Origin of the sequence: Chelativorans sp., assembly GCF_031180965.1 — a bacterium.
Taxonomy (GTDB): Bacteria; Pseudomonadota; Alphaproteobacteria; order Rhizobiales; family Rhizobiaceae; genus Chelativorans.
In genome coordinates this window covers 1-57,671 of the sequence record NZ_JAPSLH010000028.1, presented here as the reverse complement: position 1 = coordinate 57,671, position 57,671 = coordinate 1, and the positions used below count along the sequence as shown (strand labels likewise).

The window sequence follows — 57,671 nt, the reverse complement described above, 5'->3', positions numbered from 1 at the left end:
CGATCGCCGAACAGTCGATGATCACCCATGAGCAGCTCCGGAACAACCTGGTGCAATTCCTGGAGAATGTTCTGCCGGCGGCCGAAGAGGCCGGCGTGTCGATGTGCATTCACCCGGATGATCCGCCCCGGGATGTGACAGGTCTGTGCCGGATCGTGAAGAACGCGGAAGACATAGCATTCGTCCTGGATGCCGTGCCGTCCGACTACAGCGGACTTACGCTCTGCACCGGCTCGCTGGGGGCCAATTCCGAAAATGACGTGCCGGAGATCGCCCGCCATTTCTCCCATAAGATAAAGTTTGCGCATCTGCGGAATGTGAAGAAGGACGCCGATGGCTCCTTCATGGAATCGGACCACCTCGGCGGCGATGTCGATCTCGTAGCGGTCATCGCGAGATTGCTTGAGGAAGAGCAGTCGCGGCTTGCCGGCGGCGGTGCTCCCATACCCTTTCGAGCGGATCACGGCCACGAGCTGATCGACGATTCCCTTCGCGCCACCCATCCGGGATATCCGGTGGTCGGCCGCCTACGGGGGCTGGCCGAACTGCGGGGCGTGATCACCGCCCTGACGCACCAGCGTGGCTATGCGGGATTGACGTGAGCCCCGCCCGCTTGCTTTGCGTCGGGGCGCTCACCCTGGACACAATATTCAAGCTGGAGAGACTGCCTGCTGGCTCCGGCAAGTTCATCCCCGAGGCTGCGGTGCAGATCGCGGCAGGCATGGCGGCAAGCGCAGCCGCCTCTGCCAGCAGGCAAGGGGGAAAGGTGTCTCTTTGGGCGAGCGTGGGCGATGACCCGGCGGCGGCGGAGCTGCTGTCGCAGATGGAAGGGGAAGGCGTGGATTGTTCGGCTGTGCGGCGCGTTGCCGGCGGCCGCTCGGCTTTCGCTTCCATTCTCGTCGATGCCGTCGGCGAGCGGATGATCGTGCCCTACTACGATCCGATGACCCAGGAGGAACCGGCGTTTCTTCCCTTCGACGATTTTTCGGATTTTGATGCTGTCCTGGTCGACGTGCGCTGGCCGGGCGCGGCTGCATTGGCGCTCGAGCAGGCCAGCCGCGATAACATTGCCGGAATCCTTGATGCGGACGTGGCGCCGCGGAGCGTGCTCGACCGTCTCTTCCCGTTGGCGAGCCACGTGGTTGCATCGCAGCCCGCCGCCACCGCCATCTGCGGACGGGAGTTGGAAGCTGCGGAGGCGGTCGGACAGCTTGCCCGCCGCACCAATGCATTTGTCGCCGTGACGGACGGGGCGAATGGCACATTCTGGTACGACAGCGCGAAGGCTTCCGTGCGGCACGTGCCCGCGCCCAAGGTGACGGCGGTCGACACACTGGCCGCTGGCGACGTCTTTCATGGCTGCTTTGCACTGGCCGTTGCGGAAGGCTGCGAGATCGAGCGTGGGCTGCGCTTCGCCAGCGTTGCCGCCGCCATAAAATGTCAGCGTTTCGGGGGGCGGCTGGGTGCTCCGAGCCGGCGGGAAACGCTGGCCTTCATGGAGTCGTGCGATGAGCTATAGCGAGTTCGAGGCGAGGATCAGGAAGATCGCTGTCCTCCCTATCGTACTGCCTAAATCCGTGTCCTTCTGCATTGACGTCATCGGTGCGCTGGCAGAAGGCGGCGCCACGGGAATCGAGATCGTGTTGAGGAGCAAGGATGCCCTTCCGGCGATCGAAGCCGGCCGGAAGACTTTTCCAGCAATGGTATTCGGAGCCGGGACGGTTCTTACGCCCGCGCAGTATGATGCAGCGGTCGCGGCGGGAGCCGACTTCGCCATTTCACCCGGCTTTGCGCCCGAACTTGTCGCCTATGCGGCGAGCAGGCCTGTTCCGCTGATACCGGGCGTGCAAACCGCGACGGAGGTGATCGCAGCCAGGTCCGCGGGCGCTGCCCTGCTTAAGTTCTACCCATCCGAGCCCGCCGGGGGAACCGCGGTTCTCTCCGACTACGGCAATGTGTTCCCGGATGTCAGCTTCATGCCGAGCGGCAAAATCGATCTTCATCTCCTGCCGGGTTATTCCGCGCTTCGCAACGTCGCCTCGGTTGGTGGCACCTGGATGTATACAAAAGCGGGGGAGCTTTTGCCGCGCGAACGGATCTCCTCCGTGATGAAGCAGTCGCTGCAGGCCATGGAGCGTGGAGAATAGCCGGCGTTGACTACCATGGTAGCATTCCCTATTAGGTCTGTCGGGAGGTTAAGATGGCTGATAAAAAGAAGAAGCGGGCGCTGGTGACCGGCGCCGCCATGGGCATCGGCCGGGCGGTCGCCGAAAAGCTCGCAGCCAAAGGGACGGCGCTCATTCTCGTCGACCGGGCGCGGGAGCCGCTCGCAGACGTCGCATGCGCACTTGAGGGCGCGGGTGCGGAGGTGCGGACTGTTGTCGGCTCCACCGCTGATCCGAGGACCTGCACGCAAGCGGTGGCACTTGCTGAGCAAGATTTCGGCGGCCTCGACATGCTCTCCCACAATGCCGGGATCCAGCGCTACGGCACCGTCGAGACGACCGACGAGGCGCTCTGGGACGAGGTCATGAGCGTGAATCTCAAGGCGGCCTATCTCCTGTCGCGGGCTGCGATGCCGGCATTGCGGCAGAGCCGCGGCGCGATCGTCCATATGAGTTCGGTGCAGGGGCTTGCAAGCCAGGAAGGAGTGCTGGCCTACACCACGGCCAAGCATGGCCTTGTCGGCCTCGTTAAATCCATGGCGGTGGATTACGCGCCGCTCGGCGTGCGCGTGAACGCGGTGGCGCCGGGCGCTGTCAACACGCCCATGCTTCAGGATGCCGTCCGCCTGAACGACGACCCGGATGCCCTGTGGCGGACGCTCGACAACATGCACCCGATGGGCCGTACTGCACGGCCGGAGGAGGTGGCTGCTGTGGTCGCCTTCCTCTTGTCGGACGAAGCATCCTTTGTGACGGGAGAGGTGGTGCGCGTTGATGGTGGGCTGCTTTCGCGCATCGGCGGCTCCCCGCGCAAGGAGTAGCCGACCGTGTCGCATGTGAGTTTGAAGCAACTGGTCAAGGTCTATGGACGGCAGATCGCCGTGAAGGCCATCGACCTGGAGATCCAGAAGGGCAGCTTCGTTGCCCTGGTCGGTCCGTCCGGCTGCGGCAAGTCGACGACGCTGCGCATGATCGCGGGGCTGGAATCGGTATCCCACGGAGAAATCCGCATTGCCGACCGCGTCGTCAACGACCTACCGGCGCGGGACCGGGGCATCGCCATGGTGTTCCAGTCTTACGCGCTCTATCCGCATATGACCGTCTACGACAATATGGCTTTCGCCTTGAAGGTCGCGAAGGTGCCGCGCGAAGAGATCGATAGGCGGGTAAGGCGCGCGGCCGAGATTTTGCGGCTCGACGATTATCTTGATCGTCGCACGTCGCAGCTCTCCGGTGGACAACGCCAGCGCGTGGCCATGGGCAGGGCAATCATCCGCGAGCCGGAGGTCTTCCTCTTCGACGAGCCTCTGTCGAACCTCGACGCGCAATTGCGCAGCGCCATGCGTGTGGAGATCAAACGGCTGCATCACCGGCTCGGCACCACCGCCATCTACGTCACGCACGACCAGACCGAGGCGATGACCATGGCGGACAAGGTCGTGGTGATGCGCGACGGCGTAATCGAGCAGGCGGGCGCTCCCCTCGATGTCTTCGAGCATCCGGCAAACGAATTCGTAGCAAGGTTCATCGGCTCGCCCGCCATGAACATGCTTTCCGGTGAGATCGCGAGCGGCGCTGACGGGCGCCCGGAGGTAAGGCTGCCGGGCGAAGCCATTGCTCTTGATCCGGCTCGTTTCGAGGGGCTGGAATCCGGCCGGCCGGTCCTGCTCGGCGCGCGTCCCGAGGATATTGTGCCGGAGGGCCACGGCCTGCTGCCCGAAGATGCCCACCTCTTCTCCGCGCCGGTGGTGCTGACGGAATCCCTCGGCAACGAGACGCTCCTCTTCGCACCCTTCGCCGGCAGCGAAATCACGAGCCGCATGCAGAGGCCCCGGCCTGTGGCTGATGGCGAGGTGCTCAATTTCCTGATCAACCGGGAGAGGCTGCACCTCTTCGACGCGCAAACCGGCCGGTCACTGCGCCAATAGCAACGGAATATATGACAAGGAGGAGAATACCCGTGAACATGATTCAGAAATTGGCGGCGGCGGCACTTGCCGGCGCCGCGCTGGCCGCGGCGGGAGGGGCGCATGCCCAGACCGTCACCGTCTACCATGACAAGCCGTTCTACCAAGCCGGATGGGATGGTCTGACTGCCGCCGCCAAGGAAGCCGGTATCGACCTGCAGTTCAGCGCCTACACCACCGACCAGTTCCAGGCCTTCATCCAGTCGGGCCTGATGTCTGGGGATGCGCCCGACGCCTTCACTTGGTGGAACGGCACGAAGCTCGAGGAGATCGTCGAGAGCGGGCAGATCGCCCCGCTTGACGATCTGTGGGCGGAGAAGATCGCGGCGGGCGAATATGATGCCTCCGCGGCCGAGCCGTTCAAGGTCGACGGCCACATCTACGGGATGCCGACCGGCATCAATCGCTGGGTCGTCATGTACAACAAGGAGCTGTTCGAGAAGGCCGGCATCGAATCCGTTCCCACCACCTGGGAGGAACTGATGGCCGCATGCGAGAAGCTGAAAGCGGCAGATATCATTCCCTTCAATGCCTCAATTCAGGAAGGCTGGCGCGGCTTCGTCTGGTTCGAGGAGTTGCTCATCCGCACCGATCCCGACGCCTATGTGGCTCTCAACGAGGGCAAGCTGAAATATACGGACGAGCCGGTGCGCCGCGTCTTCGAGATATGGAACGACCTTTATGCCAAAGGCTATTTCACCGATCCGGCGAGCCAGGAGGAGCAGCTCGATTTCGCCCGCGGCAAGGCGGCGATGTATCTGGCCGGCGACTGGAACATCGGCCTGATCGAGGCGGGCGGGCTGAAGCCGGGCGAGGATTTCGGCGCCTTTATCATGCCGAATGTCGATCCCGACGTGCCCAATGTCGTGATCGTGGAGGCCTCGCCCCTGCTGATCAGCACGGCCGGCGCACAAAAACCCGAGGTGATGGAATTCGCCAAGTGGTATCTCAGCTCTGACGCCATGAACGCCTGGGCCACCACGCCGGGCCTTTATGCCGGCAATCTCAAGGCAAAGGTGCCGAACGAGATCATCGGCCAGATTGCAGACTCGGCGGCAAAGGGCAACTACCGTTCCATGACCCGCTATTGGGAAGCTTCGCCTTCCGAGATCGTGCTGCCCGCCGTCGAGGAGATGAACCGCTTCATGACCGATCCGTCGATGGAAACGGCTGAAACGGCGATGAACAACATCGAGGCTATCGCCTCGCAATACTGGGCTTCGCGCCAGTAGATCGACTGCTCCGGCGAGAGGCGTCAGCTTCTCGCCGGCATTCTTGCCGAGGACTTCGAATGACCGCCAGCATCGCCGAAACCTCCCTGCCGCCGGGCATCCCATCGGTCGATGCCATGGCGGCGACCGAGCGCCGGCGCGGACGCAGGCGCTTCTGGACGGCGCTCGCCTTTATGGCGCCGGCACTGTTGTTCGTCGGCATTTTTCTGCTTTTGCCGGTCGTCTTCAACATCTATGCCTCGCTCACGCAATGGGCGAAGTTCTCGGGACTCGGCGAATATGCCGGCCTTGCGAATTATGAGCGGCTGCTCTCCAATCCCAACTTCTTCACGGCCACGGCACGAACCGTCGTCTGGGTCGTGGCGTCCTTCTTCCTCCCCGCGCTGCTTGGTCTTGCGCTGGCGCTGCTGGTGAAGGGCCTCAAAGGCGAGGAGACCTTCAAGAGCATCTATTTCCTGCCGCGGATGTTCTCGGCCACCGCCGTCGGCGTCATCTGGTATTACGTCTATGCCAATGAGGGCATCGTCAACACCATGCTGCGCGGCATAGGCCTGGAGGGGCTGGCGCAGAGATGGCTTTACGAGGCCGGTCTCGCCACGCCGGCCATGATCATCACGCATCTGTGGCAGCAGGTCGGCCTCACAATGGTCCTTCTGCTTCTCGGCCTCAACGCTCTGCCCACCGATCCCATCGAGGCGGCGAAGGTGGATGGCGCCTCCCGCTGGCAGGTCTTCCGGCATATCGTCCTACCGCTTCTGGCGCCGACCATCCTGGTGGTGGTGACGGTGTCGGTGCTGGCGGGCTTTACCTCCTTCGACCTGGTCTGGGTGATGGGCCGCGACTTCCCCAACCGCTCGACATTGACGCTGGCGGTCAATCAATACTGGGAATCTTTCCGGGCGGGATACTGGGCCTATGGCGCAGCCATCGCCGTGGTGCTCGGCGCCATCGCGCTCAGCATAAGCTGGTCGCTCGGGCTGCTCCAGCAGCGCCTCGACAGGCGATAGGAGACGGAAATGGCGGCAGTCGACCTGTCGAAGCTTGATTTCGATGCGATCGCCCGGAGGGAGCAGCACACCGACACGCGCAAGGCCGTGATGCTGGCCATGGCCGTCATGCTTGCGCTCGCCTGGATGACGCCCTTCTACTATCTGGTCGTGTCCATCTTCAAAAGCAACGCTGAGTATGGGACTGGCCATCCGCTGGCGCTGCCGCAGTCCTGGGAGCCGGTGCTGCACAATATCTACGAGGCTTGGACGAAAACGCGGATGGCCGACGGCATGTTCAACTCCGCCCTGTACGGGTTCATCGGCGGCGGCGCTGCGGTGTTCATTGCCGCGCTGGCGGCCTATGGCCTGACGCGGATCGAATTCCGGGGGAAGGGCTTCTGGTTCATGCTCATCTTCTCGGGCACGATCTTCCCCCTGCAGATGTATCTGATACCGCTTTTCATGGGCTACACGAAACTGGGGCTCAACAACACCCGGCTCGGCATGATCCTTTTCTATACCGCGGTCTGCATTCCCTTTCCGGTGCTGGTGCTGCGCAACTACATGGCGGGGCTGCCGCGCGAGATGGACGAAGCGGCCCGGCTCGATGGATGCTCCGACTTCCGCATCTTCCGCTCCATCATCCTTCCCAATTGCTGGGGTCCGATGACGGCCCTTTTCCTGATCCAGTTCACCTGGATATGGAACGATCTTCTTTTCTCCATGGTGCTGACGAGCCGGGAGGAGGTGCGCTCGCTTATGAACGGGCTGATGGTGCTGCAGGGAAGCTATGCGGCGACCACGCCCAATGTGGTGATGACGGCGACACTGATGGCCAGCCTGCCGACAGTGATACTGTTCCTACTTTTGCGCAGGCACTTCATGAATGGACTGAAGCTGCAGAGCCTTTGAGGGAACGAGAATGGCCGGAGCAAACGGAACGCGCGCAGGACCGGAAAGACGCTTCGCCGATTCGGCTGCCGGAGCTTCGGTTGCCGCCCGAACCTTCGAGATCCTCCTCGACCAGATTCTCACTTTCCGGCTGAAGCCGAACGAGATGGTCTCCGAAAAAACGATGTCGGAAGCGCTGGGCGTGAGCCGCACACCCGTGCGCGAGGCGCTCGCCCGCCTCGCCACTCTCCGGCTGATCGACATCTATCCCCAGCGCGGCAGCATCGTTGCACCATTGAGATTCGCCGATCTGGAGAAATCCCAGTTCCTGCGGGAGGCGCTGGAGGTCGGCCTCGTGGTCCGCGCTGTGGAGAGCCCCAACCGGACTCAGCTTGTGCAGAAGCTGAGGGATGAACTGGCTATCCAGGAGACGCTGTCGTCGATCTCCGACGAACGTCGCTTCTACAAGTCCGACGAGCTCTTCCACCAGCAGATCGCCGCCTATGCGGGTTTTCCCGGAATCTGGGCGGATATCAATGCGGCGAAGCTGCACATGGATCGCTTCCGCTATCTTTCCTTTCCGCGGCTCGATGCCATGTCCGTCGTCATCGACCAGCACCGCCGGATCGTCGACGCCATTGAGGGTGCGGACGCGCAAGCGGCCGAGGAGGCGATGCGCATCCACCTGCGGCGCGTCTTCGCTGCGTTGAAGATCGTGCAGGAGCGCTATCCCGAGTATTTCGAGCGATCCGACCTGCCCTCGATGTCGGCGGCGGGGGATTCCGAGAAGCAGAATGCGGGCCGCGAGGATACCGCGGCGTGATGACGTGGCGCTTTGCAAGCGATTTCGTCCAGGGCGAGGTGCAAAGTCTCGGCGGCATGCTCGGCCCGGTCTCCTTCGATCTTGGCGGCAGGCTTGTGCAGCCCTTCGCGATTGCTCCCTGGGCTGACGAGGAGGACGAAGAGCATCGGCGGCTTCCCGGCATATTGCAGCGCCTAAGGGGCGAATGGCCGTGCGTGCCGTTCGGGATTGATGCCCCGCGTCCCGATCTGCCGGAGGATTGGCGGCCGCCGCGCGGCATGGAAGGTGCGGTCGTGGACTCATTTCCACACGGCTTCGCTTCCAATCACCACTGGCGCCTGCTGAAGGCGGGCAGGCGCTCAGTGACGATCGGGATCGACTATCCGGAAGGGCATGCAATCGGCCGCCTTGTGCGCACCGTCACCGCCGCTGTGGACAGTGCGGCGCTGGACCTCGCCCTCGAAATTCACGCTCGGCACGATTGCCGCGTACCCGTGGGGCTTCACCCGGTCTACAAGCTCCCCGAAAGGCCCAGGCGGTTGCATCTCGATCTGGCGGAACAGTCGAGGTCATGGACGTTCCCGTTGGAGGTGGAGGCTGGCCGCACGGCGCTCAGGCCAGACCAGAGGGACGCGCCTCCCAATGCGCTGCTGTCGCGCGAAGGTGATCTGATCGACATTCGTACGCTTCCCCTGCCCGGAGAAAGCGAAGACCTCGTGCTCCTGACGGGGCTCGGCGGCAGCATCTCCTTCACCTATCCGGATCTCGGCTACTCCATCGTCCAAACCTGGAACGCGGCGCATTTTCCCGCTTGCTGCCTGTGGATTTCCGCAGGGGGCAGGCGGTTCTACCCATGGTCTGGCCGCTTCCGTGGGCTCGGCGTAGAACCGGTTGCGGCGCCCTTCGATCTGGGGCCGGCCACGGCGGCGGCGGGGTCCGATCCTCTTTGCCGAAGCGGCGTGCCGACGAGCATTGCCCTGACCGCAGCGGAACCGTTCAGGACCGAATACCGGATCGCCTGCAGGGCGGCCTGAGATCACTGACGCGCAAGCGAAGATGAGGAACGGCGTTGACTTATCGCGACGAAAACTTCCTGCGATCGCACATTCGGAGCATCGTCGACTTCTATTATCCCGTGTGCATCGACCACGAACGCGGCGGCTTCATCAACCAGCTCCTGGACGACGGGACTGTTTTTGACCCGAACACCAAGCATCTCGTCGGCACCTGTCGCTTCATATATAACTTCGCCGTCGCCTTCCTGCATTTCAACGAAGAGCAATATCGTCAAGCCGCCGCGCATGGCCTTGCCTTCCTCGGGAGGCATCATCGGCAGGCCGATGGCGGCTACGCGTGGGTGCTGAGCGGATCGGAAGTGATCGACCCAACCCGCTACTGCTACGGCCATGCCTTCGTGCTCCTGGCTGCCGCTGCGGCAGCCAAAACAGGCCTGCCGCAGGCGCAGGCCCTGGTGTCCGAAACATACGATCTGCTGGAAACCCGCTTCTGGGAGGCGGACGCCGAACTCTATGTGGACGAGATCGGCGCTGGCGACTGGTCGGCTGTCGCCGCCTATCGAGGGCAGAACAGCAACATGCATATGTGCGAGGCGATGCTTGCCACTTTCGAAGCGACAGGCGAGGCGCGCTATCTCGATCGCGCAGCCACCTTGGCGCGGCGCATCTGCAGTGAACTCACGGCCCAATCAGGAGGCCTGCTCTGGGAGCACTACCACAGTGATTGGAGCCTGGACTGGGAATACAATAAGGAGGATCCGAGGCATCTGTTCAAGCCCTACGGGTATCTCCCCGGCCACTTCGTCGAATGGGCCAAGCTGCTCATGATCCTCCATCGCTATCGGCCCGAAGACTGGCAAGTCGCTTCGGCGGAGCGGCTGTTCAACACGGCAATGGAGAAGGCTTGGGATGGAGAGGCCCAGGGTATGCACTACAGCTTTGCTCCCGACGGCGGCATCCTGGATACGGACCGCTACTATTGGGTCATATCCGAAATGATCGCTGCCGCCGCCCTGCTCGCGGTGCAGACGGGGCGGCGGCAATATTGGGATTGGTACGAGCGCGGCTGGGAATATGCCGACCGGCATTTCATCGACCACAAACATGGCGGCTGGTTTCGCATTCTCGACCGTTTCGGGCGGAAGTATAGCAATGAGAAGAGTCCTCCGGCCAAGACCGATTATCATCCGGTGTCGGCCTGCCATGAGGTCATAGTGGCGTTGAGGAAGACGCCTGCTTCGAAGTACCGTGACAAAAGAACCACCGTACTAGATCCGCGATCCTGACTCTCACCAGGCGTGAGAGAACGCGGGAACAGTCGAAGCGATGTTGAGTTCTTCGTGGCCTGTAGGAGCCATAGGGACTATGGTCTCCGACCATAGCCCCAAGCGATCAATAGGGTAGTAGTTCCGGCTCAGCTACCCTCTGCCGATGTGGAGAAGTGGTCTATCTCGCCTGCCTCATAAGCAGGAGATCGCGGGTTCGAATCCCGCCACCGCAACCAGATCAGGACCGAGTAGCGATGGCGAGTACAACCGCGATAATCAGCAGAAGCGGCCCCATCCATTTGAACTGGCGGACGAGGTGCGTCTGCCATGCCGGTCGTCCCGGGTTGGTCGGAACCGAGAGAAAGCCAAATCCCACGCCGGTCATCCATAGGCCGACGCAGAGCATAATGAACTCGTCAATATAATCTGCGATCACGATATTTCCTCACTCCCTGCTATCAAGGCAGGAGACCACACATGGCGCTGACCAGCAAGATGGAAGCGCGCGGCCGGCCGTCCCTGACCGCCTGGAACAGCGCCACTCGCCGCAACTTGCGCGTATGAGATTACCCCGGGCGTCGGTTTCGAGGGTGAGACGGAGAGGCACTCGCCTGAAGAACTGAAGCGGCGTGTGAGGTAGCTGGGGACGTGCTTGCGCCTCGACAAGGCTCTCGCCCTGGTGGGCGCGGGCTAGGGGGGTGGGCGAAAGTCCAAGGCCGTTCCCTCCCGGACGGTGCGCTGGAAATGGCCGGCTGCAAAGCCACAGGAGCGCCTCAGTCTTCTCCCTCGCCAGAGAACACGCCCGCGGAGCTTGAGCCCGCGCCAGTGACGCCTCCAGCGGGCAAAGCGGGTCTGCGGACGACAATGCTGCCTCGAAATCAAAAATGGTCTGAGCGGAATCTGAACCCGACCACGAGATTGCAAACCTGCAACGGCAGATTGACCTGCAGCGCGAGGACTTCCAGCAGTTCTCAAGCTCCCTCGGCAATGGCCGTGACGTGATCCAGGACCTTAAGTCGGAGATCGAGCGGCTGCGCGATCAGTTGGCGGATATCCGGTCTCGGCAGTTTCAGCGCCTCGGTACGTCCCCATGAGCGAAACGCCAGATGCGTTTTCAACTTGCGCAATGCCCCACCGTCAAGTTGAATGAGTGATACTTTGTCTGGGGACGCTGTCAATGAGTCCAAGCCAAGCGCCGTAAGGCAGTACGTTGGCCGCGCGACGGCAAGAGGAAAAATTGCCGCGGCACCGGGGTCTGGGGGGCAAGGAGTGGTGCGGGGAAGCAGATCTTTCAGTCGTGGCAGGCACGCAGCGCTTCTCGCCGCGTCGGCTCTGATCGCCCCCGGCGCCCATGCGCAGTCCACGAACTGGACGGGATCGCTGGACGCCAACTGGTTCAATCCCGCGAACTGGAATCCTGGTGTCCCCTCGTCAGGGGCCGCGTATATTGATAGCGAGGGTCGGCAACCGATTATCGACGCACCAGGGGCTCAGATCGGAGAGCTCTACATCGGTGGCGTAAACTACGGTCAGTTGATAATCGCCAATGGCGGCACCCTCACTAGCTCCGCAGCAGCGATCGGCTTGGGTTCTGGGATGTCTGGATCGGTTGAGGTCATCGGCCGCGGCTCCGCCTGGACGACCGGCTTCGTGATCGTGGGCTCCTCCGGAACCGGAAGCCTGACGATTGCGGACGGCGGGAATGTCACGGCCAGCGATCCCGTCAATGCAGGTCAATTCCCCGGCAGCGCTGGTGTGGTGAATATCGGCTCATCGGCAGAATTCGCCGCCGCGGCGCCAGGCACCCTCGTTGCGCCGAGTGTCTTTCTAGGCTTCTCCGGGCATAGTCGCCTCGTCTTCAACCATACCGGCAGCGACTATGTGTTTGCACCCGCAGTGGTGGGCAACGGCGATGTCAATCATTTGGCCGGAACCACCACTTTAACGGGCAGCAGCAGCTTTGCTGGTCAGTTCACAGTGGGCGGCGGCATCATGAGGGCAGGAGCCGTGAACGCCTTCGGCCAAGGAGCCAAGTTCTATGTTAATGGCGGCGTCCTCGACCTCAACAACTTTGATCTTGCGGCGGCGGAATTGAATGGTTCGGGTCCAGTCTCGGCCGGCGGCGCCAGCTTGATCCTGGACGGAGGAACTTACAGCGGCATTATCTCTGGCGCGGAGAACCTTGAGAAGAGGGGGACGGGCACCCTCACGCTCACCAACGCACACAGCCTCACTGGTGATCTGATCGTTGCGACCGGTACGCTCGTCGTGGACGGTAGCGCGGCCGAACTCGATCTGACCGATAAGCGCGGCGCCGTTATGGTTGGCTCAGTCAGGGGCAGCAACGGCCATCTCGTCATCCGCAACGGCGGAAGCGTAAGGAAGTCGGCTAGGCAGGGATTTACCGAGTTGATTGCGGCCGAGCAATATAGCGTTGGCGCCTTCGGTGGGCGTGGCGTGATCACGATTGAGGGTGAGGGTTCAACCTTTTCCGATGCCACCGTTGTCTTTCAGGTTGGTGCAATGGGAGGAACGGGTACGCTCGGCATCCGTGATGGCGGCGCGGTCACTACCAGGTTTTCAAGAGTAGGATGGGACAAGGGGTTTGGCTCAGTCACTGTTGAGGGCCTGAATTCGATTTGGACAGCATCTCGCATCGACATCGGTTCCATGGAGAGCTCGGGCTCGTTGACAGTCGCCAACGGCGCGCAGGTAAATGCTACTGTCTTTGATCAGTTTGGCGATGCCACTTTGATGCCGTTTGTGCGCCTGACTGCCTGGCCGCAGCGAGACGAAGTGGAATCCGCTGTGCTGAGCGTAAGGGGCATGGGATCTAGCTTAACGACGTACGACCTCTACGCCGATGGCCCCGGTGCGTCGGTGACCGTCACTGACGGGGGGGCGATTGATCTGAATGGCGGTACGTTCGCCATCACCGCCAGTACGCTTAACATTGGTTCTGCTGCAGACGCACCTGCCGCCGGCGCCGGAAGCGTGCTCAATGCGTCGGTCGTACTCAACGGAATTATCAACTTTAACCATACTGATGAGAGCTACGAATTTATTCCGGCCATAGCGGGCACAGGTACGATCAATCAACTTGCCGGCACGACCCTGCTGATCGGCGACAGCAGGGCCTTTACCGGCGACACCAACGTCACAGGCGGGATGCTTAAACTCGAAGGAGCGCTTGGCAGCGGAACCATTCAGGTTCGCGATGGGGGGATCCTCGGCGGCTCGGGATCAACTGCGGGCACAGTGATAGCTTCCCACGGTGGAACCCTGTCCGGCGCGAGTGGCCAGACCCTAGAAATGGCCTCTTTGTCTCTACACGGGGAAGCAACGGTCAATGTGACGCTTGGCTCGCCGACCGCGCAGCCGTTGTTCAAGGTGGCCGGTTCGTTGAGGCTCGATGGCACGCTCAACGTTGCGCATACGGGCTCGTTCGGTGCTGGCGTGTACCGCCTGATCAACTATGACGGCGAGCTGGCGGACGAGGGGCTCGAGATTGGGAGCGTGCCGGCGGGGGTGGAGGCGGGGCAGCTCTCGATCCAAACAAGTGAAGCTAACTGGGTAAACCTCATCAGCAGCGTGGGGCAGGAGCTCGCGTTCTGGGACGGCGACGATCCCGAAGATGCGTATAACGCCTCAATCGACGGCGGCTCCGGAACCTGGACCGCCTCCTCGCCCACATGGACGGACGCGAACGGCGTATTCAACGGGCCGATGAACCCAAAGCCGGGCTTTGCCGTCTTCCAGGGCATTGCCGGAACGGTCATCGTGAATGACGATCTCGGTCTGGTTGGCGCCACCGGCATGCAGTTCTCGGTGGACGGCTACGCCATCGAAGGCGATGCGATCAATCTGGCTGGCCCGCTGAACATCATCCGGGTCGGCGACGGAACGCCGCAAGGCGCTAATTATTCAGCATTCATCGACGCCGCATTGACCGGACAAGGCGCGCTCGTCAAATCTGATCTCGGCACTCTCATCCTCGCGGGGCAAAATGGCTATGCGGGAGGGACGGTCGTGATTGCCGGTAGACTCGTCGGCAACGTCGACTCCATTCGCGGCGACCTGGCCAACGCCGCTACAACTGTGTTCAACGAAACAGCCGATGGGGTGTTCGCTGGCCAGATCACCGGCTTTAACGGGTCGAATGGAAGTGTAATCAAGGAGGGTCTAGGTGCGCTTACGCTGGGCGGTTCCTCCCAGCTCGACTGGACGATCTCCTCCGGCAGTCTAATCTCCTCGGCAGCCCGGTTTACCGGCGACGCGAGAGTCGATGTCGGCGCTTCGTTGACATTTCGAGACGAAGTGGATGCTGCGTACCTCGGCACGCTGTCGGGCACCGGCCGCTTCACAAAAACCGGGAGTGGCACCACCTCGCTCACTGGAGATAGTTCAACCTTCATCGGAATGTCCGAAGTGCTCGGCGGGAAGCTCACCGTCAACGGAAAGCTTGGCGGTGACCTCACCGTCGCCGCGGCTGCGACCCTCGACGGCTCAGGCGAGATCGGCGGGGCGGTAACGATCGCCGATGGCGGCACGCTGACCGGGCGACAAGGTGTGACATTGTCCATGGGATCGCTCACCCTCGGCAGCAGCTCGTCAACGGCTGTCGCGCTTGGTAGGCCGGGCAACCAAACAGGCCCTTTCCACGTGTCCGGAGACCTCGTACTTAACGGTGCACTGAACGTTGCGGACGCGGGCGGCTTTGGCGCTGGCGTCTACCGGCTGTTCGATTATGGGGGTCGGCTTACAAATCTCGGATTCTCGATCGGCGCAAGGCCGGCTGGCATTGACGCTGCGGACTTAACTCTGCAGGACGCGGTGGCTGGTCAAGTAAACCTAATTTCCACCGATGGAGCCGTGCTGACCTTTTGGGACGGAAGCGACAGCTCTAAGCACGATAACACGTCAATCGACGGGGGCTCCGGCTCATGGACGCTTGCGGGCCGAAATTGGACCGACTCGACGGGCAAGTTCAACGGGCCCTATCAACCGATGCCGTCCTTTGCCGTGTTCCAGGGCACTGCCGGAACCGTAACGGTAGAGAGCCAGGCCGTGTCGGTAACCGGCATGCAGTTCACGGCCGACGGCTATCGAGTTGAAGGCGCGTCAATCGACCTCGAGGGCGAGGGCAGTAGGACGGTAATCCGTGTCGGCGACGGTTCCAATGCGGGTGCTGGCATGACTGCGACAATCACGTCGAGCCTGAGAGGTGCAAGTCAACTCGTCAAATCCGATCTTGGCACCTTGGTTTTGGCGGGCACCAACGGCTATATGGGTGGCACTGCCGTTTCTGCCGGTACGCTGATTGGTGATGACTTGTCCATCCGCGGGGACATCGCCAATGCTGGCACGACTGTATTTGAGCAGCTCAGGGATGGCGAATTCGCGGGGGACATCGCCGGCCTGTCCGGCACGGACGGCCGAATGGTGAAGCGTGGTGTCGGCGCGCTCACGCTTCGCGGCCTTTCCACCTTGGACTGGAGTGTGAAACAAGGCAAGCTCATCTCCGCGACGGATCGTTTTGCTGGTGATCTAGAACTCTCGTCCGGGGCGATGTTCGCCTTAGACCAGGATTATGCCGGCAGCTATGGGGGCACCATTTCCGGTTCGGGCACTCTCGCGGTGATCGGCGGCGGCGTGGTCGAGCTCACCGGCGATAATTCTGGATTCAAAGGGACAGCTGAGCTTATTGGTGCGACTCTGGTGGCAAACGGAATGCTCGGTGGCTCGCTCGCCATACTCGGTGGCGGCAAACTTGAGGGCATCGGCACTGTCGGGACGACAACGCATCACGGGGGAACCATCGCGCCGGGCAGGTCCATCGGAACGCTCACCATCGACGGTCATTATTTCGGCAATGGCGGTCTGATTGCGATCGAGACGGAACTGGGAGGCGACGCGTCGCCCACCGACCTTCTTGTCATCAACGGTAACTCCTCCGGGACAGCTTACGTGGACGTGACGAATCTTGGCGGCACCGGAGCGCCGACAGTCGAAGGAATTCGCATCATTCAGGTGGAGGGTGCTTCCGACGGTGCTTTCTCACTTGTGGGTGACTACGTGTTCCAGGGCGCGCAGGCAGTCGTGGCGGGGGCTTATGCTTACCGGCTGTACCAGGGTGGCGTGAGCGATCCTGGCGATGGGGATTGGTACTTGCGTTCCGTTTATGACCCGGAGCTCGAGCCGGAACCAGAACCTGAGCCCGAGCCGGAGCCAGAGCCCCAACCGGAGCCCGAACCGGAGCCAGAGCCGGAGCCGGAACCAGGTGGTCTACTCTATCAGGCGGGCGTGCCGCTCTATGAAGCCTATGCCGGCGCTCTGCTCGGCTTCATCGACATCGGTACGCTGCAGCAGCGCGTGGGCAACCGGCAGTGGACCGTCGTCGCCGAGGGCGCTGACGCGATCTCGGAAGAGACGGTGGCTCAGAGGCAACTCGGCATCTGGGCGGAACTGCGTGGCTTCGGCGGGAGCTTCGAGCCGGAGACCAGCACGACGGGCGCCGACTACGATCTGTCGAGCTGGAAGTTCAAGGCCGGCATCGACATTCCGATCGCCGATGTCGGCGCGGGCGATCTCATCGGCGGTTTGAGCCTGCATTACGGCACCTTCTCGGCCGACGTCGCCTCCATCCATGGCGACGGGTCCATCGAAGGCTCCGGCTATGGCGCAGGCGGCACGCTCACCTGGTATGCCGACAACGGCTTCTATGTGGACGGCCAGGCGCAGGTGACCTGGTTCGACAGCGATCTTGAATCCAGCACGGCCGGGCTGACGCTGGAGGACGGCAATGAGGGCGTGGGCTACGTGCTCAGCCTCGAAACAGGCAAGCGGATCGCGCTGACGCCGGCCTGGGCAACCACCCCGCAGGCGCAGCTCACCTATTCGGCCGTGGAGTTCGACGACTTCACCGATGCCTTCGGGGCGGATGTGTCGCTGGACAGCGCCGAGAACCTCGTCGGGCGCCTCGGCATCACGCTCGACCGCCAGGCCGAGTGGCAGGGTTCGTCCGGCAGCATCAACCGCTCGCATTTCTACGGCATCGCCAATCTCTACTACGACTTCGACGGCGGCTCGAATGTGGATGTCGCGGGAGCGGATATCGAGAGCGAGGACGATGCGCTCTGGGGCGGTCTTGGCGTCGGCGGCTCGCTCAACTTCGCCGAGGACAAATACTCCCTCTATGGCGAGGCGCTGGCGAAGACGAGCTTGGAGAACTTCGGCGATAGCCACTCGATCACCGGCACGGTCGGCTTCCGCATGCAATGGTAGGGCGCGTCATTACCCCATTGTGACCGCCCCATGCCCCGCTGGCTCCGGCCAGCGGGGCTTTTTATTTGTTGATCCACAGTGGCGGGTGAGTATTGCTCGCCGCTGCTGAATCGACCACCCTTAATTTCGAGTTGCTCAGCGGTCCCCGGCAGCGGGTGTCTGGCCGGACGGTACGTCCATCCCCTCGAAGAAACCTGTGGCCCGAGGAGGTCCGCGATCGTCTAGGAACGGCATGGCCAAGGCGGCGATCCGCTCCGCCTCGGCCATGATGCCGATGTGCGATGTGGCCGGCAGTATAGCCAAGCGCGCACGCGGCGCCCCTGCAAGGAAACCCCGAGCCGCTGCCTGCCGGTCTCCGCCGCCGCGCAGTTCGAACAGTTCAATGGCGTGCTGCAGTTCCACTCCGTCCGCGTCCCCAGCGATAATCATAGTCTTGTCGTCGATCCCGCGGATCGCATCGTTTGAGCTCTCGTAGTTCGCCTCTTCCAGGGCGGTGACCTCGCTGATGAAGGTAGCAAATTCGTTCGGGGTGGGCGAAAGTCGCCGATATCCATCTTCAATGGGCGTGCCGGCGAACATCTCAGGCGTCACTTGCTCCATCGCCTCGAGGACTTCGGGGTACCAGCCGTCACGCCGCGACGGACCGGAGACGATGATCTGCTTGCCCACCCGCTCTGGATGCCGAATCGCCATAAAGATTGCGGTGGTGCCGCCCATTGAATAACCCAGCACGTCGGCGCTCGGCACGTCCAATGCCGCTAAAACAGCCGCTGCATCGTCAGCCATCAGTTCGTAGGTGATGGAGCCGGGGAGGTCGCCCGTGCGGCCATGACCGCGAGCGTCGATGGTGATTACGGGGCGGCTGGCAACAAACGGCTCGACGAACGGGAGCATGGTGTCTCCCCACATGAACGAGCCATGTAGCACTAGAAGCGGCGTTTTTCCCGAGTTCAGATCACCATAGACCTGATAGAAAATTCGTCCGCCCTCGACATCGGCATACCCCGTGCGGGTGGGTGGCAAAGGGGCGGTCGTTTGCCCGGCAGTCTCGCTCGCGCTGGCCGCGGAGCCTTGAGTGGAATCTGCCGAGCGTGCATCGCCACCTGCCAGCACTAGCGGTACCACCGCCGAGACCAAGATTCTATGAAGCGCCATCATCCGTCTCCTCATAGTGCTCCTCTTCACTACCATTCAGCTTCAGTCGGAGCCTAGCCCCTGCGACGCGCGGTTGGGCGGCTCCTTTGCGGAGAATCTGACCCACATCATTCGCAACGGCTGTCGGTCCGCCGGTGCATCATGGAGGTTATCCCACACGAGCCAATTGTCTGTGGGATCAAGACGAGATCGTATCGTTTCGATTGCGTGGTCGCCGATGTTTCCGCCGCGGACCGAGACGGCGGAACACTCGCTGATCTGGAGTTTAGCTCGTCTAGCGATTTCAAGATATGCCCCTCCAGTTTGCTGAAGGGCGACAACTAATCCGAGCCAGCCTGGTTCCAACGTGATTTCAGCCACACCTTTCGCCCCGCGAGCCTCGGCCGGCGGGCTTTGGCGTTCAGGGTCGCCGGCGTGTCCAGGGCCGCGGTGAAGATGATGGTATTGGCTTCGCCATTGGAGTTAGCCGTGGAAATCGCGGCTGCCAGCTGAGCTTCGTTCGTCACCAGGAAAGATGCCGCATGCGCTGCTCCCATCGGAGCACATAATGCCGCGACGCTGGTCGCCGTGTTGAGAATCCACGGCTGCCTTGCCCTTCCGATCATAGAGTGCGCCCCAGCAGTTGTTTCGAGAATTGTTGGTAGCTCTGCCCCTAATGCCTTGCAACGTATAAAGGCAAAGCATCTGCTAGGGGCGACTGTACTATTCGGGATCACCTTGTTCTCGAACGGCACGTTTCCCGGATCGACGGACGATGCCTTACCGTCGGGGAGGTTGCAAGCCTTCCTAGATCAATGGTGTGTCGGCGGCACAGGATCAAAAAGGTTCAATGCCTGCACAACCTCTGCGATTGTCTCTTGCGGCATATCTCTGCCCCAGTCGGCCACGAGATCAAAAACCTGCGGCGACAGGTATCCGCCGCACCGAAGGGATGACGATATGTTGGTTCGCGTGATGGTGGCGGATCGGGTGCTATTCGAAGACGAGGGCGCTACGGCGTTTTATGAGCTAACTGGCGCGCTCGCAGTTCTGTGAGGCGTGACCTCAGTCCGATGGCAGCATTTGGGGGTTCCAGACTATTTCCCAAAGGTGTCCGTCAGGATCAGTAAAATAGCCTGCGTACCCGCCATAGAACGTATCCTGCGGTGCCTTGATAACCTGTGCGCCAGCAAGCCGGGCCTTGCGCATGATGTCATCCACGTCCTCGCGTCGCAGAACATTATGCCCGATGCTGCTGGCGGTGCTGCAGATCGGCTGCTTGGGCAATCCGGTGTCATGGACAAGGTCATCCTGCGTCCAGATGGCGAGCTTCAGACCGCTCTGGAGATCGAAGAATGCAACCGCGCCATGCTCAAATTCCCGCCCGATGATGCCCTGGGTGGGGAAACCCAGCCCATCGCGGTAAAAGGAAAGCGATTTTTCAAGATTGGAGACAGCGAGCGTGAGAACGGAAATACGTGGTTTCATGGCCATACCCTTCCTATCGGCGTCCGCACCATGCGTACGCCTTGATAGTCTTGGGCCGTCACCTTTAGTGACGGAAGGACCCGCCAAGCGGGGGCCGGGCCAACCTTCCCGAACCTAACCTGTTTTAGACGCGACAAAGCTAACGATCAGACCGCCCTGCGTCAACGCATTTGCCAGCCTCCGCGACGCGTCACACGCTTCCGCCGACGCGAAACCTTTCGGCTGATTCACGGTTAGGAGGAAGACCTTTCCCGGTCGCCTTTCAGTCACCCCTACCATCCCACTGGCTCAGGCCAGGGCCTTTGCGCGATGCCATGTCACCTGCCTGCAACATTTGCGCGAAATCCGCCTCCGTGGGCAATCACGTACTTGCACCCACGCAAATGTAAGTGAACCTTCCACGGAACGATTGGGGGCACATCACATGTCGCAGGGCTGGAAACGAGCAATTTGGTGCCTGGGCGCCGGTACTGCCATTGTGATTGTGAGCGCCACGCCGCTCCGCGCCGATGGCGGGGCGGGAAGCGGGGGCGAATACGGTGACCACGGCGGCGCTGACAGCATCCTTGGCCCAGGTGAGGCGGGGGACGATTTTGGAGATATCACCTATGGAGGAGGCGGAGGTGGGGGCGGTTCTGGCGTAGTAGGAGGACGGGGCGGCCTTAGCGCTGGTAACCCTTCTGCCTTTGGAGGCGCAGGCGGTGCATTGCCGGGCGAATCGGGATCGAATGGCCAGGATGCTAGCCCCATCTTCCTCGCCGGGGGCGGGGCCGGAGGCGGTGGTGGCGCACACGGCTACGTCGGAGATGCCTTGCCAATGGGCAGTGTTCAGGGCGGAGACGGCGGTCGCGGTGGCAGCGGAGAATTTGGCGATGGGGGCGGGGGTGGGGCAGGCGCATACGGCGCCGTAGTCACTGGTATTGGCTATCTCGGGATTCTATCCTCGGATGTTCACGGCGGAAATGGCGGTGCGGGAGGAAACTCCGCCAGAAACCGCCCAGGGGATGGCGGGACCGGCGGAGTTGGCCTCTATTTGACCAATGGCGCGACCTTCGGAGTTGCCGCCCAAATCGCGGGTGGCGACGGGGGAGCACGAGGGTCAGCTCCATTCATTGCGCCCCAGAGCCAAATCGCGGCGGGAGGAGCCGGCATATTCGGCCACGATCTCTTCTTATCGATCCTATCGGGCGGCTCCGTTTCCGGCGGGTTTGCAGGCGGCTTCGCTGGTGTCGAAAGTAGTCGAGCCAACGCGATCACCTTCACCAGTGGCCTAAACCTTCTCGAAATCCATGATGGATCGACAATTCGCGGGAACGTCGAAGCAAACGGGTCAGCTGACAGCTTCCGCCTTGGCGGGAGCGGGAACGGCACGTTTGACGTTTCTTCAATTGGAAGGACGGAGCAGTATCGGGGCTTCGAGTACCTTCAGAAGACCGGCAGCAGCACGTGGACCATAACAGGCCAGGCAACCAACCAACCGGCTCCATGGGCCATTTACGACGGGACTTTGATGATGTCCGCAGGGTCTGACCTTGGGGACGTGCCTCTCACTAACTATAGCGGGACCCTTGCCGGCATTGGTACGGTCGGATCGGTAATTCTCTACGGGCCGACAGTTCAGGCTCCTGAGGGTGCTGTCATCGCGCCTGGAGTCAATGGGATAGGCTCATTGACTATTGACGGGGATTTTCATTCCGATCGAGGCGTCCTGCAAATCCAGACGGAACTCGGCGGCGATACTTCGCCAACTGACCTTCTCGTGATCACCGGCGGTACTTCCGGCAGCACGAACGTGGATGTGATCAATCTCGGCGGAACTGGTGCGCCGACCGTGGAGGGCATTCGCATAATTCAGGTGGGCGGCGCCTCGAACGGCGTTTTCTCGCTGGTAAGCGACTACGAGTTCCAGGGTGATCCTGCCGTCGTTGCCGGCGCTTACGCCTACCGGTTATACCAGGGCAGCACCAGCGATCCCGCCGACGGCGATTGGTATCTGCGCTCTGTTTTGGAGCGCGAGCCTGAACCGGAGCCAGAGCCGCCACTCTACCAGCCAGGCGTGCCGCTCTACGAGGCCTATGCCGGCGCTCTGCTCGGCTTCATCGACATCGGCTCACTCCAGCAGCGTGTGGGCAACCGGCAGTGGACCGTCGTCGCCGAGGGCGCTGACGCGGTGTCGGAAGAGACGGTGGCTCAGAGGCAGCTCGGCATCTGGGCGGAACTGCGCGGCTTCGGCGGCAGCTTCGAGCCGGAGACCAGCACGACCGGCGCCGACTACGATCTGTCGAGCTGGAAGTTCAAGGCCGGCATCGACATTCCGGTCGCCGATCTCGGCGCGGGCGATCTCATCGGTGGGGTGAGCCTGCATTACGGCACCTTCTCGGCCGATGTCGCCTCGGTCCACGGCAACGGCTCCATCGAAGGCTCCGGCTATGGCGCAGGCGGCACGCTCACCTGGTATGCCGACAACGGCTTCTATGTGGACGGCCAGGGGCAGGTGACCTGGTTCGACAGCGATCTTGAATCCAGCACGGCCGGGCTGGTGCTGGAGGACGGCAATGAGGGTGTGGGCTATGCGCTCAGCCTCGAAACAGGCAAGCGGATTGCGCTGACGCCGGCCTGGGCAACCACCCCGCAGGCGCAGCTCACCTATTCGGCCGTGGAGTTCGACGACTTCACCGATGCCTTCGGGGCGGATGTGTCGCTGGACAGAGCCGAGAACCTCGTCGGGCGCCTCGGCATCACGCTCGACCGCCAGGCCGAGTGGCAGGGCTCGGGCGGCAGCATCAACCGCTCGCATTTCTACGGCATCGCCAACCTCTACTATGACTTCGACGGCGGCTCGAATGTGGATGTCGCGGGAGCGGATATCGAGAGCGAGGACGATGCGCTCTGGGGCGGTCTTGGCATCGGCGGCTCGCTCAACTTTGCCGACGACAAATACTCCCTCTACGGCGAGGCGCTGGCGAAGACGAGCCTGGAGAACTTCGGCGATAGCCACTCGATCACCGGCACGGTTGGCTTTCGCATGCAATGGTAGGCGCGTCATTACCCCATTGTGACCGCCCCCATGCCCCGCTGGCCGAAAGGCTGGCGGGGTTTTTTGCGCCTGGGCGGAACTTCGGAGCGGTGTGTGATTTTTTAACCACTTGATTTCCGTGGCCGTTAAGCCTGCCGGTCACTCCAGTCGCTAGCAAGCCCCGTGGCCGACGAGCCGCGGGGTTTTTTAGAACCGTCGCTCAACTCTGTAACCGCTTGGTATTTTTCCTGACAACCCATCGGCTTCGCAGCCCGGAACGCGCTCCAGCCAGCATTGTTCGGCATGAAAGCACGCGGAGCAATGTTGGAGATCAGGCTATGCCTACGTTACCTTTGGCCATCGATATAGCTGACACTGTTGCCAGCGCAGATCCCGGTCTCGATACTGGGGCAAAGGCGGACGAACTGCTGGAGGCGCATCCTGAAGCAAATGCCACTCGCGAAGACGTTCGTGAAACGCTTGAAGAAGAGCTTCGCAGCTTAGACGAGTAGACGCCCACAATGCCGTACTACAATTTTCGCCTCAAACCAGATGAGGTCCTTCCTCACGACGCGATCGAAGACGTTCATTTGCCGGATGCGGAAGCCGCCATGAAAGAGGCCACGAGGACTTTTGGCGAGCTGATCCGTGATATGGAAGGGCTACCCTTCGACTCCGAATGGCGGATGGAAGTCGCCGACGAGGAGGGGCCGATCTTCGCCCTCTCCTTTGGTGCGAAGCCGATGCGCTGAGATTGCCGCTACGGCGCGGCAGAGCATCCGTAGCTGCTTTTCGCTCTCATGGTGTTGCATTGCCGCCCCGTTACTGCTCCAGCTCCGGCCACGGCGCATTTATTATTTGGGCGAGCTCAGCTAACGCAGCCAGCCAGTCCTTCTTCTCCTCATCCGTGGCGTCCTCCCACTTTTTGCCCTTGAGGGCTTCAAATTCCCTGATCGCGGGCTCGTCTTGGGTCATCGATTTTCCTCCCCCACTAACCCCCAGTCGATTCAGTTGTCGGTTGTTGTCAACGGCTATCTGGCCTTGGCTCCAGCTCGATCATGCCTTCATCGATCAAGCTCAGCAACTCGTCGGCTTCTTCCTCATTCAGGCCAAGAAGGGGACCGCCGCCCACGGCTTGCGCCGGTTTGCCGGTGAAGGTGTTATAGACCATCCATGAGCCGTCATCGGCTCTGCGCTTTTCGTAGCGCTCGGTGTCGATCAGCTCTAGATCGCCGGACACCGGCTTTCTACTTTCATCCCAGCCTTCGCAGCACGCTTTCACTGCGGCTTCCTGCGCTTTGAGCCAAATATCCGCATTCCGGCTGGCTTCCTCGTCGAGGTCGCCTTTAAAGCCGCCTATGTCCCAGCCTTCCATCGCGAAGAACCCTTCGGATGCTTCTGCGGGATGCACTCCCGCCTCCTCGAAGACGGCTCCGGCTGCATCCAGGCCTCTCCTGATGTCCTCATCACTCGCCCCCTCAACCTTCAGCGTAAGCGCATACATGTTCGCCTCTGTCTCTAGAGTGGATTGACCGGCTCTATGCATTTTGGGCCCTTCGCCTTGTTCGAGTTCACCTCGCGGCCAACGCGGTAGAACTGAAGCTGAGAATCTATGGTTCTCTCGAAGAGAAGCGGCTTGAGCTTGTCGCCGGGCGTCGAAGGGTCGAGCCATTCATCGTAAGCGGCCGGATCCAGAATGGCCGGCTGACGGTCATGCAGTTGGGAGATCGGCTCCGTCGCCGGCATGGTGATGATCGTGCAGCTCGTCACGTCCAGCTTCTTGTTGTGCGCCCAGAGGCCGGCGAAGCTGAACGGCTGATGTTCTGGCAGGTGAATGTGCCAGGGGTCTCGACCGTCGTCATCCGGGTTCTTGGTCCACTCGTAGAAGCCATCCGCTGGGATCAGACAGCGCGTCGTCCTCCATGCATCCTTGAAGGCGCCGGAGCTGTCGGCCGTCTCGATCCGCGCATTGAACATGGCTGCCTTGGGCATCTCCTTCGCCCACCCTGGCACCAGCCACCAGCGCCCTAGGTGCAGCCTATGCGCGCCGTTCTCGCCGACAGTGACGAAGGGCACCTCATCCGTTGGGCAGACGTTGTAATTCGGCTCGTCATTGCGCTGCTTTTCCCAGTCCAGAGTCAGCCGGTAAAGCCGGTGGATCTCGGACCAGGTGAGGTATCGGGTGAAACGGCCGCACAAATGTCACTTCTCCCACAAAATTGTTACCTTGCCGGTCTCCGGGTCCATCCCTCCGGTCTTTGCCGTCCAGACGATTCGCCCTTTCTCGCAAAGTTGAACGATCGAATAGGAGCGCATTTGGAGCGCCTTCTTGTAGGCGACGTATCCTATGCCGAAATTGGCGCACTGGGCCAGTTCCTCGACAATCTCGAAATTCTCGTCAACCGAATAGACGGAAGCAGGCCAGTCCTGCCGCGGCGGCCGTAGGGGCATATCCTTCTCCCCTCTAGCTACGTGCTGTGTTTTTCTGGCAGCGGAAACTGTGACTGATCCGCCCTTGTGGCCGCACCGCTCACAACGGATCGCTTTCCTGAGCCTGTCGTCACCGACACAGGAATAGTCTGGCCCGAAGGTGGCGATCATCTCCTTGAGGTCCAGAACCTGTGGTGGCCGCAGAACGCAGAGCCACAATGGGCCGTGAGCTGCATTTCATGGTCGACCAAATCCTGAAGGGTGCGGATGATGTAGCGGCGCATGGTGGTTCTCGTGTTTTTGGGCGCCGCAATGAAAGGGATGTATTCTTGTTTTGTTCCGCGGGTCAATCGCACCAGCTGACGCACCTATCGCCGAGCTATCTGGAGCGACGAGCCAGCTTGGGCCGCCCACATCGGCACATCGGGGGAGGCACGCTGGACGGCAGATGGCGTGCCCGTCCAGCGACCTTCCTATGCTTCGAGGTCAGCGAATTTTTGCTGTGGGTGTCAGTTCGGCGACCGGGACCCATCCCAGAAGTTCGTCGCCGGGCGCGAGCGTCATCGGCGAAATTATCGCGTCGTTAGCGTCGTCGGGAAGATGGTCGAACCATCCCGTGGCATTGGTACCCTCCGCCTTTGCCAGCACCCGAAATCGACCTCTTCGCGCTGGTAACTCCGGCTCCCCCACCCACAGCGGAAAGTCGTTGAGGTAGTCAGCTGGAAAAGCGGCGATGCGCCCATCTTTCTTCCTGACCGCCAGGATGAACGTCTCGAGGTCTCCTCGTTCCACCGGCGGCGTTTCCTTGCTATCCCGGTATCTCACCATGATCGGCTCCTCAACGCCCGACATCGGACCGGCCTCCCTCTCGATGGTTGCCGTTTTCGCAAACTGAGGAAATGGGCCCCTCCACGACCTCGGCCGCCATATCGATGAAGTATGAGAGGTAGTTGACGTTAACCTCTCGCTCCAGGAGCGGGGCGAGGCGCGCTGCTTCGCGAAGGTGCATCGCGACCAACACTCGAACTGGAAGCTCACTCGCGCCCTCAATGCGCACAGGTGCTGTGCTCGCTTCATGTGAACGCATGTACGATAACTCCTCGTCTCGCGCCGGCTTGGCAGCAGGGCGCGGTCACGCCGCCCTAAGTGCGTTGCCGCCCGCGTGAAATACCGACGCCGCAACGCCCTGCTTTGCACGCATCCGCTGCAGGACACGCTCGGACATTTCAAAGGCGCCGCAGCAGACAGGGTGCTCACCAAAGCCGTCGGCTCGGCCGAGCTCGTCAAACAGCATGCCGGCACGATCATAGAGCCGGCTGACACGCGGCTCGTAATTGCCGATCACCGTGTCAATCCCATACCGCACGCTCCACTCGACCATGGCCAGCATGAGCAAACCGAAAGCTTTTCCCTGCGAAATGTGTGGGAAATCGCGTGCCAGGTTCTCGGCGTGAACACACGATCTGGTCGCCTCCCAGATGCTGGGAGCGGAGAGGGTTGCGATGTTTGGGGCCGTCTGATGAAATACGTCGAAGAGGAGAGTGGGGCCGGTGGTCGGCAGCATCCTTAGCGAGGCGTAGATCGTCGTAGCGCCCGGATCGCACCAGACAAGATAGGACGGGCCAAGGTCATCATAGCGGTCCCGCTCGATGTCCCCCTCCACTTGAACGTCCCAGCGAAGCATATCGTGGAATACCCTCTTCCTGAGGATGAACATCTCCCGCATGAGGTGCGCATGGTTCTGGTATTCCGGCCTGTCTATACTGATGAACATTCTCATCTCCATCGGTTAACGGGACGGGATGGAGATTGATGCCATTTGCCAGAAAAGAAAATCGCCCCAAAAGGGTGCACCTTTTCTGGTTCGCTCGATGGAGCATACAAGAAGACATGTACCCAAGAGGGTACCTGCTGCCGAGTACCCGCTATTGCGTATACCTCACTGGGTACCCCCGATCGGGGGTATTAACGGCTTATGATCCGGTGGTGTATAGCTTTGGCGACGGCTTGGGCCATCGTGGAGCACTGAAGCTTAATCCGCACGGTTTTCAGGTAAGCCTTCGTGGTGTTTTCCGACAGATCGAGGATAGCAGCGATGTCCTTCGAATCTTTACCCTGGGCCGTCAACGCAAGGCACTCGATCTCACGTTCGCTCAAATGGGGAAAGGGGCGTTCAGTGCCATACAGCTCCGCTAGCGCACGGGTATGAATGAAGAACGCGATCTCCGCGAGCGCAGCCTGGTGGGCGGACACAAATGCGTCCCACTCGCGCCTTCCGGCGTTGGAGGTGACCGTGAACAAAGAACGCCGGTTGTCCTTATCCAGCACTGGAATGGAATATCCCTGGGATCCAATTCCGTGTTTTTCGGCGTCGACCATCAGCTCCGCGGCCTCAGGCTTTATATCGAGCTCATGCCAGTAAAAGGGTCGAACCATCTCGAACCCCGCCTTTGCGACAGGATCGACGAGAAAGTAGCGTTTAACGAGGTAGCGCCCCAACCATTCAGGGGGATAAGTGGATTTTACATACGGCGCATCGATCGGTTCGATCGGGGTGTGACCAAGGTGAAAGGTAGCATGAGAAAGCTGATACCCATCTCTGACGATTTCGACAGCAGCCTCCACATCTCGTGCGGCTTTGACCGTATCGAAGATTGACGCATCGAGGTCACCAAGTGACCCTGCTTCGGAGTTCATCCGTACACTCCATGACGTGAGCTGAAATGCGAAGAAGGGGACGCCGCGAAGGCGCTGGAGGACAGGCAGAAGGGCGAGTGCATCGCCTGTTCCCTATTCCGACCCAAAAGGAATCCAATTGTTTGAGGCAGTCGGATCTCATTCAGGATGTCGCCGAGGCCCTCATTGCGGCGTACAAACGTCGTGCTAAATCCGAAGCCCTTAAGCGGGCACTTTGCCGCGAGCGAGCCGATGACGGGGAGAAGGCCCGCTTCTGGGCGAAAGTCTATCTTGAACTGGGCCAGACTAGGAACGGCGCATCCGAGCAGACCAAAGCAAGGGCCAAGGGGATCGCCCCGCCGCACCGTCCGGATCAGGATAGTTCCTAGCCGCCTGATTTTGGCCAGCCCCCCACCCACCTGTAGAGAGTGCCAAGGTGCGCTCTCTCTGCCTCCCATGTCGGCAAGTTACACAAAGTTTACGCTGCCAGGCAAGATTTGTACTACACAAGCACGAGCGGCCCTTTGGTTACCCACACCAGCTCACGCGCTTGCCGGGCCGCCAGGGGAGGGCATACCCCTCGCGCAGCAGCACCTCGCCCACGTCCTCGCCATTCGGCATCCTGACCCACACCAGCGGCCGGCGGTAGCGGTCGCGAACTCCGCTGTCCTCGATCGTCACGTCTTCGCGCAGCAGCTCGTCCAGCCGGCGCTTCGCCTGCTCGCCGAGGAAGCGCTCGGCCTGGCACTTCGCGTTCCCAATCTCCGGCGTGTCGATTCCCGACTTGTTCGGCTGACCGGGGCCGAGTAGCCGCATGTTCTCGCCGTTGCATTTGAACGTGTCGCCGTCCACCGTACCCAGGTGCAAGCAGGTGATGACGGTGGTGGCGGCGAGGGTGAACATTAGCTCTCTCCGAATTTGCTCAGCAGCGCAATAATTGCACTGGCTCCCAGGAAAGCAATATGTGAGAGCCGCTCGATCACCCTCCTCTGAGTGGCACTTCTGCCGTTACGCGTAAGAGCGAGCGCCGTCGCAGCGGCACCGCTTACCAGCGTCACTACCAGGACTGCTGAGAAGACAAGATGGAATGGTGTCATGGATCGCTCCTCCAGTTTCAGGAGCATTATCGATCCACGACGGGACAGGGGGACAAAGAAGCGTGATTTTTCTATGTGCATTGAATTGAAGGGGCTCATCTGGTGTCACATCACCTACATAGTGAAGCCACCCCGGAGCGCCGAGATCTATACGCTTCGTACATTCACCACCAGTTCACCGCGGCCAAGACGGCCCAAAGCCACTCAACTCTCCAGCATGTGATCCGCCAGGCTGTAACAGTGGCTCGCCTGATAGGCATTCCGACCCCGGTTTATGTGCGTTAGATTGAAAGCCCGGATCGCGCACAACACGCGGCGGGTCGCGAGAAGTTTGTCGATCGAGGCGGAGCCCCGCACATTGATACCGAACATATCCTCGCCGCGCGGGAAGAAATAGCTGACGTCTTCCACCCGAGGTGACGCAGCGCTCGATCAACGCCTCCTCCACATCACTCCCCGCGAGCAAGCGATCCCCGGGGGAGTCCGAAAGATGCACCAGGAATCTAGCGCGGACCCCCTTGCTGTCCGGATAGAGCGTAAAAGCTCCATCCAGCTCGCATTGACGCGCACAAGCGGCTTGCCCGAAGTCGACGGCAGACAAGAAACCGATCATAGCAATTCAGCGCGGCGATCTACTTATTTATGCAGGCCATAGCCGGATTGATGGATTGCTTGGGGACCTCGAACTCTTACGCAAGGAGGGCGCGGACTACATTTATCCCCAGCAACGGCCAGTCCTCGGCCCCAACGCTGCCCGGCAGTAAAGCCCCCGTTTTGGCCGCCGCACGCTGGCCGTTCCTATGCGCGATATCACCAATAAGCAGGATACCAATCTTGCCCTTACAAAACCACCGCTATCGAGGAGAACCGTGCGTTGCAGGCTCAATCTCGATCGTTGTCTGGTCCCTTCTGCAAAGAGTGCAAATATTCGAATCCATATTTCAAGCTGCAGTTTTTAGCCGCTTCCGATGCAGCATGGCTCGGACGAATTTGTCCCATTTTGCCATGCCGGCGCGCTTCTCGGGCATGTAGTTCCAGCGGTCGTAGTTCTTCGAGCTGACGTCCTGTAACGCATGGTTCTGAAGCCGATCGCGTATCTCCTTCGAAACGCCCGCCTTGCCGGCAAGCGTCTTGAACGTCCGGCGGAGGTCCCGGTTTGTGGCATGAGGGATGACACCGCGGTCGCGCTGGCGCCAGACAAAGCTGTAAAGCGTCGCGTGGCTGACAGGCTTCGATGGGTCCTTGGCCGAGGGAAAGTACCAGCCGTACACGTTCGGCTTGATCGACTCGATGAGCTCGGCCGCAAGCGATGGGACAGGAACGGCATGTGGCTGGAGGTTCTTGGTCTTCGACCAGTCGATGATCCGCTCAGTTGCATCCCACTGGTCTATATGCAGACGGGCGATTTCCTCGACGCGCTGGCCAGTCAGCATGATGAGCTGCACAGCGCGGGGGTAGGAGGGATGAACAGGGGTGTCCGGGCATTCAAGCCAGCGATAGAGCCGCACGAACTCGTCTTCGCTGAGCCACCGGGTGCCCTGGACCTTGGGTTCCGTCGGAATACCCGAAGCTGGATTGTACGGAATGCGGAAGCGGCGAGGGGAGGTGTTGCGATAGTCGTTGTCGGACTTCATTCCCCAGCTGTACGCCGCATGAATGTAGCCTCGCACATGGTCCGCCATCGATCGCGCCCCGCGCTCGTAGATCGGCCGGATCAGCTCGACGATCTCCTCGGATTCGATTTCGCTTGCGAGGCGATTGCGTCCGAGTGTGTCGGCGATCTTGCTGAGACCCTTTTCGGTCTCCTTCCAGGATGGCTTCCCCGCCGCCTTCAGCGACGTGACGTAGCCCTCGAATAGATCAGCCACTGTCCCTGGTCGAGCGTCGGTCGCGATCTTGATGCTGCGGCCCTTCTGGATGACGTCGGCGAAGTCGCGCTTGAAGATCTCCCGTGCCTGCGCGAGGGACATTGACGGATAGGCTCCGAGCTTTTTCTTGGTGCGTTTTCTGTCGCGCCATTGCTGCGCCATCCAGTCGGCCGTCACCCGCTTCGGCATCGGCTTGAGAACCAGGATCAGGCGGCCTGTCCCACGGCCCTCACCATCTGCCAGGTTCTCCTGCTTGCGTTTGCTCTCCACCCGCTTCAGCGCTTGGCGAATGGCGGATTCGGTCAGGCTAGGCACGGCGTTTTTCCTTCTCGGCAACTGGGGACGTTCGGGGAGATAGGGATCGGCGCTCGGGCTCTGGAAGCTGTCTGCCTACCCCTTAAACGGCCCCCAGTTTGCCAAAGCCGCACCCAGTACGCAACCCAGAAAAACCGTGATGCTTCAATGTGGTTGAGCGTGATCCAGCGTGATTGAACCAGGGTAAGTGGGGTGGTTGTGCACAAGAATGACCGCGCTGGCGGAGAGCTCCAGCGCCCGCCTCACCACCTCGCGCGGATAGACGGGCGTGTGGTCCACCGTGCCGGTCTGCTGGCACTCATCCTTGATCAGCGCGTTCTTCTTGTCGAGGAAGAGGATGCGGAACTGCTCGCGGTCCTCATAGGCCATGCTTGCGCGGCAATAGTCGAGCACCTGCGCCCAGGAGGAAAGCACCTGTTTGCCGCGCACCTCGCTCCGCAGCATGCGCTGGGTGAGGGCGGCGATCAGCTTCAGGTCGCGCGCGGCCGCTTCGCCGATGCCGGGAATCTCCTTGAGGCGATGCTCCGGCGCCCCGAGCACCTCCGCGATCGAGCCAAAATGCTGCAGAAGGGCCTTTGCCGGTCCCTTGGTGTCCGCGCGGGGGATGCTGCGGAACAGTACCATTTCCAGGAGCTCGTAGTCGGAGAGAGCGTCGCTGCCCGCTTCCGCGAAGCGCTCGCGCAGCCGCTCGCGATGGCCCTCATAATGCTTCCTCAGCTTTGCCTTTTCGGCCCTCGCCGCCGGCTTGGCCGCGTTCCCGTCAGGCGGGAAGAGGCCTTCGGAGAAGCCCGGTTCCTCGTCGTCGCCGATGCCAACCGCCCCCGCCGCCATAGCCTCAGCTCAGTCCCGGCCGATCCAGTCCACCCGGCGAAAGCGTGAAGACCTCGCACCCCGTTTCGGTCACGCCCACCGTATGCTCGTACTGCGCCGAAAGCGAACGGTCGCGCGTCACGGCTGTCCAGCCGTCGGCGAGCACCTTCACATGCGGGCGGCCGAGATTGATCATGGGCTCGATGGTGAAGATCATGCCCGGCCGCATCTCCACGCCCTCGTTCGGGCTGCCGTAATGCAGGATGTTCGGCGCGTCGTGGAAGAGCCGGCCCACCCCATGGCCGCAGAAGTCGCGCACCACCGAGCAGCGCTGCGCCTCCGCATAGGCCTGAATGGCCGCGCCGATGGCGCCCGTGCGCGCGCCGGGTTTCACCGCCGCGACGCCGCGCATCAGGCACTCGTGGGTAACCTCCAGCAGGCGCTCGGCGGCGCGCTTGATGGTCCCCACCGGATACATTCGGCTCGAATCGCCATGCCAGCCGTCGACCACGTAGGTGACGTCGATATTGACGATGTCGCCTTCGCGGAGCGGCTTGTCGTCCGGAATCCCGTGGCAGACCACATGGTTGATCGAGGTGCAGGTGGACTTGGTGTAGCCACGATAATTCAGCGTGGCGGGAATGGCGCCGTGATCCATGCCGTATTCGAAGACGAACCGGTCGATGGCATTAGTCGTCAGGCCGGGCTTGACGATCGAAGCCAGTTCGTCGAGACAGCGCGCCGTGAGCTGACACGCCCTGCGCATGCCCTCGAAGCCTTCCTCGCCATAAAGGCGGATCTGGCCGGTATTGCGCAAAGGCGCTGCGTCGGCGTCGAGATAGGTGACCATTCAGAATACCATTTCGATCAGGCGATCGGGGATGATCGCTTCCGCAGAGATTTGGCACCCTATCACAAAAGCTTCAACCCCCGCACGCTGCGCGCGTGCGAATGCGGCGCAGTAGGTCGGGTCGAGATCCGCACAGAGGCGGAAGCGGGAGCAATCGCCGCGCTGCACCACATAGATCATCACGGCGCGGGCGCCGGCAGCGCGCATGGCCGCCAGCTCGTCGAGGTGCCGGGCGCCGCGATCCGTCGTCGTATCGGGGAACTCGGCAAGGCCCTTGTCGCGCATGAAATGCACATTCTTCACCTCCACATAGGCGGGAGGGCGCTCCGGATGCTGCAGCAGGAAGTCGATCCGCGAGCGCAGGCCATAGCGCTGCTCGGGCCGTACCACCGGGTACTCCCCGAGATCGCCGACGAGCCCGGCGCGGATCGCCTCCGCCGCCAGCCGGTTCGGCAGGCCGGTATTTATGCCCACCAGCGTCCCGTCCGCCTCGACGATCTCCAGCGTGTAGGGATATTTGCGCTTCGGGTTCTCCCATCGGGAAAGCAGCACGCGCGAGCCCGGCGCGGTCAGGCCGAGCATGGAGCCGGTATTCGGCACAGCGACCGTCGTCTCCGTGCCGTCGGCGATCACGACGTCGGCCAGGAAGCGCTTGTAGCGGCGGAGGAGCCGGGCTTCGGTGAGGGGAGACGGGAATTTCATGGGCGGCAGGGCGTTGGCGGGTCGGGTTCTCCCTTACCGCCCGCAACGCGCGGGGCAAAGGGCAGGGCAACCTCTATCTGCGCAGCAGCCGCGCCTGGATTTCGCCGACGATGCCGCGGCGGAAGACGAGCACGCATATCATGAAGATCGCACCTGTCACGATCGTCACCGGCAGCGGGGAGGTGGCAAGATAGTTCTGCAGCGCCACGACCAGCCCCGCTCCGACGATCGGCCCCACCATGGTGCCGATGCCGCCGAGCAGCGTCATCAGGATCACCTCGCCGGACATCTGCCAGCTCACATCGGTCAGGGTGGCGAACTGGAAGACGAGCGCTTTCAGCGCGCCGGCAAGACCGGCGAGCCCAGCCGACATGATAAAGGCGGCGAGCTTGTATTTCTGTACGCTGTAGCCGAGCGAGACCGCGCGGTTCTCGTTCTCGCGGATCGACTTCAGGATCATGCCGAAGGGTGAGTTGACGATGCGCCAGATGGCAAAGACGCCGATCAGGAAGACCGCCAGCACGAAATAATAGATGTTGAGCGGCTGGTTGAGATCCATCAGGCCGAAAAGATGCCCGCGCGGGACGCCCTGAAGGCCGTCCTCGCCCTTGGTGAAGGGAGCCTGCAGGCAGAAGAAGAAGAACATCTGCGACAGCGCCAGCGTGATCATGGCGAAATAGATGCCCTGGCGGCGGATGGCGAGAAAGCCCATCACCGCACCCATAGCGGCGGCGCCGACAAGGCCGAGCAGGACGCCGGCCTCGGGCGTCCAACCCCATTCCTTGACGGCATGGGCCGTGAAATAGGCGGCGCCACCGAAGAAGGCCGCATGCCCGAAGGACAGCAGGCCCGTGAAGCCGAGCAGCAGGTTGAATGCGCAGGCAAAGAGCGCGAAGCACAGCATCTTCATGAGGAAGATGGGATAGAAGAAGAAGGGCGCGGCGATCAGCCCCGCCACTCCCACCGCCAGCAGCAGGAGATCGAAGCGCGCAGCGCGCCGGGCCTCCACCTCCGAGAGCGTCAGGTCGGCCATGTCAGGCATCCTTTCCGAACAGGCCGGCCGGCCGCACGAGCAGCACGATCGCCATGATGACGAAGATGACTATGTTGGAGGCTTCGGGGTAGAAGACCTTGGTCAACCCCTCGGCCAGGCCCAGCATATAGCCGGTTACGATCGCCCCGAGAATCGAGCCCATGCCGCCCACCACCACGACAGCGAAGACGATGATGATGAGGTTGGAGCCCATCAGCGGGCTCACCTGATAGACGGGCGCGGCCATGATGCCGGCCAGCCCGGCCAGGCCCGCGCCGATGCCGTAGGTGAGCGTCAGAAGCAGCGGGACGTTGACGCCGAAGGCCTGCACGAGGGTGGGGTTCTCCGTGGCCGCGCGGAGATAGGAGCCGAGCTTCGTCTTCTCGATGGCAAGCCATGTGCCAAGGCAGATCACCAGGGAGGCGAGCACCGCCCAGCCGCGATAGACCGGCAGGAACATGAAGCCGAGATTGACGGCGCCGGTGAGCGCGGGGGGAGGCGTATAGGCCTGTCCGGAGACGCCGTAATAGTAGCGGAACGTGCCCTCGATCACCAGCGCGAGGCCGAAGGTGAAGAGCAGGCCGTAGAGATGATCAAGGTCGTAGAGGCGCGACAGGAACAGCCGCTCGACGATCATGCCGCTGATGCCGACGATCAGCGGAGCGAGGATCAGCGCCGGCCAGTAGCCGATGCCGAGATTTGTCAGAAGCAGATAGCCGACAAAGGCCCCCAGCATATACTGCGCGCCATGGGCGAAATTGATGACGCGCAGCATTCCGAAAATGATCGCCAGGCCCAGGCTCAGCATGGCGTAGAACGAGCCGTTGATCAGCCCGACGAGAAGCTGGCCTAGAAATGCCTGGAGCGGAATGCCGAAGATCATCGTCATGGCCTAGACTCCCAGCGCGTCGTGCAGCGATTCCATGCGGCTGTCGAGCTCGGCCACGGGGAAGCCGGAGGTCACCCGTCCGTGCTCCATCAGATAGAAGCGGTCGGCGATGCGGCGGGCGAAGTGGAAATTTTGCTCGACGAGAAGGACCGTCATGCCGCGCTTCTTCAACTCCGTCAGCACCTCGCCGATGCGTTGGACGATCACCGGCGCAAGCCCTTCCGTCGGCTCGTCGAGGAGGAGCAGCCGCACCCCAGTCCGCAGCATGCGCGCGATGGCCAGCATCTGTTGCTCGCCCCCGGAAAGCTTCGTGCCCTGACTGCCGCGCCGCTCCTTGAGGTTCGGGAAGAGGTCAAAAATCTCCTCCATGCTCATGCCGCCCTCGGAAACGACGGGAGGAAGCAGGAGGTTCTCCTCCACGGAGAGGGTGGAGAAGATGCCTCGCTCCTCCGGCACGAAGCCGATGCCCTGATGCGCGGTGCGATGCAGCGGCAGGCGCAGGAGATCCTTGCCGTCGAAAGTGATCTTGCCGCTGCGCTTGCGGATGATGCCCATTATGGCGCGCAGCGTGGTCGTCTTGCCGACGCCGTTGCGGCCGAGCAGCGTCACCGTCTCGCCGGGAAAGACCTCAAGATTCACCCCGTGCAGCACATGGCTTTCGCCATACCAGGCATGGAGATCAGAAAGCATGAGGAGTGGCGCGCGCTCAGCCATGGGCCGTACCCATATAGGCAAGCCTCACCTGCTCGTTTCGGCTCACGGTCTCATAGTCGCCGGAGGCGATCACCTCGCCCCGCTGCAGAACCGTGATCCGGTCGCAGAGATCGGCCACGACCTTCAGATTGTGCTCGACCATCAGCACGGCCCGGTCCTTCGCCACCGCCCGGATGATCTCCGACACCTTGCCGATATCCTCCTGGCCCATGCCGGCCATCGGCTCGTCGAGCAGCAGCACCTTCGGGTCAAGGGCGAGCGTGGTGGCGATCTCCAGGACGCGCTTGCGCCCATAGGAAAGATCCGCGGCGAGCTTGTGCCGCTCGTCGGCGAGGCCAACGGAGGTGAGCAGTTCCTCCGCCCGCCGGTTCAGCCGGTTCAGCGACGAAACGGGCAGCCAGAACTGGTAGCCGAGCCCTTGCGGCCGCTGCAGCGCCACGCGCACATTGTCGAGCACGGACAGGTGAGGGAAGGTCGCCGAGATCTGGAACGAGCGCACCAGTCCCAGCCGCGCCACCCGCGCCGCCGACAGCCGCGTGATGTCGCGCCCTTCGAGCAGGATCGTGCCGCTCGTCGGCTCGATGAATTTGGTGAGCAGGTTAAAGACGGTCGTCTTGCCGGCGCCATTCGGGCCGATGAGCGCGTGGATCTGCCCGTGATGGGCGTCGATGTCCACATCCTTCACCGCGAGGAAGCCGCCGAACTCGCGCCGCAGCCCGCGGGCGGAAAGCACCGCCTGCGGACGCGAATCCGCCTGGCGGCCGGGAGCGGCCGCCGTCATCGCATCGCTCATGGCCATTACTGACTGGCGAGCGGGCAGCCGCTTTCGGCCGGCTTCATATAGGCCTGGTCGCCGGGAATGGTCGCCAGCACGTTGAAGTAGTCCCAGGCCTGCTTGCTCTCCGACGGCGCCTTCACTTCGAGCAGGTACATGTCCTTGATCAGGCGCCCGTTCGCGCCCACCTTGCCGCCTTGCGCGAAGACGTCGTCGACCGGCATCTCATGCAGCTTCGCGGCGACCGCCTCGGTCTCGTCCGTGCCGGCGGCCTCGATCGCCTTCAGATATTGCGTGACGGCCGAATAGGTGCCGGCATGGATCATGTTCGGCATGCGGCCGGTGCGCTCCATGAAGCGCTGGGCGAATTGGCGCGAGGTATCGTCGCGGTCCCAGTAATAGCCCTCGGTCAGCGTCAGGCCCTGCGCCGCTTCCAGGCCCAGGCCGTGTACCTCGGACAGCGTGAAAAGCAGCGCGGCCAGCCGCTGCCCGCCCGCCACGATGCCGAACTCCGCCGCCTGCTTGATGGCGTTGGACGTGTCGAGACCCGCATTGGCAAGGCCGATGACCTTGGCGCCCGAGGACTGCGCCTGCAGAAGGAAGGAGGAATAGTCGGTGGAGGCGAGGGGATGGCGCACCGAGCCCAGCACCTGCCCCCCCTTCGACTTGACGAAGTTCGAGGTCTGCTCCTCCAGCGAATAGCCGAAGGCGTAGTCGGCGGTCAGGAAGAACCAGGTGTCGCCGCCCTGTTCCACCAGCGCCCCGCCGGTGCCGACCGCCAGAGCATGGGTGTCGTAGGCCCAGTGGAAGCCGTAGGGAGAGCATTGGGCGCCCGTCAGCTCCGTCGTCGCGGCGCCCGTGACGATGTCGATCTTCTTCTTCTCCTTCGAGATCCCCTGCACGGCGAGCGCCACCGAGGAGGTGGTGAGCTCCATGATCGAATCCACCTGCTCGGTGTCGTACCATTGCCGGGCGATGTTGGAGGCGATGTCCGGCTTGTTCTGATGGTCGGCCGTGACGATCTCGATCGGGGCGTTCAGCACCTTGCCCCCATAATCCTCGGCCGCCATCTTCGCCGCCTCGAACGACCACTTTCCGCCGAAGTCGGCATAGACGCCCGACTGGTCGTTCAGGATCCCGATCTTCACCTTCTCGTCGGAAACCTGCGCCAGGGCGGGCATGGCCGTGGCGGCCAGGAGGGCCGCTGAAATAAATGCCAGTGTTCTCATGCTCTTCCTCCCATCATGATTCACCTGCGCGGTGGCCCTTTCTCCCGGTCTTCTCCGGTCCGGTCCGGCCTTCTCCACGTCCGGGCGCCCCGCAGCATGCGCGGAGGGTAGCATCGGTGGCGGCGTACACAACCCCTCCAAATGCCGACTTGACGGAACGGCCATTGTCCGGCTCATTGGCGGGTTGCTGCCGCAGACAGAACCGGGGCGAGACCGCATGGCCAGCATCAGACACAGCCGACTGGCCCTTTGCGCGGCCATTGCCGCACTTGCCGCTCCCGCGCTGCCCGCCGGCGCCGCCGCGCAATCCTTCGAATGCGCTGAGGTCATCGGCAAGGTGTTCAACGACCGGAACGGCAACGGCCTGCAGGACAGGGGGGAGAAAGGGCTTCCCGGCGTGCGGGTGGCAACGCCCAAGGGCTGGCTTATCATCACGGACGAGCATGGCCGCTTCCACGTCGCCTGCGCGGACATGCCGGAGGGTTCGCTCGGCTCCAACTTCATCATGAAGGTCGACACGCGGTCGCTGCCCACCGGCTACCGGCTGACGACGGAGAATCCGAGCATGGTGCGCCTGACCGCCGGCCGCATGGCCAAGCTCAATTTCGGCGCAGCCGTCCCCCGCTGACGCGGCGCCTGGCGCCGGGAAAAAGCTGAGCGGCGGCGCGCGCCCACAATTTGACACCAAGATCGCCCAGTTCCTTTCCCGGCGCAGGAAAATTTAACTCTTTGCTGACCATAATATTCGGTCGTTAGGGCATCTTGGGGGGCTTCCGATGCGTTTTTTCACGCTTCTCCTGCTTTTGATTCTTTCGGTCCCTGCCGTGGCGCAGACCGCTGCGCAGGGGACGGCCGAAGGGGCAGGCGGCGACGTCGGGACCCTTATTCGCATCCTGGAGAATGACGAAACCCGCGCAAAGCTGATCGAGGAGCTGCGCCGCGTCGATGGCGGAGCAGCCGCGGCGACTGATCCGGCGGCCGCGGATTCCGCCGGCGTCCTGCAGATCGGCGAATACACGCGCGCGGCCGTCGAGAGCTCGGCCGATCTCGTCGCTGCCGTCGTTCGTGGAATCAAGCAGGCCGCCGGCATATTCTCCGGCACGAGCACGCTCGACGCGGCAGCCCTTTGGAATGCGATCCGCAACGTGCTGATCGTGGCGGCGGTGACCTTCGCCGTCTTCTTCGTCCTGCGGCTCGGCTTCCAGCGCGCGCAGCGCATCTTCGCCGCGGCCGCCCAGGGACAGGGGCCGGTCCGCCGCGCGGGCATCATCGGCGTTTCGGCGGTCGCCGATATGGCCACCGTGCTCCTCGCCTGGGCCGCCGGATATGTGCCGGCGCTCTATCTCGGCTGGGGAGACCACGGCGGACAGAGCCAGACATTCTTCCTCGGCGCATTCCTGTGGATCGAGTTGGCGAAGGTGGCCGCGCGCGTCGCGCTCGCGCCGCGATGGCCGGCGCTGCGCTTCCTGCGCATGGGCGATACGACGGCCGCCTATTGGTATTTCTGGGCGAGCCGCATCCTGAGCGTGGTCGGCTATACCTTCCTCTTCATCGCACCCATCCTGGCGGCCAATGCCTCGCATGGCGCGGCCCAGGCGCTGCGCGCCTTCGTGCTCTTCTGCACGCTCGCCATGGCCTGCATTATCATCATGCAGAACCGCGACCGGGTGCGCGCCTGGCTCACCCGCCAGGCCGAGCGCTTCCAGTCGGAGGTGGTGGTCCGCTCGCTTTCGATCCTCGCGCGCTTCTGGAACGTGGTGGCGATCGGCTACCTCGTCCTCATCTTCACCCTCTGGCTGGCCGACGAGGAGGCGGCGCTGCCCTTCGTGCTGGCCGCCACTGTTCAATCCCTGATGGCCATCGCCATCGGCGTCGCGCTCACGGTCGCCGTCGTGCGGGTCGCGTCGGCGGGGATGCACCTGCCGGCCGATATCCGCGGCCGGCTGCCGCTGCTCGAGCAGCGCCTCAATGCCTTCGTCCCCAATGTGCTGCGCGTGGTCCGCGGCGTCATCCTCGCCGGCGTGGTGATCTCGATCGCCCAGATCTGGCGGCTTGCCGACGTGATGGGCTGGGTGTCCAGCGATTTCGGGCAGCGGGTCGTCACCGCAGTCATCTCGGCCGGCATCATCCTGCTCGTCGGCGGACTTATCCATCTTGCCGTGCAGTCCTGGGTCGAATACCGGCTCGACCCGCCGAAGGGCCGCAAGCCCACCGCGCGTGAGCGCACGCTCCTGTCGCTCTTCCGCAACGCATTCACCATCGCGCTCAGCGTCCTCGTCCTGATGCTGGTCCTTTCCGAGCTCGGGGTGAACATCGCCCCGCTGCTGGCCGGTGCCGGTATTCTCGGCCTTGCCGTCGGCTTCGGCGCGCAGAAGCTGGTGCAGGACATCATCACCGGCGCCTTCATCCAGTTCGAGAACGCCATGAACGAGGGCGACGTGGTGACAGTCGGCGGCATCACGGGCACGGTGGAGAAGCTGACGATCCGCTCCGTCTCACTGCGCACGCTCGACGGCGCCTACCACCTCATTCCCTTCTCGTCGGTGGATTCGGTATCCAACTTCATGAAGAGCTTCGGCTATCATGTGGCCGAGATCGGAGTGGACTACGGCGTGAGCATTCCCGAGGTGAAGCTGGCCATGCAGGAGGCCTTCGAGCGGCTGAAGCAGGGCGAGCACGGCGAGCACATCCTGGGCGATCTCGAGATGCACGGCATCACCCAGTTCGGCGATTCGGCCATCATGGTGCGGGCGCGCATCAAGACGCGGGCGGGCCAGCAATGGGCGGTCGGCCGCCACTATAACGAGATCATCAAGGAAGTCTTCGACGAGCGCAGGATCGACATACCCTTCCCGCACATGACGCTGCACCTTGATGAGGACGACCGCCGCGGCCTGGCGCTTGCGTCGGAGGACAAGCTCCAGGCCGTCGTCGGACCGCGTCGGCCGCCGGCGCGGGAGCGTCCCGCCCTGACGGCGAAACGCCTGCGCGCCGAACTGGCCGACCAGGAGCCTGCCGTCGGAGATACGCCGCTGGCCGCGCGAGCCTAGGAAGCGCTTCTTGTGACTGGATCGGATGACGGCGAGGGGATGGTGGGCGCGGTAGGGATTGAACCTACGACTCACCCGTGGTGAAGGGCGAGGCCGAATCGGCTTTCCCCTAAGACTCCATGCTCTACGACCGCTTGCAGCGGCGCTACGGGATTTGCACCGTGTACGCCCTTGCCGGCGGGCACCCGCTACTGCAGACGGTAGGTCAAGGGTGTAACGTGGGTCCAGTCGGGCGGCTTAGTCTCCGGCGAGCCCCGCAGCCCAGCGAGCTGTGATTTAGCGCAACTATTGCAAATTTGCCACGCCCATACTTTTTAGCTCCGAGCGGCGTAGTTTTCTGATACCGCCGGATGTTCCTGAAATACAGGCCCCGCGATTTCTGTCTCCCTCCCGTACTGCCCCGCAGAATGTCTCAGTTTTTTTGCAGGGGTGGGATGCCCGCGGCGGAGCATCCATAGCGGCGAGGGGGCAGGATGCAGCAAAATTCACGGTCAGTGCCGGCGGTGGGCCGGGATAGCGGAAGCGCGTTACCGGCGCGTGAGGCGGCGTCTGCACACCTGGTGCGCGGCGGGCGCATGACGAAGTGGAAGGGCGAAGCGGCAAGCTTCGCGCCCAACCTCGCCCATTTCGTTTCGGCCTCGGCGGGGCGGGTCCTCGCGGCCGGGCTGCTGGCGGCGCTTACCGCGAGCTCCGCCATTGCCGCAGACCGGTATTGGGACGCCAACGGAACCGGAAGCGGCTACGGCGGCACCGGGGTGTGGAACCTCAGCAATCTGAACTGGAGCCCCAACAGCGACGGTGTGAGCGGCCCGTATAATCAGGCGTGGAACAACAACGGCATTGTTCCGGGCACGCCCGACAATGCCATCTTCGGCGGCACCGCGGGCACAGTCACCCTCGGTGCGCCGATCACCGTGAATTCGATCACCTTCACTGCCAACGGCTATACGATTGCCGGCGCGGGCGCCAACATCCTGACGATCGCCGGCGGGACGCCGACGGTCACGACAAACGCCGGCGTCGGCGCCACGATAAGCGCCGGAATCCAAACGTCGGCGGGCTTCACCAAGGCTGGCGTGGGCGTGCTGACACTGTCGGGTGCGAACAACTTCGGCACTGGCGCTCTCAACGTCAATGCGGGCACGCTGACCCTGTCGGGGTCGAACACCTTCACGGGCAATGTCAACGTCAGCACCGGCACCAGCCTCACTTTGTCGGCGGCCAACACCTTCACCGGCAACATCAATGTTTCCGGCGCTCTGGGTGTTTCCAGCAATGCGGCGCTCGGCGCAGCGGGAAACACCGTTACGCTCAACGGCGGCTCCCTCTCCTCGGTCGGAGCACTGAATGCCGGCCGCCAGGTCATAATTAATGGTAGTGCCACGATTGGCGGCACGGGCGTGGGGTCGGCGCTCTTCACGGGCTCTGGAAATCTTGAGGTCCTCAGCGGCGTCTCGATGACCAACAACGCCAACACCTATACGGGCACGACGACGCTCTGGGGCAGCGGTGCGGCCAACGTTACGGTCTGGTTCACATCCGTCCGGAACACGGGAGAGGCCAGCGCGCTGGGATCAGGCGGCGACATCGTCCTCCAGGGCGTGAACAGCTTTAATGATAACTTTTCCTACACAGGCGACGGCGACACCACCGACCGCACATTTCGGTTCACGCCTGGCACCAACGCATCTGTAGCGCTGGGCAATAATGGGACAGGCACCCTGGCCTTCACCGGCTCCGTCTCCCTGGAAGGTGGCGCGCGCGGCATTATCATCAGCGCCACTAGCGCCGATATCGATTTCTCCTCAGGCATCATAAGCGGGGCTTCGGCCTCGACCCTTACCCTTACCGGGGGAGCGGCGCGCACCATCACACTCGGCGGCGCCAACACCTTCAGCACCGGGGTCACCATCACGACCGCCACCGTGGTGGCCTCCACCTTGGCCGACATAGGCAGCAACAGTTCGCTTGGCACCGGCTCCGCCGACAGCCAAATCCACATCAACAACGGCACGCTTCGTTACACCGGCGATGGCGACGACACCAACCGCACTTGGCAGGTCTCCGGCGCCAGCGCCGCGCTGCAAAACGACGGCTCTGGCGGGCTGGGCCTCTCTGGCGCGGTGGTGCTGAACTCCGGCGCGCTCAATTTGCGCGGCAGCTATGGCGGCCTCAACACCCTCTCCGGCAACATGACGGGCGCCGGCGGCGTCACGATGAATGGTGCGGGCACCTGGCTGCTCAGTGGCACCAACGATTTCGCCGGCCCGGTCACTGTCCAGAACGGCACTCTGCGCGCCGGCAGCGCCACGGCACTGGGCACTTCGGGCGCGGCCACCATCAATGGCGGCATGCTCGATCTCGCCGGTTACAGCAACACCTTCACTAGGCTCGACGGAACGGGCGGCGAGGTGGCGCTCGGCGGCGCGAATATGACGCTCGACATTGCCAACGGCATCACCGCGACCTATTCCGGCAGCATCACCGGCAGCGGCAGCCTGACGAAGACGGGCGCCGGCAGGCAGATCCTCAGGGGCGCCAACACCTATACGGGTGCGACGAACGTCGCCATCGGCACGCTGGAGCTTAGCTTCGCAGGCGCGGGTGGCCCAACCTCAGACATCATCTCCTCTTCCTCGACGCTCAATATGTCGGGCGGCACGTTAGCGGTCACCGGGGTTTCGGGAGAAGGCAATACCCAGACCTTCGACGGCCTCAACATTACCGGCGGCACCAACAGGATCACGGCCACCAACGCCACCGTGAATTTCGGCCCGGTCAACCGGACTGCGGGCATCATCGATTTTGGCATCGGCACGGGCACGGTGATGACCGTCGCGCCCGGCACGACGCTTGGCGGCTGGGCCACGGTGACCACCGGCACCGCCACCGACTATGCCGACGTAAACGCCAGCAACCAGATCGTCGCGTTCACCGCCTACGACCTCAAGGACAATGCCGCAACCTGGATCGATGGTGATATCGTGGCCGATACGGCCGGCGCGGCCAACTCGCCCTTCTTCGGAACCGCGAGCGACGCCGGTGGCGACAATATCGTTCAGCTCGGAGGCCTGCGCTACGCGGCAGCGCCGGCGGCAGGTTCCGTGGTCACGGTCGGCGCCGGCCAGACGCTCGGCATCGATGGGACTATCATTGTCGGAGCGTCGGTGGGCGCGACCACCCAGACGATCCAGAACGGCTCAGTGAGGGGCACCGCCGGGGGCGTGCTGGGCATCCAGCAAAACAGCATCGGCACGTTCAGCATCAACTCGACGATCGTCGACAATGCTGGGCCGACAGGGCTTACCGTGGCGGGCAGCGGAACGGGCGCCGGCACTGGCAAGGTCGTGCTCGGCAACGCCGCAAACACCTATACGGGCGGCACCTTGATTTCGCGCACCACGCTGGAGGTTGGCACGCTTGCCAATGGCGGCGTGGCCAGCAGCATCGGCATGTCGTCTGCAGACCCCGCTAATCTGGTGCTGGAGGCGGGCAGGCTCAGCTATACGGGCGGGACCGCGAGCACCGATCGCGGCATGACGCTCACGCGCTCCGGCGCCCTCGCCGACAACATAATCAACGTCACCCAGGTCGGCGCGAACCTCACCGTCGGCGGCGAGCTGATAAGCCCGGATGGGGCGAACCTCATCAAGGAAGGCGCCGGCACGCTGACGCTGACCAATGCCAACAGCAGCTATGCCGGCACGACCACCATCAGCGCGGGCACGCTGGCAGTGACCAGCCTCGGCAATGGCGGCGCCAACAGCACCATCGGCTCTTCCAGCAGCGACTCGGCCAATCTCTTCATCGCCAATGGCGCCGAGTTCCAGTATGACGGCGTGACCGCCACAAGCGACCGCGGCTTCACATTGGGCACTGGCTCCGCCGGGGTCGGTTTCGATGTCTCTTCCGTCGGCTCGGTCCTGACCATGACGGGCGACGCGGTCGGCGTGAATTCGCTGGTAAAGCGCGGCGCCGGAACTCTGGTGCTGTCGGGCAACAACACCTATAGGGGCAACACGGTCGAGGCAGGCACCCTGCGCGCCGGCTCCACCACGGCGTTCGGCGGCACCTCCTACCTCATGCAGGTCAATGCGGGCGGCAGGCTGGAACTTGCCACTTTCAGCAACACGGTGGGTGGGCTTGCGGGCGCCGGCACCGTGCATCTGGGCGCGGCCGGCACCACGCTGACCCTCAGCGGCCAGACAGCTGCGTTCACCGGCACGATCACAGGCACGGGCGGGCTCACTGTCAGCAATACGCAAACGCTTAATGGCTGCAACCACAATTATACGGGTCCTACCACCATCAGCGGCGGCACCCTCATTGCCGACTGCATTCGCAATGGCGGTACGGCAAGCAGCATCGGCGCCTCCCCCAACACATCCAGCAGCCTTGTTTTAGCCAGTAGCGGCGTGCTTCAATACACGGGCGGCGACGTTGCGACCGACCGGGGCTTCACGCTGTCGTCCGGCTGGGGCTATTTCGACGTGACCCAGGCGGCCACTGAGCTCGAATTCGAGGGCACTGTAACCGGAGGCGGCAGCCTGGCCAAGCGAGGCCCGGGCACGCTGATCCTTTCCGGCACCAACACCTACACCGGAAGCACCTCGGTGGAGGCAGGCACGCTGATTGCGGGCTCGGCCAGCGCCTTCGGCGCCGGCTATCTGTCCATCAGCGCCGGCGCGACGGTCGACACCACCGGCTTCAATAACACGATTTACGGCCTGGGCGACAACAGCACAGCAGGCGGTCAGATCCTCATCGCCGACAAGACCTTGACGCTCAGCGATGGTGGCTCGGCGACCTTTGCCGGAAGGATCACCGGCACGACCGGCCGACTTGTGAAGAATGGCGGCGGCACACAGATATTGACGGGCTGCGATAACAGTTATGGCGGCGGCACCACGATCAACAGCGGCTGGCTGGTTGTCAATTGCTTGGCGGATGGCGGGGTGAACAGCTCGATCGGTCGTTCCAGCGCCGACGCGGCCAACCTCGTGATAGGCGCTGCGGGGCTCCATTATCAGGGTGACGGCGACACGACCAATCGCGGCTTCACCATGTCAGCCTTCGACTCATACATCCGAAATCACGGAACCGGTGCGCTCGAGTTCACCAGCACTGCCGCCGTCGCCTATTCGGGTGCCGGAACCCGACGGTTACGGCTTCTCGGCTCGAACACTGACACCAATATCATGGCCGCGCATATCGGCAACAATGGCGCCTCGGCGACCCATTTCGTCAAGGACGAGGCGGGAACGTGGCGGCTGACCAGCACCACCAGTAACTATACTGGCCCCACCTCAATCAATGGCGGCGTGCTGGAAGTCACCAAGCTCGCGGATGGGAACTCTGCCAGCAGCATCGGCGCCTCGACCGCGATTGCCGGTAATCTGGTCATCAATACCGAAAGCCATCTCCGCTATGTGGGCAGCGGCGACAGCACCAACCGCCTCTTCACGCTCGGCAATGGCGCATCATACATTGAATCCTCGGGCACCGGGGCGATCAACTTCACCGACAGCGGCGGCCTAATGGGTTTCGCGGGCGGCGGCCCGCGCACCATGGTGCTGGGCGGCACCTACACCGGCGACAACATCATGGGCGTGACGATCCGCGACTTAAACGCCACCACCGGGCAAACCACGCTTGCCAAGCATGGTGAAGGCACGTGGATACTGACCGCAAACAACACCTACACCGGCAACACCGTTATCGACGCCGGCAAGCTCATCATCGGCAATGGCGGCACCACCGGCAATGTCGGCACAGGTCCAGTGATCCTGGCTTTTGATACCGGCACGCTCGGCTTCAACCGCAGCGATACGGTCAACTTCGCCGGCCAGATCAGCGGTCCCGGCACCATCGAGCAGATGGGAGAAGGCACCACAAATCTCACGGCCGTCAACAGCGCCGGCGTCACCAAGATCAGCGAAGGCACGCTGCAGGTCAGCGGCGCCCTGACGACCGATACGATCGTCTTCGAGGACGACGAGACGACAACCCTGACGGTCAACGGCACGGTGCAGGGCAACGGCCTGCCCGCCACAATCACCGGGGATGCTTCGGCCAACATCATCAATGTCAATACCGGCGGCACGCTCACGGCGGTGGGCGATCTCGGCGGCGGCAGCGATACGATAACGCTCGCCGGCACGCTGAACACAGGAGCCGGCACGCTGAGCCTGGGCAGCGGCAACGACACGCTGACGCTCAATGATGGCGGCGTCATCGGCGGCAGCGTCACGGGCGGGACGGGGACCGACACGCTGCAGGTCAACAATTCCGGGGCAGTCACGCTTGCCGGCGGCAGCTTCTCGGAGTTCGAGAGCCTGAACAAGACCCTGGGCGGCATCCTGACCCTGACGGGCAGCCACAGCTACAGCGCGGGCGCGACGATTGCGGCAGGGACGCTGCAGATCGGCAATGGGGCGACGGCGGGCGCGCTTGCCACGCCGACCGTGGCCAACAGCGGCATCCTCGCCTTCAATATGAACAGCAATTACACCTTTGCCGGTGCGATCTCGGGCAGCGGCCAGGTGACCAAGCTCGGCAGCGGCGTGACCACGCTGACGGGCACCAGCACCTACACCGGTGCGACGAACGTCAATGAAGGCACGCTGCTTATCAATGGCGACCAGTCCGGCGCGAACGGGCTGACCTCCGTGGCAAGCGGCGCGACGCTCGGCGGCACCGGCACGATCGGCGGCAGCGTCTCGGTGGCCGATGGGGGCATCCTCAGCCCCGGTGCGGCCGGCAATGCGCCGGGCAGGCTTGCCATCAAAGGCGGGCTCGCCCTCAATGACGGCTCGATCGTCAATGTCAATTTCGGCCAGGCCAATGTCGCCGGCGGTCCGCTCAACGACCTGATCCAGGTCGGCGGGCATCTGACGCTCGACGGCACGCTCAACATCACCGAGACGCCCGGCGGCGATTTCGGGCCCGGCGTCTACCGCATCTTCAACTACGGCACGATGACCAATAACGGTCTCGACGTCGCCTCGCCCGATTATTTCGTGCAGACCTCGGTGGCCAACCAGGTCAATCTGGTCAATTCGGCCGGCCTGGCGCTGAGCTACTGGGACGGCGACGCGGGACCGCACTCCAATGGCGCCGTCAATGGCGGCAACGGCACGTGGCGGGCCGCGGGCGACCAGAACTGGACCGACGAGACCGGCACATTCGCCGCCCCCTTCGCCAATGCCAGCTTCGCCATCTTCCAGGCAACGGCTGGCACGGTTGAGGTCGACGATACCAACGGCCCGGTGCAGGCGCTTGGCATGCAGTTCGCCACAAGCGCCTATGTGGTGCGGGGCGACGGAATCGAACTCCTCGACGACAGCACCCAGGCCGGCCTCCAGTCGGTCATCCGCGTCGGCGACGGCACATTGGCAGGGGCGGGCTACGTCGCCAGCATCGAATCGGCACTGTCCGGCGCCACCCAGCTGGTGAAGACCGATCTGGGCACGCTGGTGCTGTCGGGGACCAACACCTATACGGGCGGCACCGCCATCAATGGCGGCACGGTCGAGATCTTTGCCGACGCCAATCTGGGTGCTGCCGGTGGGGCACTCAGCTTGAATGGCGGCACGCTGCGCAACAATCTTGCCGTCACCTCCAGCCGGGCCGTCACGCTCAATGCCGGCGGCGGCACCTTCGAGACGCTGGACACGCTCACGCTCAACGGCGCGGTAGGCGGCACGGGCGTGCTGACCAAGACGGGCGCGGGCACGCTGGTGCTGTCCGGCGCCAATACCTACCAGGGCGGCACAATCATCAATGCCGGCACGGTTGCCGTCTCGGCCAACGCCAATCTCGGCGATGCAAGCGGCGCGCTCACCTTCAATGGCGGCACACTGCACAGCACAGGCACCTTCACCGCCGCACGCCACGTGACGCTCAATGCCGGCGGCGGAACCTTCGACACGGACGGCGGAACGGCGCTGACGCTGGCCAATGCCGTGGTGGGCGCAGGCGCGCTTACTAAGGATGGCACCGGCACGCTGGTTCTTGCCAACACCAACACCTATGGCGGCGGAACCACGATCTCGGGCGGCACCCTGCAGCTGGGCAATGGCGGAGGCTCGGGCTCCATCATGGGCGGCGTGCTCAACAGCGGCACGTTCGCCTTCAACCGCAACAACAGCTACAGCTTCGACGGGCTAATCGAAGGCTCGGGCTCGGTCGAGCAGATCGGCAGCGGCGTCACGATCCTGACCGCCGACAACACCTATAGCGGCGAGACCCGCGTTCGCGAAGGCACGCTCATCGTCAATGGCGACCAATCGGCGGCCGGGGGCGCCACCACCGTCGAGGATGGCGGCACCCTGGGCGGCACCGGCACCATCGGCGGCGATGTCAGCGTTCTCGACGGCGGTTCGCTGAGCCCCGGCAATGTCGGGGCAGCGCCTGGAACGCTGACCATCGACGGCCATCTGACGCTCGCCGAGAATGCCACGCTCAACTACAATTTCGGGCAGGCGGGCGTGGTTGGCGGCGCCTATAACGACCTGACAATCGTGCGCGGCGACCTCGTGCTCGACGGCACGATCAACGTCACGGAGACGCCCGGCGGAAGCTTCGGCCCCGGCATCTACCGCATCATCAGCTATACCGGAGGCTTCACCAATCAGGGCTTGTCGGAGAACTCCGCCAACCACGTGGTGCAGACGTCGATCGACGGCCAGGTGAACCTGGTCGAGATCAGCGCCATGACGCTCAATTTCTGGGACGGCGACGTCGGGACCAAGGGCGAGTTCGTCGATGGCGGCAGTGGCACCTGGCGTGCGGCCGGCGACGACAATTGGACCGAGGAGGTGGGCGACGTCAACGCCGCCTTCACCAATGGCAGCTTTGCCATCTTCGCCGGCGCGGACGGAGAGGTCGAGGTCGACAATGACAATGGCCAGGTGCGCGCCGCCGGCATGCAGTTTGCCACCCCTGGCTACCGCATCTGGGGCGACGCCATCGAGCTCGAGGGGCCGCAGGCGACCATGCGCGTGGGCGACGGAACGGCGCCGGGCGCTGCCTATGTCGCCACCATCGAATCCGTCCTTTCGGGCGACGCGCAGATCGTCAAGCGGGACCTCGGCACGCTGGTGCTTGCCGGCAACAACACCTATACGGGCGGCACCTTCATCGACGAGGGCACGGTCCAGATCTCCAGCGACGCCAATCTCGGCGACGCGGCTGGCGCTCTCATCCTTGACGGGGGCGCCCTGCGCAACACGGGCGCGCTCACCTCGGCCCGCAACATCACGCTTAACGCCGCCGGCGGCACCTTCCTGACCGATGAGGATGCCACCCTGTCCGGCATCATCGGCGGCGCGGGCGGCCTGGTGAAGTCCGGTGCTGCGGCCCTGACCCTAACCGGCAACAACATCTATGCCGGCCCGACCACCGTCACCGCAGGCAGCCTCTATGTGGAGGGCAACCAGGGCGGCGCGGATGGGCTGACCTCCGTCCTCAGCGGCGCCACGCTCGGCGGCGGCGGCAGGATCGGCGGCGATGTGACGATTGCCGACGGGGCCACGCTGACCCCCGGCGCTGCCGACGGCACGCCCGGCACGCTCGCCATAGACGGCAATCTGGCGCTCTCCGGCGGCTCGATCCTGAACTACAGCTTTGGCCAAGCCAATGTCGAAGGCGGGACGCTCAACGATTTCATCACGGTGGGCGGCAACCTCGTGCTCGACGGCACGCTGAACGTCACCGAGACGCCGGGCGGCACCTTCGGCCCCGGCATCTACCGCATCTTCAGCTACAACGGCACGCTCACCAATAACGGGCTGACGGTCGGCGCCATTCCATCATCGGGTTACTTCGTCCAGACGGCCATCGCCAACCAAGTAAATCTCGTCAACACGGACGGGCTGGTGCTCAACTATTGGGACGGCGCAGCCGGCCGTAAATTCGACAGCGTCATCCAGGGCGGCGACGGTGTCTGGCAGAATTCGGCCGGCAATGACAATTGGGCCGACGGCACCGGAATGATCAACGCGCCGTATACGGACGGCTCGTTCGCGATCTTCTCCGGCCAAGCGGGCACGGTGACGGTCGACAACGACCTCGGCCAGGTGACGGCCTCGGGCATGCAATTCACCACCGACGGCTATGTCATCGAAGGCGGCCCGCTCGGGCTTGACGGCCCGCAATCGACCATCCGCGTGGGCGACGGCAGCTCCGCCGGGGCGGCCATGACGGCCACCATCGAAGCCAACCTCACCGGCGGCAGCCAGCTGGTCAAGACCGACCAGGGCACGCTGGTGCTTGCAGGAACCAACAGCTACACCGGCGGCACGGCGGTCAATGGCGGCACGCTGCAAATCTCGAGCGACGCCAATTTGGGCGAGGCGAGAGGCGCGGTGAGCCTCAGCGGCGGCACGCTGCGCACGAGCGCAAACTTCGCCAGCGCGCGGGCGTTGAACTTCCTTTCGGACAGCGCCGTCTTCACCGAGGAGGACACGAGCCTGACGTGGAACGGCGTCCTCTCGGGCAGCGGCTCTTTCACCAAGGACGGCGCCGGGACGATGACGGTTGACGCAGACAGTTCCGCCTTCGCTGGCAGCACCTCCGTCAATGACGGCACACTGGCCGTCACCGGCAGCCTGTGCGGCGACATCAACGTGCGCGCGGGCGGCCGGCTGCAGGGGACCGGAACCGTCTGCGACACGAACAACTTCGCAGGCGGCACTGTCGCGCCAGGCAATTCCATCGGCACGCTCACGGTCGACGGCGACTATACGGGCAGCGGCGGCATGCTGGAGATCGAGACGGTGCTCGGCGGCGACGCCTCGCCGACCGACCGGCTGGTCGTCACCGGCGATACTTCTGGCACGTCCAGCGTCAAGGTCGTCAATCTCGGTGGCGGCGGCGCACAGACGGTGGAAGGCATCAAGATCGTCGATGTCGCCGGTGCGTCCAACGGCACATTCGCGCTTGACGGCGACTATGTGTTCGAGGGCGAGCAGGCGGTGGTTGGCGGTGCCTATGCCTACCGTCTCTATAAGGGCGGCGTGAGCACGCCGGCCGATGGCGACTGGTACCTGCGCTCCGCTCACCTGCATCCCGGCAATCCGGACCCGCAGCCGCTCTATGCGCCGGGCGTGCCGCTCTACGAAGCCTATGCCGGGGTTCTCCAGAGCTTCAACGAACTCGGCACCCTGCAGCAGCGGGTCGGCAACAGGTCATGGGGGTCCAGCGCTACCCCGCAGGGAGCGGACGTTCCGGATGCGGGGCCGATCGACAGCAAGGCGATCTGGGCCCGCATCGAAGCTGCTCACACGGAGTTTGCGCCGGAGACATCCACAACGGGAGCGGATTACGACGCAGCAGTCTGGAAGCTGCAGGCGGGCGTCGACGGGCCGGTTCGCGAGACCGACGCCGGGGTTCTGATCGGGGGGATCACAGTCCACTACGGAACTGTTACTTCCGACGTGTCGTCGGTATTCGGCGCCGGCTCGATCGATGCCACGGGCTACGGCTTCGGCGGCACGCTCACCTGGTATGGCAACAGCGGCTTCTATGCGGACGCGCAGGCACAGGTGACGTGGTATGACACCGATCTCACCTCATCGACGCTTGGCACCACTCTGGCCGATGGCAATGATGGGGCGGGCTATGCGTTCAGCCTGGAGGCTGGCCAGAGGATCGCATTCGGGGACCGCTGGTCGGTGACCCCCCAAGCCCAACTCGGCTATTCCGCGGTCGATTTCGACGACTTCACCGATCCCTACGGCGCTGCCGTCGCCCTTCAAGATAGCGACACCCTGACGGGCCGCATCGGCATGTCTGTCGATTACGAAAACCAGTGGGTGGACAGCGCCGGGCAGGTGAGCCGCGCGCATGTCTACGGCATCGCCAACCTCTACTACGACTTCCTCGAAGGCTCGGAGGTCGATGTCTCTGGGACACGTTTCGACAGCGAGAAGCCGGCGCTCTGGGGCGGGATCGGACTGGGTGCTTCGCTGAGCTGGGCCGACGGCCGCTATGCCGTTTTTGGCAACGCAAAACTTAACGGCGCCCTGGAAGATATCGCCGACAACTATAGCCTCGGTGGCACGTTGGGGCTACGTGTGAGCTGGTAAGGCATCCAGGACGTCGAAAACTCCTGCTCCTCAAATCGAAGGACGAAGGCAAAAGTGAAGAAGACAAGCTTGATCGACCTCGCCTTGCCCACGTTTGCGGGCGCGCTGATGATCACAAGTGTTGCTGCACAGGAAGCTGTCCAGGTGCAGACCCCGACCACCCTGTCGGAGACCTACGATTCCTGGACCGTGCAGTGTGCCAACAGGAGCGAGGGTGAGCAGACACGCCGCGTCTGCCAGATGTCGCAAGAGCTTCTGCAGCAGGAGTCGCGGCAAAGAGTTCTGCTGTTCGCCATCTCCAAAGAGGGCGAGAACGCCGCCAAGGCCACCGTGATCGCGCCCTTCGGCTTGATGCTTTCGGAAGGGCTGCGCATCGAGATCAACGAGACGGAGCTGGTCCGGGGCGCCTACCGCACCTGCCTGCCCGCCGGATGTGTGGTGGAGTTCGACCTGCCCGAGGCCGCCATTGATCAACTGGGCGCAGCGGAGGCTGCGACCGTCTTCATGACCGCCAATACGGGGCAGCCGGTGACAACCGATATCTCGATGAAGGGGTTTTCTGCCGCCTATCAGCGGCTTGTGGCGCTTTCCGCAGGCTAGGAACCTCCGGCTGGCGGGTTACCCGGCTCAGCTGGTCTGCGGGCGTGCAGCGGGAGGTTCAGCGAGGAGCTAGCGGGGGGTGCAGGGATGCTGCAGACAGCTGAGTGGACTTGCCAGGGTTGCGAAAGGCAACAGGTCCTTCGCAAGATCGACACCCACCGCTGGGTCGTGAGTGAGGTTGATCCTCGCGGCAAGCAGCTTCGCAAGCCGCGCGTCTTCGAGCTATGCCCGTCATGCAAGATGCGGGTGATGTCCCAGAAACACGATGAGATTTTGAGGGCGGAATAGTTGCACCTGTGCGTGCCGAGCGGGCTTAATTGCGCCCCTGGTTAGGCTGCAAGATAAAGCAAGCGCGCGCTTGCGGCGAGCTTTGCTCGCTAGGTGGTTTGCCGCACGGTGCGGCCCAAATCTTCTACACCACGGCAAGTCGTTCTACTCCATGGCGCGAAACGGCGCCTGGAGCATTGCGTGAGCTGAATTCGCCAGCAAACATGCTTTCATAACGCAATTCGCAAAAGGTGATCGGTCAATCACCCCGTCCGGGTGAGCTGCCAGTTGGAGCGCCTACGTTTTGTGACACCGGCGGAATATTCTGATAAGCCACTGAAAAATTTAGCAAATCGGCGATGCATTTCCGCAACAATGGTGGGGATTCCAGCATCTCGGCGACGGATCGTTATTGCCCTCGTGACTAAGTAAGGCGAGCTTAGGAATCAGTGCCAATCGCGGGGGTAAGACATGAATAGACGCACACGCGCCACTTCTGCGCGCAATCCTTCGATCCGGTCGCACCAATCTGCCTTTGCGCGGCATCTCCGGCACAGGCGCAGCTTGGCGAGCGCGTCACCAATCTCGGGCGCCGGCAGAGCGATCTCGAAAACGAGATGCGCAGCGGCTTCCGGCAGATCGAGCAGTCCTTCGCCTCGTTCACCAACGAGACCCGCGCCTCGATCAATGCTCTGTCGGCCACCATCGCCGAAAGGAGCAAGCCGCAATGGCAGGCGATCGGCGTTGCCTTGACCTTTGCCGTGATCATCGGCGGCATGGCATATTGGCCGATCAGGGAGGCGACGACGGATCTGAAGACGGATGTCTCGACGCTTTCGGCCGAAACGCGCCGCGCCTTCGACATGGCGGCCGAGCGGTTCGTCACTCGCGAGGAACTCGACTGGAGGGCGGCACGCAGCGCGGAGGATCGCTCGCGCACCGACACTGCCATCGAGGATCTGCGGACGACAATGCTCCCTCGAAACGGGTGGTCCGAGCGGAATTTGAACCGCGACCACGAGATCGCGAACCTTCAGCGGCAGATCGATCTCCAGCGCGAGGATTTTCAGCAGTTTTCGAGCTCCCTCGGCAATGGCCGCGACGTGATCCAGGACCTAAAATCGGAGATCGAGCGGCTGCGCGACCAGCTGGCCGACGTCCGAACGAGGCAGTTTCAGCGCATGGGAGCCTCCCCTTAGACTTTCCCTTGAGTCTCCGGCGACCGCTGTGGCCATGCCATGTCGAGGGGCGTACTTCCAACATTCAGTATTGCTGGGTAAACCCGGCCCGCGTTGCGCTTGCGCAACAATTGAATGACATTTCTTCTTTCTTTTGACCGGCGTCTTCGCATTTGCAACAGCGTAGGACATGATTATCTCCTCATGGGAGGAGATTGCAGTGCCACGCCTTTCACCAAGAACGTCGATGTTGCCCGATTGGTCACAGGGCCGCAGGCGCTGGGCCCTATGGCTGACCCCAAGCATCACATTTCTGATTTTGGCGGTGAGCCCGGCGTTGGCCGATGGGGGAGGTGGGAGCGCGGGTTCTGTAGCAGGTGGTGCCGGGGGAGCCGATAGTCCGACCGGTGTTGGCGGTAACGGAGCGATCGCGGCCGGTATTTCGAGAGGCGGCGGCGGTGGCGGAGCAGGCGTGACAGGAGGAGCGGGGGGCGCGGGGAATCAAATTGGCGTAGCAATAGCCGGTCCCGGTGGCGCTGGCGGGTTGTCGGCGGGCGAGAATGGATCTGACGGCGGGAACGCTTCAAACGGGAGCAACGCAGGAAATAGCGGTGGCGGCGGTGGCGGTGGTGGCGGTGCGCACGGCTATGTTGGGATCTCACTACCGAATATCGATTCGTCAGGAGGAACTGGTGGCCAAGGAGGTTCGGGATCGGGGGACTGGGGCGACGGTGGTGGTGGAGGCGCCGGCGGTTATGGAGCCGTAATCACCGGCAGCGGCGATTTGGGAATACTTGAAACCTCGGTAACGGGAGGTAACGGAGGCGCCGGCGGCGCGGGGGATTCCTCCGGCAATGGCGGAAGTGGCGGAATCGGACTGCTGTTCACGAGCACGGACGGGGTATCAGTGCTTATCGATTCTCTGGTTCAAGGAGGTATAGGCGGAGCGGCAGGTGCAGGCAATTGGGACGGGTTTCCTGGGCCGAGTGGTACGGGCATTGTTGGGCAGAACCTTCAGCTCGTAGTCCGCACAAATGGCACGGTCGCCGGGGGACCCGGCGCGAATGCAATTGTGTTTTCAGGGGGCAGCACCAATCTTCTTGAGCTCCACAACGGTGGTGTGATCACCGGAGATGTTTTGGCAGCTGGGTCGGCAGATAGCTTCCGACTGGGGGGCGTCGAGGATGGCACGTTCGACGTTTCTTTGATCGGGCCGTCCCGGCAGTACCGCAATTTCGAGTACCTCCAGAAAACCGGCGGCAGCACATGGACGATCACTGGACAGGCGACAAACCAACCGGCGCCATGGGCCATTTACGACGGAACTTTGATGATGTCCGCAGGGTCCGACCTTGGGGACGTGCCACTCACCAACTATAGCGGGACGTTCGCGGGTATCGGGACGGTCGGACCGGTGAGCCTCTATGGGCCAACCCTTCAGGCTCCCGGAGGTGCTATCATCGCGCCTGGCGTCAACGACATCGGCACGTTGACCATCGACGGCACCTTTCATTCCGATCGAGGCGTCCTTCAAATTGAGACGGAACTCGGCGATGATACTTCGCCAACCGATCTGCTCCGAGTCACCGGCAACACATCCGGCAGCACCAACGTGCGGGTGAACAACGTCGGCGGTACTGGCGCGCAGACCGTGGAAGGCATCAGAATCGTCCAGGTTGACGGGACTTCCGAGGGCGCGTTCTCGCTGCTCGGTGACTACGTCTTCCAAGGTGAGCAGGCCGTCGTGGCTGGCGCTTACGCCTATCGTCTCTACCAGGGCAGCGTGAGCGATCCCACGGACGGCGATTGGTATCTTCGCTCAGCGGCGGTACCAGATCCGGATCCCG

General features: G+C 62.9%; 44 protein-coding genes, 1 tRNA gene and 1 pseudogene (1 of these 46 running past the window's edge). 24 read left to right on the top strand and 22 right to left on the bottom strand.

Features of this window, described 5'->3' with window-relative positions; translation table 11 throughout:
• From uxuA to RIN79_RS17710, 12 genes are all read left to right on the top strand, one after another.
• Nucleotides 1-602, top strand: part of the annotated coding region (uxuA, locus tag RIN79_RS17765) for a mannonate dehydratase (protein WP_309086020.1) (this coding region is incomplete at its 5' end). 255 nt of the annotated region lie to the left of the window's left edge; 602 of its 857 annotated nt are in view.
• Nucleotides 599-1,519 (top strand): PfkB family carbohydrate kinase, encoded by a 921-nt coding sequence (locus RIN79_RS17760; protein ID WP_309086019.1) that lies wholly within the window; start codon nt 599-601, stop codon nt 1,517-1,519. The genes uxuA and RIN79_RS17760, both read left to right, overlap by 4 nt.
• Nucleotides 1,509-2,147 (top strand): bifunctional 4-hydroxy-2-oxoglutarate aldolase/2-dehydro-3-deoxy-phosphogluconate aldolase, encoded by a 639-nt coding sequence (eda, locus tag RIN79_RS17755; protein WP_309086018.1) that lies wholly within the window; start codon nt 1,509-1,511, stop codon nt 2,145-2,147. The genes RIN79_RS17760 and eda overlap by 11 nt, the downstream gene beginning before the upstream one ends.
• 53 nt (nt 2,148-2,200) lie before the next feature.
• Nucleotides 2,201-2,986 carry an SDR family oxidoreductase gene (locus RIN79_RS17750; protein ID WP_309086017.1) on the top strand — a complete coding sequence of 262 codons (786 nt, stop codon included), beginning with the start codon at nt 2,201-2,203 and terminating at the stop codon, nt 2,984-2,986.
• A 6-nt stretch (nt 2,987-2,992) separates the two neighbouring features.
• The gene (locus tag RIN79_RS17745) at nt 2,993-4,093 is read left to right on the top strand and encodes a sn-glycerol-3-phosphate ABC transporter ATP-binding protein UgpC (RefSeq protein ID WP_309086016.1); all 1,101 of its coding nucleotides are present in this window, start codon (nt 2,993-2,995) and stop codon (nt 4,091-4,093) included.
• Nucleotides 4,094-4,131: 38 nt separating this feature from the next.
• Nucleotides 4,132-5,364, top strand: coding sequence for an extracellular solute-binding protein (locus RIN79_RS17740; RefSeq protein WP_309086021.1), 1,233 nt, complete (start codon nt 4,132-4,134; stop codon nt 5,362-5,364).
• A 59-nt stretch (nt 5,365-5,423) separates the two neighbouring features.
• The gene (locus tag RIN79_RS17735; protein WP_309086015.1) at nt 5,424-6,371 is read left to right on the top strand and encodes a sugar ABC transporter permease; all 948 of its coding nucleotides are present in this window, start codon (nt 5,424-5,426) and stop codon (nt 6,369-6,371) included.
• 9 nt (nt 6,372-6,380) lie between these two features.
• On the top strand, nt 6,381-7,265 hold the full coding sequence (locus RIN79_RS17730) for a carbohydrate ABC transporter permease (RefSeq protein WP_309086014.1): 885 nt from the start codon (nt 6,381-6,383) through the stop codon (nt 7,263-7,265).
• 10 nt (nt 7,266-7,275) lie between these two features.
• Entirely contained in the window at nt 7,276-8,067 is a 792-nt protein-coding gene (locus RIN79_RS17725; RefSeq protein ID WP_309086013.1) for a GntR family transcriptional regulator, read from the top strand.
• Nucleotides 8,064-9,080, top strand: coding sequence for a hypothetical protein (locus RIN79_RS17720; RefSeq protein ID WP_309086012.1), 1,017 nt, complete (start codon nt 8,064-8,066; stop codon nt 9,078-9,080). The genes RIN79_RS17725 and RIN79_RS17720 overlap by 4 nt, the downstream gene beginning before the upstream one ends.
• A 35-nt stretch (nt 9,081-9,115) precedes the next feature.
• On the top strand, nt 9,116-10,348 hold the full coding sequence (locus RIN79_RS17715) for an AGE family epimerase/isomerase (protein ID WP_309086011.1): 1,233 nt from the start codon (nt 9,116-9,118) through the stop codon (nt 10,346-10,348).
• 140 nt (nt 10,349-10,488) lie between these two features.
• Nucleotides 10,489-10,566: transfer RNA gene (locus RIN79_RS17710), tRNA-Met, on the top strand.
• Nucleotides 10,567-10,568: 2 nt separating this feature from the next.
• On the opposite strand, the gene RIN79_RS17705 is transcribed toward RIN79_RS17710, so the two are convergent.
• Nucleotides 10,569-10,766 carry a hypothetical protein gene (locus tag RIN79_RS17705; protein ID WP_309086010.1) on the bottom strand — a complete coding sequence of 66 codons (198 nt, stop codon included), beginning with the start codon at nt 10,764-10,766 and terminating at the stop codon, nt 10,569-10,571.
• Between the two features lie 833 nt (nt 10,767-11,599).
• Between RIN79_RS17705 and RIN79_RS17700 the strand changes: the two genes are divergently transcribed.
• Entirely contained in the window at nt 11,600-17,614 is a 6,015-nt protein-coding gene (locus tag RIN79_RS17700; protein WP_309086009.1) for an autotransporter outer membrane beta-barrel domain-containing protein, read from the top strand.
• Nucleotides 17,615-17,749: 135 nt separating this feature from the next.
• Here the strand turns inward: RIN79_RS17700 and RIN79_RS17695 are convergent, their stop codons facing one another.
• The 3 genes from RIN79_RS17695 to RIN79_RS17685 all read right to left on the bottom strand — a co-directional run bounded on the left by RIN79_RS17695 (nt 17,750) and on the right by RIN79_RS17685 (nt 20,236).
• Nucleotides 17,750-18,772, bottom strand: a complete 1,023-nt coding sequence (locus tag RIN79_RS17695) for an alpha/beta hydrolase (RefSeq protein WP_309086008.1) — start codon at nt 18,770-18,772, stop codon at nt 17,750-17,752.
• Nucleotides 18,773-19,089: 317 nt separating this feature from the next.
• Nucleotides 19,090-19,374 carry a hypothetical protein gene (locus tag RIN79_RS17690; protein WP_309086007.1) on the bottom strand — a complete coding sequence of 95 codons (285 nt, stop codon included), beginning with the start codon at nt 19,372-19,374 and terminating at the stop codon, nt 19,090-19,092.
• A gap of 439 nt (nt 19,375-19,813) precedes the next feature.
• Nucleotides 19,814-20,236, bottom strand: coding sequence for a VOC family protein (locus tag RIN79_RS17685; protein WP_309086006.1), 423 nt, complete (start codon nt 20,234-20,236; stop codon nt 19,814-19,816).
• 728 nt (nt 20,237-20,964) lie between these two features.
• On the opposite strand from RIN79_RS17685, the gene RIN79_RS17680 reads away from it, so the two are divergent.
• From RIN79_RS17680 to RIN79_RS17665, 4 genes are all read left to right on the top strand, one after another.
• Complete coding sequence (locus tag RIN79_RS17680; protein ID WP_309086005.1) at nt 20,965-21,147, top strand: hypothetical protein; 183 nt, start codon at nt 20,965-20,967, stop codon at nt 21,145-21,147.
• 599 nt (nt 21,148-21,746) lie between these two features.
• Complete coding sequence (locus tag RIN79_RS17675) at nt 21,747-23,273, top strand: autotransporter outer membrane beta-barrel domain-containing protein (RefSeq protein WP_309086004.1); 1,527 nt, start codon at nt 21,747-21,749, stop codon at nt 23,271-23,273.
• A gap of 317 nt (nt 23,274-23,590) precedes the next feature.
• Nucleotides 23,591-23,764 (top strand): hypothetical protein, encoded by a 174-nt coding sequence (locus tag RIN79_RS17670; protein ID WP_309086003.1) that lies wholly within the window; start codon nt 23,591-23,593, stop codon nt 23,762-23,764.
• A gap of 9 nt (nt 23,765-23,773) precedes the next feature.
• On the top strand, nt 23,774-24,004 hold the full coding sequence (locus RIN79_RS17665; protein WP_309086002.1) for a DUF6894 family protein: 231 nt from the start codon (nt 23,774-23,776) through the stop codon (nt 24,002-24,004).
• A gap of 70 nt (nt 24,005-24,074) precedes the next feature.
• Here the strand turns inward: RIN79_RS17665 and RIN79_RS17660 are convergent, their stop codons facing one another.
• The 18 genes and pseudogenes from RIN79_RS17660 to RIN79_RS17575 all read right to left on the bottom strand — a co-directional run bounded on the left by RIN79_RS17660 (nt 24,075) and on the right by RIN79_RS17575 (nt 38,640).
• A complete protein-coding gene (locus RIN79_RS17660) occupies nt 24,075-24,227 on the bottom strand; it encodes a hypothetical protein (RefSeq protein WP_309086001.1) in 153 nt (50 codons plus the stop codon).
• A 49-nt stretch (nt 24,228-24,276) separates the two neighbouring features.
• Entirely contained in the window at nt 24,277-24,756 is a 480-nt protein-coding gene (locus RIN79_RS17655) for a hypothetical protein (RefSeq protein WP_309086000.1), read from the bottom strand.
• A 14-nt stretch (nt 24,757-24,770) separates the two neighbouring features.
• On the bottom strand, nt 24,771-25,451 hold the full coding sequence (locus RIN79_RS17650; RefSeq protein ID WP_309085999.1) for an SOS response-associated peptidase: 681 nt from the start codon (nt 25,449-25,451) through the stop codon (nt 24,771-24,773).
• Nucleotides 25,452-25,454: 3 nt separating this feature from the next.
• Complete coding sequence (locus RIN79_RS17645; RefSeq protein ID WP_309085998.1) at nt 25,455-25,703, bottom strand: hypothetical protein; 249 nt, start codon at nt 25,701-25,703, stop codon at nt 25,455-25,457.
• Nucleotides 25,704-26,168: 465 nt separating this feature from the next.
• A complete protein-coding gene (locus RIN79_RS17640) occupies nt 26,169-26,534 on the bottom strand; it encodes a hypothetical protein (protein WP_309085997.1) in 366 nt (121 codons plus the stop codon).
• 280 nt (nt 26,535-26,814) lie between these two features.
• Nucleotides 26,815-27,456 (bottom strand): acyl-homoserine-lactone synthase, encoded by a 642-nt coding sequence (locus RIN79_RS17635; RefSeq protein WP_309085996.1) that lies wholly within the window; start codon nt 27,454-27,456, stop codon nt 26,815-26,817.
• Between the two features lie 191 nt (nt 27,457-27,647).
• A complete protein-coding gene (locus RIN79_RS17630) occupies nt 27,648-28,379 on the bottom strand; it encodes a LuxR family transcriptional regulator (RefSeq protein WP_309085995.1) in 732 nt (243 codons plus the stop codon).
• Between the two features lie 507 nt (nt 28,380-28,886).
• Nucleotides 28,887-29,261, bottom strand: a complete 375-nt coding sequence (locus tag RIN79_RS17625) for a thermonuclease family protein (RefSeq protein WP_309085994.1) — start codon at nt 29,259-29,261, stop codon at nt 28,887-28,889.
• A 398-nt stretch (nt 29,262-29,659) separates the two neighbouring features.
• Nucleotides 29,660-30,064: pseudogene (locus RIN79_RS17620) on the bottom strand (hypothetical protein); the annotation flags it as partial.
• 332 nt (nt 30,065-30,396) lie between these two features.
• Complete coding sequence (locus RIN79_RS17615) at nt 30,397-31,638, bottom strand: tyrosine-type recombinase/integrase (RefSeq protein ID WP_309085993.1); 1,242 nt, start codon at nt 31,636-31,638, stop codon at nt 30,397-30,399.
• A 144-nt stretch (nt 31,639-31,782) separates the two neighbouring features.
• Nucleotides 31,783-32,469 carry a DNA repair protein RadC gene (locus RIN79_RS17610; protein WP_309085992.1) on the bottom strand — a complete coding sequence of 229 codons (687 nt, stop codon included), beginning with the start codon at nt 32,467-32,469 and terminating at the stop codon, nt 31,783-31,785.
• 4 nt (nt 32,470-32,473) lie between these two features.
• Entirely contained in the window at nt 32,474-33,298 is an 825-nt protein-coding gene (gene map, locus RIN79_RS17605) for a type I methionyl aminopeptidase (RefSeq protein ID WP_309085991.1), read from the bottom strand.
• Nucleotides 33,299-34,000: a DNA/RNA nuclease SfsA gene (gene sfsA, locus RIN79_RS17600; RefSeq protein WP_309085990.1), complete on the bottom strand. Its 702-nt coding sequence runs from the start codon at nt 33,998-34,000 to the stop codon at nt 33,299-33,301.
• Between the two features lie 73 nt (nt 34,001-34,073).
• Nucleotides 34,074-35,033, bottom strand: coding sequence for a branched-chain amino acid ABC transporter permease (locus RIN79_RS17595; RefSeq protein ID WP_309085989.1), 960 nt, complete (start codon nt 35,031-35,033; stop codon nt 34,074-34,076).
• 1 nt (nt 35,034) lies between these two features.
• Nucleotides 35,035-35,922: a branched-chain amino acid ABC transporter permease gene (locus tag RIN79_RS17590; RefSeq protein WP_309085988.1), complete on the bottom strand. Its 888-nt coding sequence runs from the start codon at nt 35,920-35,922 to the stop codon at nt 35,035-35,037.
• Between the two features lie 3 nt (nt 35,923-35,925).
• Nucleotides 35,926-36,636 carry an ABC transporter ATP-binding protein gene (locus RIN79_RS17585; RefSeq protein ID WP_309085987.1) on the bottom strand — a complete coding sequence of 237 codons (711 nt, stop codon included), beginning with the start codon at nt 36,634-36,636 and terminating at the stop codon, nt 35,926-35,928.
• Nucleotides 36,629-37,429, bottom strand: a complete 801-nt coding sequence (locus RIN79_RS17580; RefSeq protein ID WP_309085986.1) for an ABC transporter ATP-binding protein — start codon at nt 37,427-37,429, stop codon at nt 36,629-36,631. Before RIN79_RS17580 ends, RIN79_RS17585 begins: the two co-directional genes overlap by 8 nt.
• A 5-nt stretch (nt 37,430-37,434) precedes the next feature.
• Nucleotides 37,435-38,640: an ABC transporter substrate-binding protein gene (locus tag RIN79_RS17575; protein WP_309085985.1), complete on the bottom strand. Its 1,206-nt coding sequence runs from the start codon at nt 38,638-38,640 to the stop codon at nt 37,435-37,437.
• A gap of 217 nt (nt 38,641-38,857) precedes the next feature.
• On the opposite strand from RIN79_RS17575, the gene RIN79_RS17570 reads away from it, so the two are divergent.
• From RIN79_RS17570 to RIN79_RS17540, 7 genes are all read left to right on the top strand, one after another.
• Nucleotides 38,858-39,268: a hypothetical protein gene (locus RIN79_RS17570; protein WP_309085984.1), complete on the top strand. Its 411-nt coding sequence runs from the start codon at nt 38,858-38,860 to the stop codon at nt 39,266-39,268.
• A 148-nt stretch (nt 39,269-39,416) separates the two neighbouring features.
• A complete protein-coding gene (locus RIN79_RS17565) occupies nt 39,417-41,690 on the top strand; it encodes a mechanosensitive ion channel domain-containing protein (RefSeq protein WP_309085983.1) in 2,274 nt (757 codons plus the stop codon).
• A gap of 575 nt (nt 41,691-42,265) precedes the next feature.
• On the top strand, nt 42,266-53,779 hold the full coding sequence (locus RIN79_RS17560; protein ID WP_309085982.1) for an autotransporter-associated beta strand repeat-containing protein: 11,514 nt from the start codon (nt 42,266-42,268) through the stop codon (nt 53,777-53,779).
• 54 nt (nt 53,780-53,833) lie between these two features.
• The gene (locus RIN79_RS17555; protein ID WP_309085981.1) at nt 53,834-54,379 is read left to right on the top strand and encodes an invasion associated locus B family protein; all 546 of its coding nucleotides are present in this window, start codon (nt 53,834-53,836) and stop codon (nt 54,377-54,379) included.
• A gap of 884 nt (nt 54,380-55,263) precedes the next feature.
• Nucleotides 55,264-55,845 carry a hypothetical protein gene (locus RIN79_RS17550; RefSeq protein WP_309085980.1) on the top strand — a complete coding sequence of 194 codons (582 nt, stop codon included), beginning with the start codon at nt 55,264-55,266 and terminating at the stop codon, nt 55,843-55,845.
• A 539-nt stretch (nt 55,846-56,384) separates the two neighbouring features.
• Nucleotides 56,385-56,591, top strand: coding sequence for a hypothetical protein (locus tag RIN79_RS17545; protein WP_309085979.1), 207 nt, complete (start codon nt 56,385-56,387; stop codon nt 56,589-56,591).
• A 305-nt stretch (nt 56,592-56,896) separates the two neighbouring features.
• A partial coding sequence (locus tag RIN79_RS17540; RefSeq protein WP_309085978.1) for an autotransporter outer membrane beta-barrel domain-containing protein occupies nt 56,897-57,671 on the top strand: 775 nt, incomplete at its 3' end.

What these genes read in the sequence shown, in the direction of transcription:
- eda (WP_309086018.1), top strand. Translation starts at nt 1,509, where the DNA reads ATGAGCTATAGCGAGTTCGAGGCGAGGATCAGGAAGATCGCTGTCCTC.
- RIN79_RS17750 (WP_309086017.1), top strand. Translation starts at nt 2,201, where the DNA reads ATGGCTGATAAAAAGAAGAAGCGGGCGCTGGTGACCGGCGCCGCCATG.
- RIN79_RS17740 (WP_309086021.1), top strand. Translation starts at nt 4,132, where the DNA reads ATGATTCAGAAATTGGCGGCGGCGGCACTTGCCGGCGCCGCGCTGGCC.
- RIN79_RS17735 (WP_309086015.1), top strand. Translation starts at nt 5,424, where the DNA reads ATGACCGCCAGCATCGCCGAAACCTCCCTGCCGCCGGGCATCCCATCG.
- RIN79_RS17730 (WP_309086014.1), top strand. Translation starts at nt 6,381, where the DNA reads ATGGCGGCAGTCGACCTGTCGAAGCTTGATTTCGATGCGATCGCCCGG.
- RIN79_RS17725 (WP_309086013.1), top strand. Translation starts at nt 7,276, where the DNA reads ATGGCCGGAGCAAACGGAACGCGCGCAGGACCGGAAAGACGCTTCGCC.
- RIN79_RS17695 (WP_309086008.1), bottom strand. Translation starts at nt 18,772, where the DNA reads ATGATGGCGCTTCATAGAATCTTGGTCTCGGCGGTGGTACCGCTAGTG.
- RIN79_RS17690 (WP_309086007.1), bottom strand. Translation starts at nt 19,374, where the DNA reads ATGATCGGAAGGGCAAGGCAGCCGTGGATTCTCAACACGGCGACCAGC.
- RIN79_RS17685 (WP_309086006.1), bottom strand. Translation starts at nt 20,236, where the DNA reads ATGAAACCACGTATTTCCGTTCTCACGCTCGCTGTCTCCAATCTTGAA.
- RIN79_RS17680 (WP_309086005.1), top strand. Translation starts at nt 20,965, where the DNA reads ATGGCCAGGATGCTAGCCCCATCTTCCTCGCCGGGGGCGGGGCCGGAG.
- RIN79_RS17675 (WP_309086004.1), top strand. Translation starts at nt 21,747, where the DNA reads ATGATGTCCGCAGGGTCTGACCTTGGGGACGTGCCTCTCACTAACTAT.
- RIN79_RS17670 (WP_309086003.1), top strand. Translation starts at nt 23,591, where the DNA reads ATGCCTACGTTACCTTTGGCCATCGATATAGCTGACACTGTTGCCAGC.
- RIN79_RS17665 (WP_309086002.1), top strand. Translation starts at nt 23,774, where the DNA reads ATGCCGTACTACAATTTTCGCCTCAAACCAGATGAGGTCCTTCCTCAC.
- RIN79_RS17660 (WP_309086001.1), bottom strand. Translation starts at nt 24,227, where the DNA reads ATGACCCAAGACGAGCCCGCGATCAGGGAATTTGAAGCCCTCAAGGGC.
- RIN79_RS17655 (WP_309086000.1), bottom strand. Translation starts at nt 24,756, where the DNA reads ATGTATGCGCTTACGCTGAAGGTTGAGGGGGCGAGTGATGAGGACATC.
- RIN79_RS17645 (WP_309085998.1), bottom strand. Translation starts at nt 25,703, where the DNA reads ATGCCCCTACGGCCGCCGCGGCAGGACTGGCCTGCTTCCGTCTATTCG.
- RIN79_RS17640 (WP_309085997.1), bottom strand. Translation starts at nt 26,534, where the DNA reads ATGTCGGGCGTTGAGGAGCCGATCATGGTGAGATACCGGGATAGCAAG.
- RIN79_RS17635 (WP_309085996.1), bottom strand. Translation starts at nt 27,456, where the DNA reads ATGTTCATCAGTATAGACAGGCCGGAATACCAGAACCATGCGCACCTC.
- RIN79_RS17630 (WP_309085995.1), bottom strand. Translation starts at nt 28,379, where the DNA reads ATGAACTCCGAAGCAGGGTCACTTGGTGACCTCGATGCGTCAATCTTC.
- RIN79_RS17625 (WP_309085994.1), bottom strand. Translation starts at nt 29,261, where the DNA reads ATGTTCACCCTCGCCGCCACCACCGTCATCACCTGCTTGCACCTGGGT.
- RIN79_RS17610 (WP_309085992.1), bottom strand. Translation starts at nt 32,469, where the DNA reads ATGGCGGCGGGGGCGGTTGGCATCGGCGACGACGAGGAACCGGGCTTC.
- map (WP_309085991.1), bottom strand. Translation starts at nt 33,298, where the DNA reads ATGGTCACCTATCTCGACGCCGACGCAGCGCCTTTGCGCAATACCGGC.
- sfsA (WP_309085990.1), bottom strand. Translation starts at nt 34,000, where the DNA reads ATGAAATTCCCGTCTCCCCTCACCGAAGCCCGGCTCCTCCGCCGCTAC.
- RIN79_RS17595 (WP_309085989.1), bottom strand. Translation starts at nt 35,033, where the DNA reads ATGGCCGACCTGACGCTCTCGGAGGTGGAGGCCCGGCGCGCTGCGCGC.
- RIN79_RS17590 (WP_309085988.1), bottom strand. Translation starts at nt 35,922, where the DNA reads ATGACGATGATCTTCGGCATTCCGCTCCAGGCATTTCTAGGCCAGCTT.
- RIN79_RS17585 (WP_309085987.1), bottom strand. Translation starts at nt 36,636, where the DNA reads ATGGCTGAGCGCGCGCCACTCCTCATGCTTTCTGATCTCCATGCCTGG.
- RIN79_RS17580 (WP_309085986.1), bottom strand. Translation starts at nt 37,429, where the DNA reads ATGAGCGATGCGATGACGGCGGCCGCTCCCGGCCGCCAGGCGGATTCG.
- RIN79_RS17575 (WP_309085985.1), bottom strand. Translation starts at nt 38,640, where the DNA reads ATGAGAACACTGGCATTTATTTCAGCGGCCCTCCTGGCCGCCACGGCC.
- RIN79_RS17570 (WP_309085984.1), top strand. Translation starts at nt 38,858, where the DNA reads ATGGCCAGCATCAGACACAGCCGACTGGCCCTTTGCGCGGCCATTGCC.
- RIN79_RS17565 (WP_309085983.1), top strand. Translation starts at nt 39,417, where the DNA reads ATGCGTTTTTTCACGCTTCTCCTGCTTTTGATTCTTTCGGTCCCTGCC.
- RIN79_RS17560 (WP_309085982.1), top strand. Translation starts at nt 42,266, where the DNA reads ATGACGAAGTGGAAGGGCGAAGCGGCAAGCTTCGCGCCCAACCTCGCC.
- RIN79_RS17550 (WP_309085980.1), top strand. Translation starts at nt 55,264, where the DNA reads ATGCGCAGCGGCTTCCGGCAGATCGAGCAGTCCTTCGCCTCGTTCACC.
- RIN79_RS17545 (WP_309085979.1), top strand. Translation starts at nt 56,385, where the DNA reads ATGGATCTGACGGCGGGAACGCTTCAAACGGGAGCAACGCAGGAAATA.